General features: G+C 33.8%; 51 protein-coding genes. 26 read left to right on the plus strand and 25 right to left on the minus strand.

The annotated features are described in order from the left end of the window. Nucleotides 1-133: 133 nt before the first annotated feature. From Q0L29_RS11855 to proS, 5 genes are all read right to left on the minus strand, one after another. Nucleotides 134-1204, minus strand: coding sequence for a glycosyltransferase (locus Q0L29_RS11855; RefSeq protein ID WP_296621912.1), 1071 nt, complete (start codon nucleotides 1202-1204; stop codon nucleotides 134-136). Then, nucleotides 1205-2110, minus strand: coding sequence for a PhzF family phenazine biosynthesis protein (locus tag Q0L29_RS11860; protein ID WP_296621914.1), 906 nt, complete (start codon nucleotides 2108-2110; stop codon nucleotides 1205-1207). A 126-nt stretch (nucleotides 2111-2236) separates the two neighbouring features. Further along, on the minus strand, nucleotides 2237-3247 hold the full coding sequence (floA, locus tag Q0L29_RS11865) for a flotillin-like protein FloA (protein ID WP_296621916.1): 1011 nt from the start codon (nucleotides 3245-3247) through the stop codon (nucleotides 2237-2239). A 1-nt stretch (nucleotide 3248) separates the two neighbouring features. Then, nucleotides 3249-3710 (minus strand): NfeD family protein, encoded by a 462-nt coding sequence (locus Q0L29_RS11870; protein ID WP_296621917.1) that lies wholly within the window; start codon nucleotides 3708-3710, stop codon nucleotides 3249-3251. 31 nt (nucleotides 3711-3741) lie between these two features. Then, nucleotides 3742-5217, minus strand: a complete 1476-nt coding sequence (gene proS, locus Q0L29_RS11875) for a proline--tRNA ligase (RefSeq protein ID WP_296621918.1) — start codon at nucleotides 5215-5217, stop codon at nucleotides 3742-3744. A gap of 125 nt (nucleotides 5218-5342) precedes the next feature. On the opposite strand from proS, the gene Q0L29_RS11880 reads away from it, so the two are divergent. Beyond that, the gene (locus Q0L29_RS11880; RefSeq protein WP_296621920.1) at nucleotides 5343-6752 is read left to right on the plus strand and encodes a hypothetical protein; all 1410 of its coding nucleotides are present in this window, start codon (nucleotides 5343-5345) and stop codon (nucleotides 6750-6752) included. Nucleotides 6753-6869: 117 nt separating this feature from the next. Further along, nucleotides 6870-8417 carry a hypothetical protein gene (locus tag Q0L29_RS11885; RefSeq protein ID WP_296621921.1) on the plus strand — a complete coding sequence of 516 codons (1548 nt, stop codon included), beginning with the start codon at nucleotides 6870-6872 and terminating at the stop codon, nucleotides 8415-8417. A 42-nt stretch (nucleotides 8418-8459) separates the two neighbouring features. Here the strand turns inward: Q0L29_RS11885 and Q0L29_RS11890 are convergent, their stop codons facing one another. The 3 genes from Q0L29_RS11890 to Q0L29_RS11900 all read right to left on the minus strand — a co-directional run bounded on the left by Q0L29_RS11890 (nucleotide 8460) and on the right by Q0L29_RS11900 (nucleotide 10677). After that, nucleotides 8460-8960 carry a shikimate kinase gene (locus tag Q0L29_RS11890; RefSeq protein ID WP_296621923.1) on the minus strand — a complete coding sequence of 167 codons (501 nt, stop codon included), beginning with the start codon at nucleotides 8958-8960 and terminating at the stop codon, nucleotides 8460-8462. Next, a complete protein-coding gene (locus Q0L29_RS11895) occupies nucleotides 8960-10054 on the minus strand; it encodes a BT_3928 family protein (protein ID WP_296621925.1) in 1095 nt (364 codons plus the stop codon). Before Q0L29_RS11895 ends, Q0L29_RS11890 begins: the two co-directional genes overlap by 1 nt. Before the next feature lie 77 nt (nucleotides 10055-10131). Then, entirely contained in the window at nucleotides 10132-10677 is a 546-nt protein-coding gene (locus Q0L29_RS11900; protein ID WP_296621926.1) for a DUF1599 domain-containing protein, read from the minus strand. Nucleotides 10678-10712: 35 nt separating this feature from the next. On the opposite strand from Q0L29_RS11900, the gene folP reads away from it, so the two are divergent. From folP to Q0L29_RS11940, 8 genes are all read left to right on the plus strand, one after another. Next, on the plus strand, nucleotides 10713-11570 hold the full coding sequence (gene folP, locus Q0L29_RS11905) for a dihydropteroate synthase (RefSeq protein WP_296621927.1): 858 nt from the start codon (nucleotides 10713-10715) through the stop codon (nucleotides 11568-11570). Next, complete coding sequence (gene cdaA / locus Q0L29_RS11910) at nucleotides 11567-12421, plus strand: diadenylate cyclase CdaA (RefSeq protein ID WP_296621928.1); 855 nt, start codon at nucleotides 11567-11569, stop codon at nucleotides 12419-12421. The genes folP and cdaA overlap by 4 nt, the downstream gene beginning before the upstream one ends. A 270-nt stretch (nucleotides 12422-12691) precedes the next feature. Then, nucleotides 12692-13465, plus strand: a complete 774-nt coding sequence (locus tag Q0L29_RS11915; protein WP_296621930.1) for an enoyl-CoA hydratase-related protein — start codon at nucleotides 12692-12694, stop codon at nucleotides 13463-13465. A 5-nt stretch (nucleotides 13466-13470) separates the two neighbouring features. Continuing rightward, nucleotides 13471-14523 (plus strand): aminotransferase class V-fold PLP-dependent enzyme, encoded by a 1053-nt coding sequence (locus Q0L29_RS11920; protein ID WP_296621931.1) that lies wholly within the window; start codon nucleotides 13471-13473, stop codon nucleotides 14521-14523. A gap of 54 nt (nucleotides 14524-14577) precedes the next feature. Further along, nucleotides 14578-15141 carry a MarC family protein gene (locus Q0L29_RS11925; RefSeq protein WP_296621933.1) on the plus strand — a complete coding sequence of 188 codons (564 nt, stop codon included), beginning with the start codon at nucleotides 14578-14580 and terminating at the stop codon, nucleotides 15139-15141. 196 nt (nucleotides 15142-15337) lie between these two features. Continuing rightward, nucleotides 15338-15787, plus strand: coding sequence for a ribonuclease HI (gene rnhA / locus Q0L29_RS11930; protein WP_296621935.1), 450 nt, complete (start codon nucleotides 15338-15340; stop codon nucleotides 15785-15787). A gap of 52 nt (nucleotides 15788-15839) precedes the next feature. Beyond that, complete coding sequence (locus Q0L29_RS11935; RefSeq protein ID WP_296621936.1) at nucleotides 15840-16319, plus strand: hypothetical protein; 480 nt, start codon at nucleotides 15840-15842, stop codon at nucleotides 16317-16319. An 11-nt stretch (nucleotides 16320-16330) separates the two neighbouring features. Continuing rightward, entirely contained in the window at nucleotides 16331-17044 is a 714-nt protein-coding gene (locus Q0L29_RS11940) for a methyltransferase (protein WP_296621938.1), read from the plus strand. Here the strand turns inward: Q0L29_RS11940 and Q0L29_RS11945 are convergent. Then, a complete protein-coding gene (locus tag Q0L29_RS11945) occupies nucleotides 17041-18381 on the minus strand; it encodes a saccharopine dehydrogenase C-terminal domain-containing protein (protein WP_296621939.1) in 1341 nt (446 codons plus the stop codon). The genes Q0L29_RS11940 and Q0L29_RS11945 overlap by 4 nt on opposite strands. Before the next feature lie 302 nt (nucleotides 18382-18683). Between Q0L29_RS11945 and Q0L29_RS11950 the strand changes: the two genes are divergently transcribed. The 10 genes from Q0L29_RS11950 to Q0L29_RS11995 all read left to right on the plus strand — a co-directional run bounded on the left by Q0L29_RS11950 (nucleotide 18684) and on the right by Q0L29_RS11995 (nucleotide 31225). Next, on the plus strand, nucleotides 18684-19514 hold the full coding sequence (locus Q0L29_RS11950) for a protein-glutamate O-methyltransferase CheR (RefSeq protein ID WP_296621941.1): 831 nt from the start codon (nucleotides 18684-18686) through the stop codon (nucleotides 19512-19514). 22 nt (nucleotides 19515-19536) lie between these two features. Continuing rightward, nucleotides 19537-20130, plus strand: coding sequence for a chemotaxis protein CheB (locus tag Q0L29_RS11955; protein WP_296621942.1), 594 nt, complete (start codon nucleotides 19537-19539; stop codon nucleotides 20128-20130). 367 nt (nucleotides 20131-20497) lie between these two features. Continuing rightward, nucleotides 20498-21322 carry a GAF domain-containing protein gene (locus Q0L29_RS11960; RefSeq protein WP_296621944.1) on the plus strand — a complete coding sequence of 275 codons (825 nt, stop codon included), beginning with the start codon at nucleotides 20498-20500 and terminating at the stop codon, nucleotides 21320-21322. 28 nt (nucleotides 21323-21350) lie between these two features. Then, entirely contained in the window at nucleotides 21351-24800 is a 3450-nt protein-coding gene (locus Q0L29_RS11965; protein WP_296621946.1) for a PAS domain S-box protein, read from the plus strand. A gap of 94 nt (nucleotides 24801-24894) precedes the next feature. After that, on the plus strand, nucleotides 24895-25437 hold the full coding sequence (locus Q0L29_RS11970; RefSeq protein ID WP_296621947.1) for a SiaB family protein kinase: 543 nt from the start codon (nucleotides 24895-24897) through the stop codon (nucleotides 25435-25437). Nucleotides 25438-25484: 47 nt separating this feature from the next. Continuing rightward, on the plus strand, nucleotides 25485-25847 hold the full coding sequence (locus Q0L29_RS11975; RefSeq protein WP_296621949.1) for a DUF1987 domain-containing protein: 363 nt from the start codon (nucleotides 25485-25487) through the stop codon (nucleotides 25845-25847). 85 nt (nucleotides 25848-25932) lie between these two features. After that, nucleotides 25933-29022: an ATP-binding cassette domain-containing protein gene (locus tag Q0L29_RS11980; protein WP_296621950.1), complete on the plus strand. Its 3090-nt coding sequence runs from the start codon at nucleotides 25933-25935 to the stop codon at nucleotides 29020-29022. A 131-nt stretch (nucleotides 29023-29153) separates the two neighbouring features. Then, nucleotides 29154-30056 (plus strand): hypothetical protein, encoded by a 903-nt coding sequence (locus Q0L29_RS11985; protein WP_296621952.1) that lies wholly within the window; start codon nucleotides 29154-29156, stop codon nucleotides 30054-30056. 8 nt (nucleotides 30057-30064) lie between these two features. Next, on the plus strand, nucleotides 30065-30493 hold the full coding sequence (locus tag Q0L29_RS11990; protein WP_296621953.1) for a hypothetical protein: 429 nt from the start codon (nucleotides 30065-30067) through the stop codon (nucleotides 30491-30493). A 90-nt stretch (nucleotides 30494-30583) separates the two neighbouring features. Beyond that, nucleotides 30584-31225 carry a hypothetical protein gene (locus Q0L29_RS11995; RefSeq protein WP_296621955.1) on the plus strand — a complete coding sequence of 214 codons (642 nt, stop codon included), beginning with the start codon at nucleotides 30584-30586 and terminating at the stop codon, nucleotides 31223-31225. On the opposite strand, the gene Q0L29_RS12000 is transcribed toward Q0L29_RS11995, so the two are convergent. Continuing rightward, nucleotides 31215-31982 (minus strand): polyprenol monophosphomannose synthase, encoded by a 768-nt coding sequence (locus tag Q0L29_RS12000; protein WP_296621956.1) that lies wholly within the window; start codon nucleotides 31980-31982, stop codon nucleotides 31215-31217. The genes Q0L29_RS11995 and Q0L29_RS12000 overlap by 11 nt on opposite strands. Before the next feature lie 68 nt (nucleotides 31983-32050). Between Q0L29_RS12000 and Q0L29_RS12005 the strand changes: the two genes are divergently transcribed. Continuing rightward, a complete protein-coding gene (locus Q0L29_RS12005) occupies nucleotides 32051-32566 on the plus strand; it encodes an HAD family hydrolase (RefSeq protein ID WP_296621958.1) in 516 nt (171 codons plus the stop codon). 99 nt (nucleotides 32567-32665) lie between these two features. Here Q0L29_RS12005 and purB read toward each other — a convergent pair whose 3' ends face one another. After that, nucleotides 32666-34009, minus strand: a complete 1344-nt coding sequence (gene purB / locus Q0L29_RS12010; RefSeq protein WP_296621960.1) for an adenylosuccinate lyase — start codon at nucleotides 34007-34009, stop codon at nucleotides 32666-32668. Nucleotides 34010-34167: 158 nt separating this feature from the next. Next, nucleotides 34168-34452 carry a DUF3817 domain-containing protein gene (locus Q0L29_RS12015; RefSeq protein WP_296621961.1) on the minus strand — a complete coding sequence of 95 codons (285 nt, stop codon included), beginning with the start codon at nucleotides 34450-34452 and terminating at the stop codon, nucleotides 34168-34170. A 142-nt stretch (nucleotides 34453-34594) separates the two neighbouring features. Here Q0L29_RS12015 and Q0L29_RS12020 point away from each other — a divergent pair, with 142 nt between their 5' ends. Then, nucleotides 34595-34981, plus strand: coding sequence for a DUF3127 domain-containing protein (locus tag Q0L29_RS12020; protein ID WP_296621963.1), 387 nt, complete (start codon nucleotides 34595-34597; stop codon nucleotides 34979-34981). 229 nt (nucleotides 34982-35210) lie between these two features. Here Q0L29_RS12020 and Q0L29_RS12025 read toward each other — a convergent pair whose 3' ends face one another. The 13 genes from Q0L29_RS12025 to Q0L29_RS12085 all read right to left on the minus strand — a co-directional run bounded on the left by Q0L29_RS12025 (nucleotide 35211) and on the right by Q0L29_RS12085 (nucleotide 50775). Then, nucleotides 35211-36143 carry a D-2-hydroxyacid dehydrogenase gene (locus Q0L29_RS12025; RefSeq protein WP_296621964.1) on the minus strand — a complete coding sequence of 311 codons (933 nt, stop codon included), beginning with the start codon at nucleotides 36141-36143 and terminating at the stop codon, nucleotides 35211-35213. A gap of 9 nt (nucleotides 36144-36152) precedes the next feature. Then, nucleotides 36153-37055, minus strand: a complete 903-nt coding sequence (locus tag Q0L29_RS12030) for an RluA family pseudouridine synthase (RefSeq protein ID WP_296621966.1) — start codon at nucleotides 37053-37055, stop codon at nucleotides 36153-36155. A 145-nt stretch (nucleotides 37056-37200) separates the two neighbouring features. After that, the gene (lepB, locus tag Q0L29_RS12035; RefSeq protein WP_296621968.1) at nucleotides 37201-38322 is read right to left on the minus strand and encodes a signal peptidase I; all 1122 of its coding nucleotides are present in this window, start codon (nucleotides 38320-38322) and stop codon (nucleotides 37201-37203) included. Between the two features lie 3 nt (nucleotides 38323-38325). Beyond that, the gene (gene dapB / locus Q0L29_RS12040; protein ID WP_296621970.1) at nucleotides 38326-39036 is read right to left on the minus strand and encodes a 4-hydroxy-tetrahydrodipicolinate reductase; all 711 of its coding nucleotides are present in this window, start codon (nucleotides 39034-39036) and stop codon (nucleotides 38326-38328) included. 122 nt (nucleotides 39037-39158) lie between these two features. After that, nucleotides 39159-39764, minus strand: a complete 606-nt coding sequence (locus Q0L29_RS12045) for a DUF5683 domain-containing protein (protein WP_296621971.1) — start codon at nucleotides 39762-39764, stop codon at nucleotides 39159-39161. A 1-nt stretch (nucleotide 39765) separates the two neighbouring features. After that, nucleotides 39766-40683 carry a ParB/RepB/Spo0J family partition protein gene (locus Q0L29_RS12050; protein ID WP_296621972.1) on the minus strand — a complete coding sequence of 306 codons (918 nt, stop codon included), beginning with the start codon at nucleotides 40681-40683 and terminating at the stop codon, nucleotides 39766-39768. 3 nt (nucleotides 40684-40686) lie between these two features. After that, entirely contained in the window at nucleotides 40687-41460 is a 774-nt protein-coding gene (locus tag Q0L29_RS12055; protein WP_013455864.1) for a ParA family protein, read from the minus strand. Nucleotides 41461-41641: 181 nt separating this feature from the next. Next, nucleotides 41642-42697, minus strand: coding sequence for an NAD(P)H-dependent glycerol-3-phosphate dehydrogenase (locus Q0L29_RS12060; RefSeq protein ID WP_296621977.1), 1056 nt, complete (start codon nucleotides 42695-42697; stop codon nucleotides 41642-41644). Further along, the gene (locus Q0L29_RS12065; protein WP_296621979.1) at nucleotides 42675-44360 is read right to left on the minus strand and encodes a 1-acyl-sn-glycerol-3-phosphate acyltransferase; all 1686 of its coding nucleotides are present in this window, start codon (nucleotides 44358-44360) and stop codon (nucleotides 42675-42677) included. The genes Q0L29_RS12060 and Q0L29_RS12065 overlap by 23 nt, the downstream gene beginning before the upstream one ends. Before the next feature lie 6 nt (nucleotides 44361-44366). Continuing rightward, nucleotides 44367-45524 carry a cystathionine gamma-synthase gene (locus Q0L29_RS12070; protein WP_296621981.1) on the minus strand — a complete coding sequence of 386 codons (1158 nt, stop codon included), beginning with the start codon at nucleotides 45522-45524 and terminating at the stop codon, nucleotides 44367-44369. Nucleotides 45525-45555: 31 nt separating this feature from the next. Next, nucleotides 45556-47169 (minus strand): mechanosensitive ion channel family protein, encoded by a 1614-nt coding sequence (locus tag Q0L29_RS12075; protein ID WP_296621983.1) that lies wholly within the window; start codon nucleotides 47167-47169, stop codon nucleotides 45556-45558. Nucleotides 47170-47171: 2 nt separating this feature from the next. Next, complete coding sequence (locus Q0L29_RS12080; protein ID WP_296621986.1) at nucleotides 47172-49913, minus strand: hypothetical protein; 2742 nt, start codon at nucleotides 49911-49913, stop codon at nucleotides 47172-47174. Between the two features lie 100 nt (nucleotides 49914-50013). Next, nucleotides 50014-50775 carry a DeoR/GlpR family DNA-binding transcription regulator gene (locus Q0L29_RS12085; RefSeq protein ID WP_296621987.1) on the minus strand — a complete coding sequence of 254 codons (762 nt, stop codon included), beginning with the start codon at nucleotides 50773-50775 and terminating at the stop codon, nucleotides 50014-50016. A 133-nt stretch (nucleotides 50776-50908) separates the two neighbouring features. On the opposite strand from Q0L29_RS12085, the gene Q0L29_RS12090 reads away from it, so the two are divergent. The 4 genes from Q0L29_RS12090 to Q0L29_RS12105 form a co-directional block, all read left to right on the plus strand. Continuing rightward, a complete protein-coding gene (locus tag Q0L29_RS12090; protein WP_296621990.1) occupies nucleotides 50909-52474 on the plus strand; it encodes a glycerol-3-phosphate dehydrogenase/oxidase in 1566 nt (521 codons plus the stop codon). A 400-nt stretch (nucleotides 52475-52874) separates the two neighbouring features. After that, nucleotides 52875-54374, plus strand: a complete 1500-nt coding sequence (gene glpK / locus Q0L29_RS12095) for a glycerol kinase GlpK (RefSeq protein WP_296621994.1) — start codon at nucleotides 52875-52877, stop codon at nucleotides 54372-54374. Nucleotides 54375-54380: 6 nt separating this feature from the next. Next, complete coding sequence (locus tag Q0L29_RS12100) at nucleotides 54381-55121, plus strand: MIP/aquaporin family protein (protein WP_296621996.1); 741 nt, start codon at nucleotides 54381-54383, stop codon at nucleotides 55119-55121. A gap of 83 nt (nucleotides 55122-55204) precedes the next feature. Then, the coding region (locus Q0L29_RS12105; protein WP_296621998.1) for an alpha/beta fold hydrolase at nucleotides 55205-55726 on the plus strand (522 nt) is incomplete at its 3' end.

Raw genomic sequence — 55726 nt, forward strand, 5'->3', positions numbered from 1 at the left:
AGTTATTACTTGCTAAAGCAGCTACTGTAATTAAAACTACTATTGTAAATATTCTTTTCATATTGATTGATTTTAGTGATACATATGTATAAAAGTATTGAAATTTATTGAATATTTAAATATTTTGTATTGCTCACTCAAATAAACTTAAAAATGTATTTTTATTGGAGTGAACAGAATAATTGTCTTTTATATAAGCTGCTCCATTATTTCCTAAATCTTTTCTAAGTTCATTATTAGTCAAAAGCTTAACTATTGATTTACTCCATTCTTTTTCTGTTTTAGCTGAAAACCCCGCCTGGCTTTCATTTATTATTTTTTCATTAACTCCAACAGTAGAAGCAATAACGGGCTTTCTAATGGCCATATACTGCAATAATTTAAAACCGCATTTACCCTGACTCCAGATATCATCAGTTAATGGCATAACGCCAATGTTAATTTGGTTCAAATCTTCTATCTCGCTGGATTTATTCCAGTCTATAAAACGCATATAATTGACATCAAAATCAGGCTTTTGGTTGGAAATAACCAATAATTCAAAATCAAATTCAATGAAAAGCTTATCTAAAATAGGGATTAATGGCTTTAAATAGGGTAGGGTAGAATGCGTTCCTGTCCATCCAATTGTAATTTTATTAGTATTTGGCACCTTTAATTCTTTGTGATAGTCAGTATCGATAGTAGTAGGGTTAAGTACTACTTGTTTGTTGAATTCTTTGGCAAATTGAGTTAAATATTCATTTCCACAACTTACTTTATAACTCCATTTGCAAATGCTTTTTACTTTTGACTTCCATTTTAATCTAGCTTTCAGGCTTCCTTTTTCATTTGGGTCTTCTAGCCAAATAGCATCATCAAAATCGTAGAGAATCTTTTTCCTCCAAATAAAACGGACTGCCCACTCAAAAAAAGGAGGACCAACGGGAGTAGCTTCCCTATGGATAAATATAAATTCATAAGGATGCAGTTGAAATAATAAGAAAAGACGTTTAATGAAAGAAAGCTTAAGCCAGAGGAGTTTTTGAAAACTGTTACCAGATTTATATAGAATATTCCAGGCTTTTAAATTTAAAAATGGAGCTAATTGATAATAAAATCCTTCTTTCTTGAGAATAGAGAGATATTGTTCAAACCTGAATCGTTGACTAGGGGCTTCATCAAAAGGGTAGGGACATACAAAGAGGATTTTCTTACGTTCCATCTATTCTGGTATTCTGATTTCACCACCTCCAATATGAACGCATGAACCGCCTACCAATACTTTTGAGATTTTGCCTTCTTCTTGCTCTATTTTCATCTTAATTTGGCTTGGCCTACTCATTTCGTATCCTTGCTCTCCTATAGATAGCCCGCTTAAATCGGCCATATTATAGTTATGTAAATAACAAGCCAAAGGACCATGTGCACTGCCAGTAGCAGGATCTTCTGACACACCTATATGAGGGGCAAACATTCTGCTATGTGTTAAATGTTCCGGTTTTAAAGTTTCCATAGTGAAAGCCATCACTCCTGTAATAAATATTTCATCCAATATTTCGCTAAATAATTCATTATTTAACTTAAGCTTTTGAATAGAGCTTAAAGTTCTGACAGGAATGATCAAAAAAGGATTTCCACAGTTTACTATTCTACATGGAAAATCTTCTTCAATTTCATCTTCTTCAATGGATATTAGGCTTGCAACTAGTTTTTTATCTTTGAAAGTTTGCTCAAATTTAGGCAACGGTTGCTCCATTAAGATTTTAGAGATTTCACTTTCATGCTTTTCATATTGCACTTTTAGATTCCCTATTTTTTGTTCTAAGAGTAATTCCCCCTCTTTTTTTGGATTAATGCCTTTTTCCTTCAAAAGATAATATGAAGTGCCAATAGTGGGGTGTCCGGCTGTGGGTAATTCCATACCTGGAGTGAAAATCCTCATTTTGACATCGGCTTCAGCGCTTGCTTTATTTAAAAATACTGATTCTGATAGGTTTAATTCTTTGGCGATTTTAAGCATTTGTTCAGCCGATAAATGGTCAGCTTTATCAAAAATAGCCAATTGATTTCCTCCAAATGGTTCTGATGTAAATACATCTAATAGTTGAAATTTAATTGTGTTTGCCATGCCCGAAAATAAGAAAAAAGATTGAGGAAATGTAAATGGAATGAAATTAGCAATTTGAGATGAATAAAAAAAAATGGCTCAACTTATTAAAAGAAGAGCCATTTTTTAAAATCTTATGATATTGATTTATTTATCATCATTTTTCTTACCGCCACTTGGTTTTTTACCAGAGCTTGATCCTTTATCGCTTCCAGATATAGAATCTCTCATATCAGTATCGGCTTGAATGTTTTGCATTCTGTAATAATCCATAACTCCTAAATTACCACTTCTGAATGATTCTGCGATTGCTTGTGGTACTTGCGCTTCAGCTTCAATTACCTTAGCTCTTGCTTCCTGTGCTTTAGCTTTCATTTCTTGCTCTTCCGCAACGGCCATTGCTCTTCTTTCTTCTGCTTTAGCTTCTGCTACTTTTAAGTCGGCAGATGCTTGGTCAGTTTGTAATTTTGCACCAATATTGGCTCCAACGTCTACGTCTGCAATATCGATTGATAGAATTTCAAATGCAGTTCCGGCATCCAAACCTCTTTGCAACACCAGTTTTGATATGTTGTCAGGATTTTCTAACACATTTTTATGTGATGCAGCTGAACCAATTGAAGTTACAATACCTTCTCCAACTCTAGCTAGAATGGTGTCTTCTCCTGCACCACCCACTAATTGTTGAATGTTGGCTCTAACCGTAACTCTTGCAATTGCAATTAGCTGAATACCATCAGCAGCAACTGCAGCTACCTTCGGAGTAGTGATTACCTTTGGATTAACTGAAATTTGAACAGCTTCAAAAACATCTCTACCTGCCAAATCAATAGCAGTAGCTTGTTTGAATCCTAAAGTGATATTGGCTTTATCTGCCGATATCAATGCTTTAATTACATTAGGAACATTACCACCCGCCAAATAGTGGGTTTCCAGTTCATTGGTAGTGACTTCTAAGCCGGCTTTTGTGGCGGTAATCATTGATTCCACAATAATTCTTGGTGGAACCTTTCTGATTCGCATAAAAACCAGTTCGAACAAACCTACTTTTACACCTGAGAAAATTGCTGTAATCCACAGGTTTATAGGTACAAAATACAGGAATACGAAAAATAAGACTATTCCTGCTATTACAATAAAAATTAACGATGTATCCATATTATTTAGTTGGTTCTACAAATATTCTTTTAGAATCTATTCTGGTTATTTCAACTTCTTGTCCAGCACCTATCCATTCCCCTTTGCTTCTGACTTCGTAAATCTTGCCAAAAATTTCGGCTTTTCCAATAGGTTTTAAGTCAGAAACTGTTTTTCCTTTTTCGCCAACTTGAAAAGTGAAAATATCTTCATCATTTACTTTGCTTTGGATACTCGATTTTAAAGAAAACCTGTCCCAGGAGTTTGATTTAAAGCTGTAAATAACACCTATAATAGTCACGGTTGCAGTTGCTGCAGTAGTCCAATAACCCGCTACATCTCCATATTCATCAAAGACCAAGAAGATACCCACTATGGTGAGTAAAAGTCCGATTACGCCTACAAATGTAGTGCCGGGTACGAAAATTAACTCCGCAATTATCAGGATTAAACCTGCAAGAATAAGAAATGTGATGCCTACCATAAATTAAAATTAATAATAAAAATAGTTAAAATCAGTAAGCTTTTGCAAAAAGCACTCTTTTATTTGAAGGCTTTCCTGAATAAATACATTTTCCGCTTTCTTCCTCTGCATCCAATGGAATACAACGGATGGTTGCCTTCGTTTCTTCTTTTATTTTTTCTTCTGTTTCTGTTGTACCATCCCAATGTGCACTGATGAAACCCCCGGTTTTTTCTAGTTGGGATTTAAAATCTTCATAGGTATCCACTTCATAGGTATTATCAGTTCTGTAATCTTTAGCTTTTTTGTAAATATTTTCCTGGATTAACTCTAGCGTGTTTTCTATTACACTTTCAATCCCTTCTATATTTACAGTTTGCTTTTCTTTGGTATCTCTTCTTGCCAATTCCACCGTACCATTTTCCAGATCTCTTGGGCCAATAGCAATTCTCAACGGAACTCCTTTTAATTCCCATTCAGCAAATTTAAAACCTGGCTTGTGAGTGTCTCTATCATCAAATTTGACTGTTATCCTTTTCTTTTTTAAAGATTTCTTAAGGTTCTCAGCTACCTCTGCAATTTTATCTTTGTCCTCATCAGTTTTATAAATAGGTACTATCACAACCTGAATAGGAGCTAATCTTGGAGGTAATACTAAACCTTCATCATCTGAATGAGCCATAACCAATGCACCCATTAATCTTGTACTTACTCCCCAAGAGGTTCCCCAAACATATTCCTGCTTTCCTTCTTTTGTGGCAAATTTCACATCAAAAGCTTTGGCGAAATTTTGACCTAAAAAGTGGGATGTTCCCGCTTGTAGTGCTTTTCCATCTTGCATTAAGCCTTCTATGCAGTAAGTTTCCAGAGCACCTGCAAACCTTTCACTTTCAGATTTCAAGCCTTTTATTACCGGTAAAGCCATGAATTCTTCAGCGAAATCTGCGTAAATATTAATCATTCTCTCAGTTTCCTCTATGGCTTCTTGTTTAGTGGTATGAGCTGTATGACCTTCCTGCCATAAGAATTCTGCTGTTCTTAGAAATAAGCGAGTTCTCATTTCCCAACGCACCACATTGGCCCATTGATTGATCAATAATGGTAGATCGCGGTATGATTGCACCCAATTCCTATAAGTATTCCATATAATAGTTTCCGATGTAGGCCTTACGATAAGCTCTTCTTCCAATTTTGCTTCCGGATCTACTATTATTCCTTTTCCATTTTCATCATTTTTCAATCGGTAGTGTGTTACTACAGCACATTCTTTAGCAAAACCTTCCACATGATCAGCTTCTTTACTTAAATATGATTTAGGAATAAATAAAGGGAAATAAGCATTTTGATGCCCCGTTTCCTTAAACATATCATCTAGCTCTCTTTGCATTTTTTCCCAGATGGAAAATCCATAGGGTTTTATGATCATGCATCCTCTCACTGCAGAGTTCTCCGCTAAATCAGCTTTTTTAACTAATTCATTGTACCATAGTGAGTAATCTTCACTTCTTTTTGGTAATACTTTGGCCATTTTATAAATTTTGGTATGAAGTTTGTATCAATGTTTATTGATTATTATCCCGATAGATTTTCATATATTGAAATCAATTTACAATAATAATCGTTGTAAAATTAGAAACATTAAATTATGTAGCCATGAAAACCTTAAGCTTTATATTATTAATCAGCATATTTTTTGCTCCGCAACTCGGATTTGGGCAAACTGATCTTAAAGTTGAGAATGACGACTTGTATTTTACTTCCGAAGATAGAAAGGAATTAAATAAAAAAATAGCCATAGAAGAAAAGCGTAAAGCTGAAGAATTAAAAAAATCAGGCTACGCATATAATCAGTTTGAGTCTTCTGACAAAAATCTTAATGATTTTCAAAAAAATGAGAATCAACAAAATGCTGAATTAAATCAAGCACCACCTGCAGCAGAGCAATCTGAAGAGCAAGGATGGTACTATGATGAAAATGCAGCAAGAAGAGGTCTTAATCCACAAAATGGACAAAGATTAGCACAAACTCAAGTATATAATTATTACGGAGGCATGAACCCGATGATGTATGGTTGGAACGATCCATGGATGTATGGAGGAGGGTTTTATGATCCATTTATGATGCGTCCAGGGTTCAATATGGGGTTTGGATTTAATTCTTGGGGTGGTTCATATATGTCTATGGGCTATGGAAGAGAATTTTATGATCCATTTTATGATCCTTTCTGGGGAAACCCTTATGCTTACAGAAATCCATGGAGAAGACCTTTCTGGGGTTCAAGTTATGCGTGGGGTTACAACAATGGATATAGACATGGATTCTATAATGGTTATAATGCCGGAGTTTACAATAATCACTATTTAGCTGATAATAATTTAAATCGAAGAACCAGAACTTATACAAGTAGTCCAAGAATTAGCAGATCTGCTACAAATGCTCGAGTAGCGAGTAGCAGAACTAGGAATTCAAATGCGGATTATAGTGTAAGCAGAAATGTAGGAACTGAAAGAAGTAGAAGTGCTCTGCAAATTAATGATAGATCTTCAGTAAGAACTGCAAATGTTTCGGATAGATCAACTGCAAGTAGAACAGCTAATGTGAAAAATGCCAACAGTTCTATATATAGCAGAACTTCAAGAACTGCTCAGTATGCACGTTCAGCTTCAGATAATAATGTTAGAACTGCATCTTATTCTGGAAACAGAAGCAGAACCGTTTCGGATAACGCTTCAAGCGTAGGTAGAACAAATTCTACTGCAAATAATAGTTCCAGATACTATAATAGTGCAAGAACCAATAGATCTTCTTACTCTTCTGGTAGAAGCTCAAGCAATAATAGAAGTGCTACTTTTGGAAATAGTTCTAGCAGAAACAGTTCATACGGTAGTTCTTCAAGCTCAAGTAGAGGTAATTCTTCATATGGTAGATCCTCTTCAAGTTCTAGAAGTAGTAGCTCTGTAGGTAGATCCTCTTCTTCCAGTAGCAGATCTTCCGGAAGTAGCTCAAGAAGCAGCGGATCTTCAAGAAGCAGCTCTTCCTCTAGAGGTGGAAGAGGTGGATGATAATATTTAAAAGCACCTATTCTTAGGTGCTTTTTTTATCCCTTATTTTTAATTCTTTTTTTAAAGTTTACAGAGAATCTCTGTCTAATTATTTAAGTACTATTAACTTTTAAACCAATGACAACGCTCAAATATTTTCTCATAATATTTATAAGTATACTATGCTCTTCCAACTTATATGCTCAAGTACCATTATATACAGCCGATGCTGTAAGATTTAGTCAGACAGATGGAGGAGGAACAGCTAGGTTTGTAGGCTTGGGTGGAGCAAATGTTTCTTTAGGTGGAGATATTAGTAGCATTTCCGGTAATCCGGCTGGCTTAGGTTTCTATAATCGATCTACCTGGGCTATTTCTCCGGTTTTGAGAATTGGAGATTATAGTGCTCAATATGAAGGAGAAAGTTCACGAAATATGGGAGGAAATTTTCAAATCCCTAATATGGGAATGGTTTTTCATAATAGATTTGAAGAATATGCTGGATCTAAATGGGTTTCAGGTACTTTTGGTGTGGCGATCAATCAAAAACAAAGTTTTTATAATAATATTAATTATAACGGCACAGTTGAACAAAATGCTGATGGTTTAATTTATGATTTTACAGAAAGCGCTTTATTTCCTTTCCTAACTGAATCAGGCTTTAGAGTATTTAACAACACAAATGAAATTAGGGATGTTGCTAATTCAGATACTTATTCATATTTGGCTTATCAAACTTATTTGCTTCAGACATTTACAACTAATGATGATAACCTTATCGTAGACCGATATGATTATGATGGTAATACTGATGGTTATTTAACTCAATCTGTTAATCAAACTGAAAATATTAATAGCTATAGTGGACTAACAACTTTAGACTTGTCTTATGGAGCAAATTATAATGATGTTCTATATTTAGGAGCTTCTGTTAATATTAATTTTTTAAATTATAGACAAGTCAGAAATTTTAGGGAAAATCCTGATAATAATTTCCTGAATTATATGGAATTGAATGAGGAGACAATTATTTCGGGAACGGGAGCCGCATTTACCATTGGAGGAATTTATAAACCATTAAATATTCTGAATATAGGGTTTTCATATACTACACCTACTTTTATTTCATTATCAGAAACTCAGGATATTTCAATGGAAACATTCTTTATATTTAATCCTGAAACCAGTGAGGAAAATGTAAGCTATGAAGAAGAAATTTTAAATGAGGTTCCAGCTTATAGCTTAAAATTACCTCAAAAGATTTCTGTTGGCGCTACTGCTTTCTTGTCTAAATATGGGTTTGTAACTGCTGATCTCGAATATGTTGATTACACTTCTGCTCGTTATAGTAGCACGAATGGTGCTTTTGCTGGAGATGCGCCTGATGTAGGAAGTGATTTACAAGGAGCATTCAATCTAAAAGTAGGCGTAGAAGGTAGGTGGAATATTTTAAGAGGTAGGCTTGGATTTGCATATTTCGATAATCCATATCGTAATTTTGATCAAAATAGACAGGCTATTTCAGGTGGTATCGGTATAATGAGAAAAAATGGATTCTTTGCTGATGCAACTTATACATTAAGCAGCTTTAATAATCCGGATATAACAGCTTATCCCGGTAGTGATATTATAAAGTCTCAATCAAATATTGCGAGTTTAAGGCTAACCTTAGGGAAAACTTTCTAAATTCATAAATAAAGATGTTGTAATAGTGATATTGCAATGTCTTTATTGCAGTTTTAAAATCGTATCAACTTCCCATTTTTCTAATTCAAAATTAGCTTTTTGATAATAAGAAAGCCTTTTGTTTTTTAATTCATAAAGTAATTTCTGAACATCTTCAATAGAATGACAATCCGAAAACATAGGTCTTTTATTTCCACCAACGGGTTTCGATATTCTTTCAGCAATTTCTTCAATAGGAGGGTTTAAGAATATAGTTGTCCCTTTAGCATTCATCAGCTCCAAATTTTCATTAAAGCAAGGTGTACCGCCTCCAGTCGATAGCATTAAAGGCTTATAATTATCAATTAATTTATTGAGATAGAAAGTCTCTAGATTTCGAAAGTATTCTTCTCCTTCATTTTTGAAAATATCAGCTATGCTTTGCCCTTCATTATTTTCAATAACTTCATCTAAATCAAAATAAGGAAGCTTTGTACTTTCGGACCATATTTTGCCCCAGTGACTTTTACCACTTCCAGGCAGGCCTAACAGGAAGTAACGCATTAGTTTAATTTTTCTGTGATATCAATAGGATCAGGAACATCATTGAAGTGCCATTTTGCTTTAATTGTTCCATCTTGTACTAATACAAGCCCTGGATTAGATCGAATAATGGTTTTCAAAACAGTAGCATCTGCATAATAGAAATCTGTTTTCATGCCTCTTAGAGCTCTTATTTTGATTATGTCTTCCGCTGAAGAAGAAGTTAAGATAATGGGTTTAATATCTGGGCTAAGCCTTGAAAGAAGATCATTAATATCAATTAATCCTTCTGTATTTGCATTCAAAATATCATAAGCTACTATCCATAATTTCTTACCACTTAGTACATCTTGAGTTTTATCTCCTGATTCATTCCATGTAGCAAAATCAGTGATTTTTGGAGTTGAAGCTTCTGTATTTGTTATTTCATGCCCCGTTAATTTATATCCGTCTTCTTCAGATTTATATTCATAAGTCTTAATTTTCTTTCCATCCTTTTCAAAAGTATATTGAAATTTTGGGCTTTCTTCAGCTTTCATAGCATCTGGAATATTAGTTCCTACTTTATAAGCTCTGAAATCGATCGGAGGTAAATGTCTTACTGCATAAATACAAAGAAGGAAACTTATAGCTGTTACACATACCACTATGATGTTTTTTGCGGCAAATGTGCTTTCTTTAATTTTATTAATGTTGATATATAAGAATCCAATTAAGATAACTAAGATAATATCTTTAGTAAACGATTGCCATGGAGTTAAAGTGATCGCATCTCCAAAGCAGCCGCAATCAGTAACTTTATTAAAATAGGCTGTATAAAAAGTTAAAAAAGTAAAAAATACAATCATGATACTGAGCAGATTCATGGTGTACCTTACTCTCCATCTGATAATTAAAGCAACACCAAGGGTCACTTCCAGTACATTTAGGATGATTCCAATCACTAATGCATAGGGCTCAAAAATGGAGAAAAACGAAGCGATATCCCCGGCAAAAACGGCAAAATATTCTTCTAATTTAATAGCGGTTCCAACTGGGTCAACTACTTTTACTAATCCGCTAAAAATGAATAATCCACCTACTATGTACCTTACGATATCGATTAATATCTTCATAATTTTATTTTTTATTTGTGTTTAGAATTCAAATGATATAAAAACTTATCATTTGAATGTGATTATCAAGTAATTGTCTAATTGACTTCATTCAATTTAATCAAACAAAAAACGGCATAATTAATCATGTCCTGATAATTAGCCTTTACGGGTTCAGATATGAGGGTTTTACCTTGATTGTCTTCTATTTGTTTCACTCGATATAGTTTCATCAAAATAATATCGGTGATCGAACTTACTCTCATATCCCTCCAAGCCTCACCATAATCATGATTTTTATCCAATAATAGTTGCAAAGTCTCATTTGCAACTTTCTCAAATTTTGGCATTAACTCTTCTACAGGAATTTCCAGTGATGTATTCTCACCTAGCGATTCTTGTATTATTGCAATGATTGAATAATTGATGATTCCAATAAATTCATTTTTTATGTCTTCATCAACTTTTTGCATCCCTTTTTCTTGAATGGACCTAATTCGCTGAGCTTTAATAAATAATTGGTCTGTTATGGAGGGTAATCTTAATATTCTCCATGCTGTACCATAATCTTTTGTTTTCTTTTCAAAAACATCTTTACACAGCGCAATAACTTGCTTATATTCGCTTTCGGTTTGCGTCATCAACTACCGTTTTTTTAAAAATTCTACTTTAATAATATTTGGAAGCGAAAGATAAAGCATTTTCTCATAAAAAAACACTTCTCCTTAAAGGGAACTTGATTGATTTGTCATACCCTAAAGTAATGGGGATAGTTAATGCCACTCCTGATTCATTTTACGATGGAGGTCGGAATGTTGATGTAGAGAAAACGGTGGTAAGGATTGAAAAAATGCTGGAAGATGGTGCCGATATTATAGATATTGGAGGGTATTCAACCAAACCAAATGCTGTTGAGGTTTCTTTTAAGGAAGAAAGGGAAAGGGTGATACCATTAATAAAAAAATTAATCCAAAAATTCCCTGAGATCGTAATTTCTATAGATACTTTTAGATCTGGAATTGCTAAAGAAGCTATTCAGGCCGGAGCTACCATAATTAATGATGTCTCAGGTGGGAATCTGGATGATAAAATGTTTGAGACTGTATCGCAACTTAAAGTGCCTTATATTTTGATGCACATGCGTGGAACTCCTGCTACCATGCAAAATTTGACAGAATATAATCATTTGATAAAAGATGTGGTTTTCGAGTTAAGTCAGAAAATTGAGAAGTTACGTTCTTTACAAGTAAACGATATTATCATTGATCCTGGCTTTGGATTTGCAAAAAGCCTTGAGCAGAATTATGAATTGCTCAATGATTTATCCTATTTTGAGGAATTAGATTGTCCATTGCTCATAGGTATTTCAAGAAAGTCCATGATTTACAAATTATTAGATGCTAAAGCTGTGGATGCGTTAAATGGTACAACCGCATTAAATATGGTAGCGTTGATGAATGGCGCTAATATTTTGAGAGTACATGATGTAAAAGAAGCAGTAGAAACTGTAAAATTGTTTAACCAACTGAAAAATTGATATTAGGTTTTAACATAGGGTTTTTAGAAGTTAGTATAGTAGATGTATTAGATATAGCGCTTGTTAGTTTTCTATTATTTCAAGTCTATAGTTTGATGCGAGGTAGCGTGGCTGTCCGGATTTTTGTAGGGTTTTTATCACTCTATTTAATCTACCTTGTAGTTAGAGCAGCAGAAATGGAATTACTTTCTGCTATTTTAGGTCAATTTATGGGCGTTGGAGTTATTGCCGCTATTATTTTATTCCAACAAGAGATTCGTAAATTCTTATTGCTTTTAGGGAAAACCACGTCTTTTAATTCTGAAAATGGTTTTTTATCTAATCTTCCTTGGAAGAAAAGAAAAGCAGGCGATGAATTTAATATTACACCATTAATAGAGGCTTCCAAATCCTTAGGTGGTACAAATACAGGGGCATTAATTGTGCTTTCAAAAGGATCTGAATTGAAGTTTTATTCAGAGTCTGGTGATTTAATTGATGCTATTGTTTCAAAAAGGTTGTTGATTTCAATATTCAATAAAACAAGTCCTTTACACGATGGAGCGGTTATTATTCATAAGGGCCGAATTAGAGCCGCAAGGTGTGTTTTGCCAGTTACAGAAAAAGATGTTCCTGCCCAATTTGGCTTGCGTCATAAGGCTGCAATAGGAATGTCAGAGGCTACTGATACGGTCATTTTAATTGTTTCTGAGGAGACAGGTCAATTATCAGTAGCAAGAAATGGTACTATTTTCCATAACTTATCAAATCAGGAGATCAGATCCAAAATAAATGATTACTTGACTGAGGATAAAAAGAAAAAACCGAAAGAAAGTAAAAAAGAAACCACTGAACAGGAAACTGTTAAATAGTTAAACTTTGATTTTCTATTCCTTCAATTTTCCAAAAATTTAAAATATTACAAATAATATCACCTTGTAAATATCTGTTTATGAGAGCTTTACTAATTATTTATTAATAAATTAAAATATTTTTAATAATAGGGGTTACTTTTTGGGGAGTTAAAGTATATACTATTACAAACACAAATTTTATTCATACACCTGTTTAACACGAAAAGCCTTCTTTGAAAAAAGAAGGTTTTTCTTTTTTATACACCTCTGCTTTTTCATATTTACATTATGGAATTCATAAAAGTAAACACACAATTTAAAAAGCATATAGCTCTCATCAATCTTAACAGGCCTAAGGAATTGAATGCCTTGAATTTACAGTTGATGACGGAATTAAAGGATACTTTAAAGACCTTAGATGAAGATGAGGATGTTAGAGTTATTATTTTAACAGGAAATGAAAAAGCTTTTGCAGCTGGAGCAGATATTAAACAAATGGCAGGTAAAACGGCTATTGATATGCTCAATGTTGATCAATTCAGTACCTGGGATCAAATCAAGAAAACTAAAAAACCTTTAATTGCAGCAGTTTCTGGTTTTGCTTTGGGTGGTGGTTGTGAATTAGCCATGACTTGCGATATGATAGTAGCTTCAGAATCTGCTAAATTCGGTCAGCCTGAAATTAAAATAGGGGTGATGCCTGGTGCAGGAGGAACTCAAAGATTAACGAGAGCTGTTGGGAAAGCTAAAGCAATGGAACTGGTTTTAACAGGTAATTTCATTAGTGCTGATGAAGCTTTGCATTATGGTTTGGTTAATAAAGTTGTACCTACCGAGATGTATTTGGAAGCAGCTGCTGAATTAGCAGAACAAATTGCTCAAATGTCACCGGTAGCAGCTAAATTGGCAAAAGAATCTGTTAATAGAGCTTTTGAAACGCATCTTGATGAAGGATTGCACTTCGAACGTAAAAACTTCTATTTAACCTTTGCTTCCGAGGACCAGACGGAAGGTATGAATGCTTTTGTTGATAAAAGAAAGCCCGAATTTAAGGGTAAATAATTCAAATGAACTATAATTTTTATCCAGGCCCATCTAAAATATATCCGCAAGTGGCGGGATATTTTCAGGAGGCCATGGATTTAGGGATCTTGGAAAGGAATCATAGATCGAATGCTTTCCAGGATTTATTTTCATCTACTAAAATCCTGCTAAAGTCTAAATTAAATATTCCATTGAATTATGAGATTGTAGTGGTTTCCTCTGCTACTGAATGCTGGGAAATTATAGCGCAATCTTTTATTAGAAATAAGTCCTATCATTTCTTCAATGGAGCTTTTGGAGAAAAATGGGCGGACTATACCCAGAAAATTCATCCTGAGACTGTAAAAAAACCATTTGAATTGAATGAAAATCCATTACCTCATTCATTAGATAAGAATACGGAGTTATTAGCTTTCACTCATAGTGAAACCTCAAACGGAACGGCAATCAGTGAAAGTTTTCAAAAGCAAGTTCGAGCTCAATTTCCAGATAGCTTAATTGCCTATGATGCTACATCCTCTATGGCGGGATATGAGTTCGATTGGGATTTGGGAGATATTTGGTATGCTTCAGTGCAAAAGTGTTTCGGACTTCCAGCAGGTATGGCTTTGATGGTGGTTAGTCCAAAAGCAATAGAGCGAGCTAAAGAAATTAATGAAAGTGAACACTATAATTCTTTCAATTTCATTTTAAAAAACGTACAGAATAACCAAACTCATCATACGCCCAACATAGCAAATGTCTATTTGCTTAATCGTTTGATGCAAAATATTGAGAACATTTCCTCAATTCATCAAAACTTAAAGGAAAGAAAAGAGAAGTTTTATAATGAACTTCTAAAAATTGAAAAATTAAAACCCTTAATTCCTTCTTCTGAGCATCAATCAGACACCATTTTTTGCTTAAAGGGTGAAAAAGAATTCATTCAGGATTTAAAGCAAGAGGCTGAAAAAGAAGGGATTATATTGGGTAATGGATATGGTCAATGGAAAGAAATCACTCTGAGAATTGCCAATTTCCCTGCTATCCCGAATAAACACTATATAGACTTGATTAATTTCTTATATCGTTTTTAAAAAATTGGTTGAAAGCTGATTTTCTTATCGTACTTTTGCGCAAATTTTAACGATATGCTCAGTTTTAAAGAAATTATTTCTGTTTCCCTCATCCTTTTTTCGGTGATTGATATTTTAGGGTCTGTACCGATTGTGATTGACCTTCGAAAGAAATTTGGTCATGTACAATCTGGAAAGGCTACAGTAGTGGCTGGTGTAATTATGCTTGTTTTTCTTTTTTTAGGAGAATCTATTCTGAAGCTTTTTGGAATCGATGTGGCTTCTTATGCCATTGCAGGTGCCATTGTGATGTTTTTAATAGGTATGGAAATGGTTTTAGGAATAGTCTTATTTAAACATGAAGATGCTTCTGCTAGCAGTGCCTCTATTATGCCTATAGCATTTCCACTCATTGCAGGAGCAGGGACCATGACCACCTTAATCTCATTAAAGGCAGAGTATCAAACATTAAATATTATCATAGGTGTGGTCATTAATCTAATTTTGGTTTTTATAGTATTGAAAACCTGTGGCTGGTTAGAAAGGAAAATCGGACAGGCAGGATTTAGTATATTGCGAAAAGTATTTGGAATAATATTGTTGGCGATTTCTATCAAATTATTTAAAAACTTCTTTTAATTGGGGTTTATATTTTTGAGTTAGAATTTTCTATTTGGTTAAACAACATCAATGCGTCATCTTGGAAATTTTCTTTTTTCCTTTTTTTTAAAAAGAGAAAATTGTCCGTGATCGCATGATGCTTAGCAACTGGAGATATGTCCGCACAAACAGGACAGATTAAATTTTTTTACTATTAAATTTTAGAATTCATAAAATGATTACCATTTATACAGACGGCTCTGCTTTAGGTAATCCTGGTCCTGGTGGCTATGGAGTAGTAATGCGCTTTGGAGATAAAGTGAAAGAAATTTCAGAGGGATATCGAAATACCACAAACAATAGAATGGAGTTGTTGGGAATAATAGTAGCCTTAAAAAGTTTAAAAACTAAAAAACATCCAGTTCATATTTATAGTGATTCAAAATATGTAATTGATTCAATTACAAAAGGTTGGCTTTCTGGTTGGGTAAAAAAAGGCTTTAAAGGAAAGAAAAATATTGACCTGTGGAAGCAATATTTGGAAGTTTCTAAGGGTTATGATCTACACTTCCATTGGGTGAAAGGTCATGCAGGCAATACTGATAATGAGCGCTGTGATCGATTGGCAGTAGCGAAAGCAGAAAATGGTCCTCACCTGATTGATGAAGGGTTTGAAAACAGATAAACTGAACAATGTTTATTTCGTTGGTAAGGTTTGTTGAATAAAATTTAGGTTTATGAAAAATTTGAAATTATTAATTATAGTATTTGTGTTAATTGGTTCTAATTCCATCCTTGCACAGGATTACAAAACAGCTATTGGTGTGAGAGGAGGTTTTCCAACAGCTATAACTGGAAAACATTTCATTAATAAGACTGATGCATTAGAAGGTCTTGTTTCTGGTTACAGAGGAGGTTTTGAGTTTACTGGATTATATGAAAAGCATGTCAATGCATTTGATGTACCCTATTTGAACTGGTATTATGGTGCTGGTGCTCATATAGGAGTTTTCGATGACAATATTGCACGTCCGAATTACTATTTTAATGGAAGAGGAACAGGGTTTACTGTTGGAGCAGATGGTATTTTAGGATTGGAATATATGTTGACAGAAATTCCATTCGTTATTGGTGTTGATTTTAAACCTACCTTAGATTTAGCTCCAGAACCAGGGTTATGGTTTGGTGGCGGTGTATCATTTAGGTTTTATTTTTAGATAAATAAAAGTTGTCTGTTTTCAAATTCAAGGAATTTTCAGTGGAGCAGAAGCTAAGTCCGGCAAAAATCACTACAGATGCCACAGTCTTTGCTTCTGCTCTTCAACTTCAATTAAATGCTAAAAAGGTATTAGAGGTGGGAACGGGGACAGGCGTTCTTTCATTAATGTTGGCTCAAAGATATCCTGAAATTGAAATAAAAGCTTTAGAAATAAATCCAAATGCTTATGATGAAGCAGATAGAAATTTCAAGAATTCACGATGGAATAATAGGTTAACTGCAGTTTTGAGCGATTTCAATCAATTTAAATCTGAGATTAAGTATGATGTGATTTTTTCAAATCCTCCTTTCTTTCAAAATAACTTGCAATCTGAAACTAATCACGGTAAAAATACGGCCTACCATACTAATGATCTTTCTTTTAAAGCTTTAGCTAAAGGGATTGATCTAAATCTGGCTGAAATTGGTGAGGTTCATATTATGCTCCCCTCTTTTGAAATGTCCTTATTTGAAAAGGAGATGAATGCAATAGGATTTCAATGCAAGAAAAGTGTTGAATTACGGCATCAAGCAGAAAGTAAAATAATCAGGCTTTTTAATGTTTTTGATAGGGAAGAAGGTAAACAAAATAAAGATAAGCAAAAGATAATAGTGAGGGACGAAAATCATGATTTCCATCCCTCATATATTAATTTAATGAAAAACTTCTTAACTATTTTTTAGTCTTTAATTTCTATTTCATTTTCATTAAACTGTATTCCCATGTTGTTTAATTCTTTAAGAATAGGATCATAGATTTCCTTTTTGATAGGGATTTGAACCCCTCTTAATTTAATATTATCGTTTAGAATATTTTTCACTGCAATCCCTAAAGGCCAGCCCACAGTTTTGGACATAGCGGTTTCTAATTGATCATCACCCTTTGATACAATTGAAGAATCTAATCTATATTTTTTATCGTTGAGCTCATATTCAAATTGATGTTGCATTACAATCATATCTTTATCGCCCGGATCCAGACTCATTTTTTCTTCCATTATGGCTTGCATAACCTGAGCTGGACTTCCATCTGAAATGGGTACTTTTGCATCTTCAAAAACACCTAACCATTCCAATTTTTTGAAAGTCTCAGAATCTCTTTTAATCCCTAAATTGAGACATAATTTTTCTTCAATGGGCTGAGTTTTATTATAGGGAAGAAATGCATTAATAAAATCTCTTTTACTCATATTCTCTAATCCTTCCATTTTATAAGTATCATCTGTTACACCTAACTGGACAAAAATATTCCAGGCATCACAAAACCCTGCTTTTCTGAAAGTCCCTCTGATTAATGTAGGGATTTCTTCAATGCCGTAAATTGTTCTGTATTTTAATGAATTTCGATTTGGATAGCCTTCAAAATCACCTAATCCATTTACTTCTATTGTCTCGTATCTGGAAAATAATTTATGATAGGGAATGTATTTATATCTTCCATTTCGTATAAATTGAGCCACTCCTTGTCCTGCTAAAACCACATTTCTTGGATTCCAACTGAATTTATAATGCCATGGATTATTGTCGTTTTCAGGGGCCACTAATCCCCCAGTGTATGATTTAAAAGAGGTTAATTTTCCGCCCTTTTCACTAATGTTATCCATAGCCTCCATTGCGGTCATATGATCAATTCCCGGGTCTAATCCGCATTCCATTAGTATTAAGATATTCTTGCTTTTCGCTATATCTGATAATTCCTCCACATCAGGACTATTGTAGGAGGCCGTGACCATGTGTTTGCCCAAGTCAACACAAGCAGAAGCTACTTTTGGGTGGAATCGCGCTGGCAACATAGAGATAACCAAGTCTGCTTTTGCAATTTCATCTTTTGTTTGGATTTCATTTAATATATCAAACTGAACAGCTGAAGTATTGGGATGATTCCCTCCTTTTTCTTCAGCTAATTTAATATCAAAGTCTCCGATTTTAACATGCCATTCTTCTTGTTCAGCATTTTTTTTAAGGTAGTTGATTAATGAGGTAGCAGACCTTCCTGCTCCTAATAATAAAATGTTTTGCATAGTTTTTTTAGTTTCCAGTGGGCAAAGTTATTAATATGATTCCCACAAAAAACCGAGAGATGAAAAAATTAGTCGAAAAACATTAAATGTTTAACAAATTGTAAGAACAGCTCTTTATTATTGCAGTTATAATTAATTAATCTTAATATTAAAGACATTTAATTAATCTTAGATCATCCTTTTACTAAGCGGAATGATTTAAGAAACTTTTACATAAAACATAGATTTAACATGTTTTTTCAATTGATTTTTATTAATTGATAGAATATAATGATTTTAAGTAGAACTGATGCATAATCCACATGAATAGACAGGATATAGAAATATCGGATTTGAGGCGCATTACGGAATTGGTAAAGGAGCAATACAAATATGATTTTACCAATTATGCTATGTCCTCTTTTCGAAGAAGGATACTTCGAATTATGGAGCTCTATAAATTCGGGTCTGCTGATTTATTAATCAAAAGATTAAAGGACGATAAATCTTTCTTTGATGAATTTATTGCAGAAATTACAGTGAATGTAACAGAGATGTTTCGAGATCCTCCTTTTTGGAGAGAATTGAGAGATAATGTGATTCCTAATATTTTATTAAATCACAATACTATTAGCATTTGGCATGCCGGCTGCTCCTCCGGTGAAGAGGTTTTTTCTATGGCTATTTTGCTTAAAGAAATGGGAATATTAGAAAAAGCAAAAATCATTGCCACAGATATTGACAAAGTCATTTTAGAAAAAGCTAAGAAGGGTCATTACTCCATGAAAAATATGGAGCTAAATGAAAAGAACTATATCCGTTTTGAAGGCAAAAGTAATTTTAAGGATTATTTTAAAGAAGAAAATGGTAAGGCAGTAATGGATAAATCTCTGATTCAGAATGTCTCTTTTAGAGAGCATGATTTAGTTCAGGGTGTGGTTTTTAACAAATTCGATTTAATCCTCTGTAGAAATGTGATGATATATTTCAATCAAAATCTGCAAAATGAAGTATTGAAAAAGCATCACGAAAGTTTATTCAAATATGGCTATTTGGTTATAGGCTCCAAGGAATCTTTAATCTGGTGCGAAATAGCTAATAAATTCATTGTAGTAAATAATGAAGAGAAAATTTATAAAAAAATCAAAGACTGAGGTCTGTACAAAATAGTACTCAATGGCTCGATTTAATCTTGATAATAAATATAAAGCAATCGTAATTGGAGGATCTGCAGGTAGTTTTCAGGGAATAACCCAAATTCTTTCTGCAATTCCAGCCGATTTCAGCTTACCTATTATCCTGTGCTTGCATAGATTGAAACATGTACGCAATGGTTTTGTAGAGGCCTTGTCTATTAAAAGTATTAAGCCGGTAGTAGAGCCTTATGATAAAGAAAATATAAAAAAAGGAAAAGTATATTTAGCTCCCGCTAATTACCATTTATCTATAGAGTTAGGGAATTCAATAGCCCTTTCAACCGAAGAAATGTTTAATAATTCAAGGCCTTCAATTGATATTACTTTAGAAACAGCAGCCTATAATTATAGAGATAAATTAATTGGTATTTTACTATCAGGTGCCAATAAAGATGGTGCATTAGGGATGAAGAGGATTAAGGATAGAAAAGGGTTAACAATTATTCAAGATCCTGAGGAATGTATGATAGATACTATGCCTACAGCGGCAAGAAATATTACTGAAATCGATTACACCTTAAAAGTTCAAGAGATTGTTGAATTCTTAAAGGAATTAGACAAATTGTATAAATGATTTTTAATTTTTTGCCTGAAAAGCAATACAATTATATATATTTGATGATGTTTGCACAGTTCAAACATATCATTTTTTGGAAATAAAAAGTATTATGACGCCTTGACTGAAAGGTGAATTTAATTAAGTATAATAATATATTTTTAGAGTTTTAATGATTCTTAATTTATAATATTTAATAAACAATTTAGTGTTTTTTATTCAGGGATGTATTCATTTGAAATGAGCATAAATTTTAGATATCTTAATATTTCAATTAACGATAGCTTACCTGCCTTTGGTAGGAATAAATTTGTAGCTAGATCCTTTTGGGGCAACCAGTGAAATAGGGGACAAGTTATAGTAATAAAAAATTTGAAGTATATACATGAAAGCATTATATAAAAATTTAGCACTTATTACCTCTTTGCTTTTTACTTTAAGTATTATAGGTTTAGCTTATTATCTTTTCATTTTTCCAGAGCGAATAGCAAATGAAACCCACCTTATAAGCTTAACGGAAGTACCGGAATTAAAACCCGTTCTTAATGAGCTATATATTTTTAGTGGTGTATCTGTGCTGTTAGGTTTCGTTTCAATTCTATTGCATCTTTTTAACAAGGGTAATGATGAGGAAAGTAATGTGGTTTACATTGAGAAATTTAAAGAGAAAAAAAATTCAAAAGACACGCAGAATGAGGAAAATGTAGAAGCAGATGTTGATGAAGAATTGAAAGAAATAAATGCTAAAATTAAAAAGGAACCAAACAATAAAATCAAGGCAGAGAAATTATTATCTTATTTAGCGGGTCAATTAGAGGCTAGTCAAGGAGCAATATATGTAGCCGATAAAATGGATAATAAAAATGTCATAACATTATTTGCTGCCTATGCTTTTGTTTTACCGGAAAGCCAAACAGTATCATATGAATTTGGAGAAGGTTTAGCAGGTCAAGTGGCAAAAGAGAAAAAAATGATCAATATTTCAGACATACCTGAAGGCTATATTAAAATATTATCAGGCTTGGGAGAATCAAATCCGGCACATTTAATATTATGCCCTATCATGAAGGATGAAAAGCTTTTAGGTGTAGCGGAAATTGCATCTTTCAAAGCATTTAAAAAATCTCATGAGGTATTAGTTGAAAAGTCATTGGCTTTGTTAGCAAATGATTTGGATAAAGGACAGAAAAAGGAAACAGAAAAACAATAATTCATTTTTTAGGATCAAAGAATTCAATATGTTTAAAAACATAAAAATCGGGACTAAAATCACTACAATTTTACTTTTTGTAGTATTGGTAAGCGTTATAACGGTTAGTTTTATTACTTATAACATGAACCGAGATTCAATTGAAAAATTGAATTTTGATAAATTAATGTCTTACAATTCACAAAAAGCTGAGAAGATAGACAACTTATTTGAAGGGATTCAGAATAATGCGAATCATATTTCAGGTTTATTGTCCATTCAATCTGGGGTTAGAAAGTATCAGGAGGAGGATACAACTATAAATGCAGATAGTTTGAAAGCGGCAGTTTTATTTGAAATAGAAGCTGATTTAAGAACTTTTGTTGAAAATTATTCAATTGATGCAGTTTTATTGACTGATTTGAACGGTGAGATAATTTTCAATACTAATAATTCAGTTGAATTACTTTCAAAAGGTGAAAACTTGAAAAATCAGGATGAAGATTTTTATAATTTAGCTATTAACTCAGCAACCTTCAATAAACCTCAGGAATATGGCGAAACAGAATTAGTATTATTCGGGATGCCATTAATTGATGATTATAATAGTCCTGCCGGTTTATTAGTATTGGTGAAAAATATGGATCCAATTTATGAATTTGTTAAAGCCAATTCTACCGGGTTTAAGACTTATGAAAGTATTTTAACTGTTCAGAGTGGAAATCAAGCACTATTTCTTTCTCCCTTAAAACAAGTTGCAGATAGCTTAGCACCATCATCCGTCACTTTAAAAGAAGAAACTTCAATTGGTGTACAGAAAGCAGCATTAGGTGAAAATGGATATGCTAAAGATGTGAATTATGATGGAGAAGAGGTTTTATCCGCATGGAGTAATATTCCATCGGTGGAGTGGGGAATTGCTTCACATGTTAAAGAGGCAGAAGTGCAAGAGCAGTTAAGAGGATTAATCAAGAAATTTGTTTATACAGGTGTTATAATATTATTTCTTTCTCTTATTATATCCATAATATTTTCAAGAGTTTTATTAAATCCAATTCTATCCTTAAAAGAAACCCTAAAATTATTAGGGAAAGGTATTTTACCTAATAATGTGCCAAAGAAATCAGATGATGAAATAGGTGAAATGGCATTAATTCTAGATGGTTATGTTTCATCATTAAAAAGCACAGCCAATTTTGCTAAGCAAATTGGGGAAGGAGATTTTCAAGCGGATTTTAAACCTATCTCTGAAGAAGATACATTAGGAAACTCATTAATTAATATGAGAAATTCCATTCAAGAAGCCGAAAAGAGAGATAAGGAAAGGAATTGGATTGTTACAGGTGTTGCTGAAATAGGAGAAATTCTTCGTAGTAATGATAGTTTAGAGCAATTAGGAGATGAGATATTAAAATATGTTACTGAGAAAATAGATGCCATTCAAGGTGCCTTTTATGTCTTAAATGATGATGATTCTGAGAATTATTTCCTGGAAATGAAATCAAGTTATGCCTATAACAAAAAGAAATATCTCAAGGCTCAATTCAAATTTGCAGAAGGATTAGTGGGGCAATCGGCTATTGAACAAGATACATTAATAAGAACGGAGATACCGCATGATTATGTAAGCGTTACTTCTGGTCTATTGGGAGATCAACGACCTAGTTGTATATTAATAGTTCCTTTGATTACGGATGAAAAAGTCTATGGTGTATTAGAGTTTGCCGGGTTCCATAAGTTTGATTCCAGTCAGGTTAAGTTCGTAGAAGAAATTAGTTTGATTATTGCTAGAACGGTCTTCAATATTAAAGTAAATGAAAGAACCCGTAAGTTATTAGCAGAATCACAGACAATGAGTCAGGAGCTTCAGGAGCAACAGGAAGTATTGAGACAGAATGCGGAAGAAATGGAGGCTACTCAGGAAGAGCTGAAGCGTACGAACCAACGATTGGAAGATCAAATAGAAGAAGTGAACCGCACTCAGAAACGTATGCAGTTATTGCTTGAAAATGCTTCTGAGGTTATTACTATTTATGAAAAAGATGGAACGGTTCGTTATATTTCGCCTTCAGTAGAAAAGATTCTAGGTTACAGACAAGAAGACATCATCGATACGACAGAGCTGGATAAAGTACATCCAGATTCAAGAGAGGAAGTTCACGAGCAGTTCTTGTACCTGATAGATAATCCTGATGATTCTATTAACATGCAACATCAATATTTAAATAGTGATGATGAGTATGTATGGGTAGAAGTAACAGGTTCCAATCAATTGGAAGATCCTGCCATTCAAGGAATTATATTCAACACTAGAGATATTACAGAAAGAAGACGTGCGGAACAAGAAGAGCGCATGAGAAGTAAAATGCAAGCCTTATCTGAAAATTCTATTGATTTGATTACTCGAATTGATAATGAAGGCAAGTTCTTCTATGTAAATCCAATGATTGAGCGATATACAGGCAAACGACCTGATGAAGTCATTCAGAAAGGATTACATGAAGCCGATATTGAACCAAAAATAGTTGAAGCTTGGGCTCAGTTGTTAGAAAAAGTTAGAGAACAGAATGAGAAAGTCACAGAGGAGGTAGACTTCCCGTCTGAAATGGGGGACAGGGTGATGCAAGTGAATGCTATTCCTGAATATGATGAAGAGAAGGTGTTGGAATCTATTTTGGTTGTTTCTCATGATATTACCGATAGAAAATTAATTGAATTAGAAATTGCCAGTAAGAACAAGAAAATTACTGAGTCTATTAATTATGCTAAGCGTATACAAGGAGCTATCCTTCCAAACAATCAGGTTATTCAACAAAAATTACCAAACTCATTCATTCTCTATAAGGCGAAAGATGTAGTAAGTGGCGATTTCCCTTGGTATATTGAAGTAGATGACGTCATTTATATTGCAGCTGTAGATTGTACTGGACATGGTGTGCCAGGTGCATTGATTTCATTAATAGGTTACTTCTTATTAAACGATATTGTAAGGTCACAGAAAATTAGCGATCCGGGAATAATTTTAGATAAGTTGGATGCTGGTGTTACTTCTACTTTACGTCAGGATAGGGATGATTCTACCACCAAGGACGGAATGGATATTGCTTTCTGTAAGATTGATAAGAAAAAGAATCAAATAGAATACTCAGGTGCTCATCGTCCATTATATTATTTGCATGCTAATGGCGAATTAGACGAAATTAAGGGTAATAAATTCCCAATTGGTGGAGGTATTTATAGAAATCAAACCAATTTTGATAATCACAAAATCAAATATAAAACTGGAGATGCAGTATTTTTCTGTTCAGATGGTTATCCAGATCAATTTGGTGGGCCACAAAACAGAAAATATGGACCTAAGCGCTTAAGACAGACAATAGTCGATAATCACAGTAAATCTATGGATGAACTACATATTATATTTGACGAAGCTTGGGAAAACTGGAAAGCAGACTATAAGCAAACAGACGATGTACTCTTAATAGGTATTAGATTTTAACTGGGAAAAGTTTAATTATAAATAAAATTATTTAATTTAAGGCTTGAAAATGAATAGGGTTACAATTGAAAAGGCTTTTTAACCGAATAACAACATGAAGTATATATACGATCTACATAAAACCATGCTGTCAAGAAACCTAATCTTGGTTTACGAAGGGGAATTTACCCAAGAGATTACCAAATCAGTTTTAGCAATGGCAGAACGAAACATGGATTCTATGGGTGAGGAGTCAAGCATAAAACGTAAGGTGTTTAATGTAATGGTAGAATGCTTACAAAATATCGTAAAACATTCAGATGATTTTAACCCGCTTTCTGCTAAAAGAAATGCTGCAATTTTTATTATTGGTAAAGAAGACGATAGATATGTAGTAACAAGTGGAAATCCAGTTGATACTGAAGCAAAAGAATCTCTTATAGAGAGAATAGATGAAATTAATCACTTAGATAAAGAAGGTTTAAAAGCCAAGTATAAAGAAATTATTAAATCAAATAGTCTGTCCAATAAAGGTGGTGCAGGCTTAGGATTTGTTGATATGGCTCGGAAGTCTGGTCAGAAGTTAGAATATGACTTTGAAGACATGGGAGAAGGATTTCATTTCTTTTCTTTGACCACTACTATTTTGAGACTTTAAAATCTAAATTTTAGTTTAACTTTTAAATTTAAAACATAAAATTAAATATGGAAATCATTAACCTTGAAGGAACAGAGGATACCCCCAAAATATTATTAGATAAAGGAAATGGTATATTCGAAATATCAGGTCGTTCATTACCTGAAGACTCAGCTGAATTTTATCAGCCTATTTTAGATTGGATTACAGCTTATGGTGAAGATTCAAATCCTGAAACATTGTTTACTTTTAAATTAGAGTATTTCAATACTGCTTCATCAAAATTAATATTAGATGTATTATCAGCTTTAGAAGATATTGATGGTGTCACCATTGACTGGTATTTTCATGAAGATGATGAGGATATGGAGGAAGCTGGAGAAGAATTTTCTGAATTGGTGGAAATCCCATTTGAATTCAAAACATATTAATTATTACTTTTTAGTTTTAATTGTTGTAGGCCATGTATTTACAATGGCCTATTGTTTTACCTTTAAGCCATAACCGTCTTATTTTATGAGTGAAGAGATACTCAAAGCCTTAACTCAATTATTTGGAATAATCACCAAGCAGGATGGAGGAGCCACTGAAAAGGAAAGAAATTTCGTTATTGGTTTCTTCCAGCAAGAGCTTGATCAAGACTCTATTAAAGAGTATCTGGAGCTCTATGATAAATTGGTTGGTTGGGGAGAAGAACCTGAAGAGGAGGCTGAAGATGGAAAATCTAAAAAGAAAAAACTTACTTCTGTTAGGGATTCGGTAAGAACGCTAGCCATTTGTAAGAAAATCAATAAAACACTAACCCAAAAGCAAAAAGTAGTAGTACTTATTAAGCTTCTGGAAATGGTTTCCGCTGATAAAAACTTCACACCACAGCGAATGGAAATCATTGATACCGTTTCTAATGTCTTTAACATTGTCAAAGACGAATTTAAACTTATTGAAAGCTTTGTTATTAAAAGCCAATCAGATGATTTGGAGCAGTTTGAAGATATTCTTGCTGTAAATAATGATACTCCTGCTGAAGATGGCCTTCATGTTCATGCTGATATTGATGGAGAGATTCTTTTCATGAATGTGAAAAGTGTGGATATGTATTTCGTGAAATACACAGGTACAGAAGAAATCAATCTGAACGGGTTTATTATGAAGACAGATTCAGTCTATCTGTTTTCTCATGGAAGCACTATAAAAACTCCAAAAGGTGCCGCCTTATATTATTCTGAGCTCATCAGAAAATTCTTATCTGATGCAGAGCAGGTTAATTTATCATTTAATGCTGAGAATATAGTTTTGCAGTTCCCGAATGGTGAGCTTGGGCTTAGAAATGTAAACGTTTTTGAAGGGCCTGGTGAGCTAATAGGTATTATGGGAGCTTCAGGTGCTGGTAAAACAACCTTATTGAATGTTTTAGCGGGTATCCAAGAGCCTACCGAAGGACAAATCAAGATCAATGGCCTTGATTTAAATAAAGATTCAGATCAACTCCAAGGTATTATTGGTTATGTTGCTCAAGATGATTTGCTAATTGAGGAATTAACAGTTTATCAAAACTTGTACTACAATGCAAAGCTTTGTTTTGCTAATTTGTCAGAGGAGGATATTCATAAAAGAGTGATGGATACTCTGGAGAATTTAGGATTAGAGCAAAGGAAAGATTTAAGAGTAGGAAGTGTTTTAGATAAAACTATTTCGGGTGGGCAGAGAAAGAGATTGAATATTGCGCTTGAACTTATCCGTGAACCAGCTGTAATGTTTGTAGATGAACCAACATCAGGTCTTTCTTCCAGAGATTCTGAAAATGTAATAGATTTATTAAAAGAATTAACCCTTAAAGGGAAATTAATATTTGTAGTAATTCATCAGCCGTCTTCTGACATTTATAAAATGTTTGATAAGATGATCCTCATGGATACAGGTGGATATCAAATATTTTATGGTCATCCTATAGAAGCGGTGACTTATTTTAAAAAGACTACTAATCAGGTTGATGCCGATAGAGGAGTTTGCCCAACTTGTGGAAATGTAAATCCTGAGCAAATTTTTAATATTATTGAGGCAAAAGTAGTAGATGAATATGGGCAATTAACGAATAAGCGTAAAATTAATCCTACCCAATGGAGAGATTTTTATCATGATCATTTTGATCACAAACCAGTCAAAGAAGAAACCCAAGCACCTCCGTCAACACTAGCTATACCTAATAAATTAAAGCAGACAGTGATTTTCACTATACGTGATACGCTCTCAAAAATAAGTAATAAGCAGTATTTGTTGATCAATTTATTAGAGGCTCCATTTCTTGCTTTATTGCTTGCGTTTATTATTAAATACAGAAGCGCACCTTCAGGGGATGATTATATTTTCAGATTTAATGATAACCTGCCCGCATTTCTTCTAATGAGTATTATTGTAGCACTTTTCATGGGATTAACCGTAAGTGCTGAAGAAATCATACGAGATAGGAAAATTTTAAAAAGAGAATCCTTTCTTGATTTAAGTTGGAATAGTTATTTGCTTTCCAAAATCACCATTCTATTTACTTTATCAGCAATTCAAACATTAACTTATGTTATTATAGGAGTTTTAGTACTGGAAATAAGAGACGCAACATTTAGTATGTGGGCAATTTTATTCACGACCTCATGTTTTGCAAATGTCCTCGGACTAAATGTTAGTTCAGCCTTCACCTCAGCTGTTACGGTTTACATTTTAATTCCTCTTTTACTTATTCCTCAAATGATTTTAAGTGGGTTGTTATTTAGCTTCGATAAATTGAATGACGTAATAAGTACAAAAGGGAAAGTTCCTGTTGTAGCCGATTTGATGACTTCTCGTTGGGCATATGAAGCGCTTGCTGTTGATATGTTTAAAAACAATAGCTACCAAGAATACTTCTATGACATTGAATCAGATGAAAAAACAGCTGATTTTAAATCCTCATTTTTAACTAAGAAAATCAGGGAGAAATTGAGAGTTATTGAAAATAATTTAGGTAATCAAGAAGTGGAGGCATTGGAGGAGATTGAATACTCTACAACAATTATTTATAATGCTTTAGAGAAAGAACCTTTTAAAGGAAATTTAGAAGGTGAAAATTTAGATAAACTACTTGATCCTGAATCTGTTAGTCAAGATGATCTTGATAAGATAAGCTTATATGTTGATCAGTTGAGAGATCATTACATAAATGAATTTAATTTAGCTGTGAAAAAGAAAGAGACTTTACAGTTTCATTTGGAGAATGATTCTTCTTATCAGTTTAATTTAAATGAAGCTAAAGATTTATATTTCAACGAAAGTCTAGCTGATTTAGTAAGGAATCTGACTGTAGAAGATAGAGTTATTGAGTATAAAGGGCAGTTAATACAACAAATCGATCCTGTTTTTAATAGACCAGCAAAACCGGATAATTTGTTAAATTACAGGACTCACTTTTTTGCTCCTGAAAAGTATTTTGCCGGTGTTTATATTGATACGTTTTATTTTAATATACTTGTGATATGGTTCATGTCTTTAATTTTATATATTACTTTGTATTTTGAGCTTTTTGGAAAGGCTTTAGTATTCTTTAGTAATATTAAATTGAAAAAGTCAGAATCATAAATCAATGAGTTTATATTTTTTTTACTTGAAGAGTATTGAATTGTATCTAAAAAAAAAATACTGATTTTAAAAAAAGAGAATTTGTATTAACTAAGGGAATTTCTATTTTTGTTATGATAAAAAACATTTTTATGAAAAATATACTTTTGGGGCTGTTAATAATAATTACAGCTCTAGCCTGCGACTCGAAGAAAAAACCTTCGGCAGATGAAATATCTAGTGTATTGGACTCTGTTAAAATAGAGGAACCCTCTATTTCTGAAGATGTCATATCTGATATTATCCAACAGATACCTTCTCCTTTAGAGATTTCTACTCTATTGAAAGAATCTGATACTAAATATGATAATAGTTATCTTAATGATCCTGAGAAGATATCAGATTATAACAGTAATTATAAAAAAGCCTTAGCATTGGGGGTTTATGGTACTGATTTAGGATATACTAATATTTATGAACAAAATCAGGATGCCTTATTCTATCTTAATTCTATAAAATCTTTAGCAGATGATTTGAGTATAGGACAGTTCTTTGATATTGGAACTATTAAAAGATTAGCTACCAATAGTAAAAATTTAGATTCACTTCTTTTAATAACCACTAAAAATTTTAACAACATAAATAGCTACTTACAAGAGCAAAAGCGTTCTAATTTAAGTATTTTATTATTGTCAGGGGGTTGGCTTGAAGCGCTTTATATTGTTTCAAGGGTTTCAGAGAAAAATCCAAATAATGAACAACTAAAAGAAACAATAGCAGAACAAAAGATTATTATGGATAATGTGGTCTTATTAATGTCTTTTTACAAAGATAATGATCCAAATATCAATCAGCTTTCCAATAAATTCACCAAGCTTCAAGAAGAATTTAATAAGATTGAAATTAAGACTGTATATCGTGAACCAACTTATGAAGTTGTAGATGGCATGCTTGTTGTTAAGGATAATAGTACAAGTGAAATCATCATGGATGATGAGAATATTGAAGCAATAAGAAATCAGGTTTACGCAATTAGAGAGAACATTATTAACTAAGAAATTTTATGAAAAAGCTAATCTTTGCATTAGGAATTATATTTATATCAGCCTCTGTTCAGCAAACTTATGCTCAGTGTGATACTGAGAAGCATGTGGAAGCATGTATTCCTAAATTACAATCAGGCTTTACTTTTTTGAAAAGCTATAATATTGATGGTCAATCTGGGGCAAAAGATAAAGTAGAATACTCTTATGTATTTACCAAAGGAGCTACTTATCAAATAATGATTTGTAACGAAGGTTCAGGAACTGATGGGATAGTATTAACTTTATATGATTCAAACAGAAATAAAGTGGCATCAACAAAATATGAAGGCTCTACTTTATCAAGTATTGCATTTCCATGTCAGGTAACAGGTATTTACTACATAACTTATACATTTGAAGGCAGTTCAAACTATTGTGGTGGAAGTGTATTAGGGTTTAAACGATAAGATTTCACTTTTCATAATCTCAAAATTTTAAGAAGCAGGTTTTACCTGCTTTTTTTATTTATATTTTTTTCAAATTCTAGCTCAAAATAAATGCGAAGAACTGTAAGTTTTCAACACCAAGCTGTTTATCACCAAAGCAATGCTGTTTCCTCTTCTACAAAAGAAATTTGGTTTGTTTTGCATGGATATGGGCAATTATCACAATATTTTATCAGGAAATTTAAGGGTATATCTTCCGATACTAGAGTGATTGTTGCTCCAAGTGGCTTGTCTCGTTTTTATTTAGATGGCTTTTCAGGTAGAGTAGGAAGTACCTGGATGACCAAAGAAGAAAGATTATTGGATATTGATAATTATATCAACTACTTAAACTCAATAGCGGATGAAGTATTAAAAGATGCTTCAGAAAATGTCAACATCACTCTGTTAGGATTCTCTCAAGGATCAGCAACTGTATGCCGATGGGCTGAAAAATTATCCTTTCCATTTGAAAAATTAATATTACATTCCGGTGCTTTTCCTGAAGATATTGATTTTTCAGGCTTGGGAAATAAGTTGAGGAATAAAGAAGTTTATATGTTAAGAGGGACTGAAGATGAATTCATCGATGAAAAACGAAAACATGAACAGGAGTCTTTAATCGAAAAGCTGAATGTAAATGTCAATCAAATTGAATTTGAGGGAAAGCATGATATTCATATTGATTCCTTAAAAGAAATTATTAAGCAGTAGCTTTTTGAGTCGAAACCTTAACATTCACCTGCTTATATTTTTTGAACCAGCTTTTTACTTTCATTTGGATAACCCCAAATATTGCTTCCTTAAATATCTTTTTTGACATTTTTGAAGTGCCTTTGCTTCGGTCTGTGAAAATTATAGGAACTTCTTCTATTCCAAATCCATGCTTCCATGCGGTAAATTTCATTTCTATTTGGAAAGCATATCCTATAAATTTAATCTTATCGAGTTCAATAGTTTCTAAAACTGAGCGGTGATAACAAATAAAACCAGCTGTAGCATCATAAACTGGTAATCCAGTAATAAAACGCACATACTTACTTGCTAGATAGGACATTAATACCCTTCCCATTGGCCAGTTTACAACGTTTACACCTGTTTTGTATCTTGAACCGATAGTAAGCTGAACATTTTCTTTTTGACATGATTTGAGCAGCTCTAACAAATCCAATGGATTGTGAGAGAAATCTGCATCCATTTCAAATATGTATTGATAATTATTTTTTAAGGCATATTTAAATCCTTCTATGTAAGCTGTTCCTAAACCTAACTTTCCTGATCTTTCTATAATATGTAATTGTCCATTAAATGTCCCCTGTAATGACTTTACTATATCCGCTGTGCCATCAGGTGAATTATCATCAATGATGAGAAGATCAAATCTTGTAGACAATAGAAATATAGCACGAATTATATCTTCTATATTTTCGCACTCGTTGTAAGTAGGTATGATGACTAAATTATCTCTCATAAATCCAAATGAACTTCAAAACTATAAAATCTTTTCAGATATTGCGGTCCAATTTATAAAAGAATTTGATGCGATTACATAAATGTATTTTTTTGGACAGAGATGGAGTCTTAAATAAGGAAAGAGGGGATTATACATATAAAGTTAAAGATTTTGAAATCTTAGAGGGTGTTAAAGAAAGTCTGGAAATCTTAAAGCAATCAGGATATTTATTAATCGTAATTACAAACCAGGCAGGTATAGCGAAAGGATTATATGAAAGAGAAGATGTGAGTAATTGTCACGCCTTCTTTCAGGCTGAAACAGACCATTTAATTGATGATATTTATTTTTGCCCTCATCATCCCGTAACTACTAATTCATTGCTTAGGAAGCCTGATAGCCTGATGCTAGAAAAGGCTGTTTCTAAATGGGAGGTTGATACTGGGAAATCTTTTATGATAGGCGATTCTATACGCGATATTCAAGCTGCTGAGAAAATTGGTGTTAGAGGGATTTTAGTTGGGGATAAAGAGTTGGAAAAGACGACTGCACCTAAAGCAAAAAGCTTATTGGATGCAGTCAATCAATTTGTTTTGGATTAATCCTGAGGAATAGTATAATACTTTTATTAGTTCAAGCTGCTCCAGAATCCTTAAAATGACAAGAATTGGATGCAGATTTTAAAACCTCAAGAAGTAAAATTAAATACCAGTATAATTAAAAGGCGTGATGTCCTTCAATTCATCTTTAATAGAATCTGAAACTTCTAGGCTATCAATAAACTCAGAAATAGTGTTCTGAGTAATTTTCTCATTCTTACGAGTCAAAGCTTTCAATGCCTCATATGGCGCAGGATAAGCTTCTCTTCTTAATACAGTTTGAATGGCCTCAGCCACTATCGCCCAATTCTCAGTTAAATCATGTTCAATAGCTGCGGGATTTAATTCGAGCTTACCTAAGCCTTTTTTCAATGATTCAAAAGCAATTAAACCATGAGCAAGTGGTACTCCAATGTTTCTTAAAACTGTGGAATCGGTTAAATCTCTTTGTAATCTTGATATAGGAAGTTTAGCTGATAAATGTTCTAGAATAGCATTAGCAATGCCCAAATTACCCTCTGCATTTTCAAAATCAATTGGATTCACCTTATGTGGCATAGCAGACGAACCTACTTCATCCTTAGCTATTTTTTGCTTAAAGTAATTCATACTGACATATTGCCAAACATCTTTACTTAAGTCCATCAAGATCGTATTTAATCGCTTGAACGAATCAAATCGGGCAGCTAAATGATCGTAATGCTCAATTTGCGTGGTTGGCTCTGAACGTTTAAGTCCTAAGTATTTTTCGCAGAAATTATTACCAAATGCTCTCCAGTCAATTTTCGGATAAGCAACATGATGGGCATTGAAATTACCGGTAGCGCCACCAAATTTGGCTGCAAATGGAATGTCTTTTTCTAGTTTAAGTTGTTCTGCCAAACGTACTTCAAATACAGCAATTTCTTTACCTAATCTAGTTGGGGAAGCAGGTTGACCATGTGTTTTAGCCAACATAGGCACATCTTTCCAATCTTTGGCATAGCTACCTAGCATATCTTTAATTTCATTTAGAAATGGCAGATAAACTTTTTCAGTTGCATCTTTTAATAAAAGGGGAGTAGCAGTATTATTAATATCTTGAGAAGTCAATCCAAAATGAATAAACTCTTTTTGAGCACCAATACCTAAATCATCAAATTTTTGTTTAAGGAAATATTCTACAGCCTTTACATCATGATTGGTGGTTTTTTCAATCTTTTTAATCACCAAGGCATCTTCTTCATTGAAATTTGAAGCCAGTTCCCTCATTTTAGGGAAAAGAGCATGATCAAATTCTTTAAGCTGAGGAAGAGGTAATTCGCAAAGTGCTATGAAATATTCTACTTCTACGTGTACCCTGTATTTAATTAATGCCCATTCTGAAAAATATGGAGCAAGAGGTTGGGTTTTATTTCTGTAGCGTCCGTCAATGGGGCCGATAGCACTTAAAGTAGTTAAATCCATGAGCTGTAAAATTTAAAGGTGCAAAGATAAGGATTTTAAGCTTTAAGACGCAGTTATTAAAGAATAGTATTAGTTTTATCCGATTGAAATTCGACTCGAATTATTTTATTTGGTAGAAAATCAATTATTGCTCTGTGTGACTTCAAATTATAAGTTGGTCATTGAGTGTTCATTTTCCTGAACCATTTCCAATCAGCATAAAATGTACCAAATGGAATTAAAGAAGCAGCCAGGGATAAAAGAGTAAGTTTCAGGGTCCAATTTCTTTTGATTGCAACATAAAGTACTAAGCTACAATAGCCAATAAATAAAACGCCATGAGCCATTCCTACAAAATAATTGGGTTGAGGCATTTCCATCATATACTTCAATGGCATAGTTACACCAAGTAGTAAATAGGAAATACCTTCTAATATGGCTAGTACTCTTAAATTTTTGATCATGTTTTAAATTATCAATTTTGGAATGCAAAGAAAGTACGGACTGTTTTGTAAACCAATAATTTTAGGATTTAAAATCGGAATTTGATTAGGTGAGGGAATTATTATTTAACATTTTTGTGCCATAATTAATAAAATTACTTCAATGGAATTTAAAGGAAAAGTTATTGATATTTTACCTGAAGAAAAAGGTCAGGGTAAAAACGGTGAATGGAGAAAGCAGTCTTATATTTTTGAGACTCAAGAGCAATACCCTAAGAAAGTTTGCGCTGAAGTTTGGGGAGATAAGATTGATGGTTTTAATATCAAGCAGGGTGAAGAGCTAACAGCTAAAATCAATATTGATAGTAGGGAATACAACGGAAAATGGTACACCAATGTAAAAATTTGGGCTGTGGATAGAGCATCAGATGGGAATGTTGGGGGTGTGCCAAATGCCCAAAATGAAAATATGCCACCACAATATTCAGGAGGAACTAGCGGCCCTCAAGAAACGCCACCTCCAAGTGAGGATGATGAATTACCTTTTTAATTCTGACTTTTTGAGTTTAAAAAAACTGTCAGGTTTTATGAGTTTAAAATTGTTGATTAACCAGCGAACTTAGGGCATCTGCAATCTCGATTCGTGTGTCATCCTTTTGAAGAAGAGGATGACACACAGAATTTATGGAGCTGCAATATTTAACTGTTCTCATAAGTTGATGCACGCGAATCGCCTTTGCTTTCAATAACGTGATAGCTCTGATTATTTTATATAAAGACTAGTATCCCTTCTCAGTATTTACCAATAATTTATGATCATCTCCGGATTTCACCGCTTCATATGCTAATTTAAAGCTTTGTTTAACGTCTTCTAATAAAGTAATACCAGAAATATGAGGAGTTACAATGCACTGAGGATGTTCCCATAAAGGAGAGTCGGCTGGTAGCGGTTCTTCTTTAAATACATCTAAAATTGCTTGCCTAATGTATTTTTGATCTAAAGCCTCAATTAAGTCTTCTTCCTTCACTGAGTTTCCTCTTCCTATATTGATAAACAACACATTTTCGAGTTTTGAGAAGAAATTTTTGTTGAATAGATTTTGTGTGCCTTTTGTAGATGGTAGTGTATTTATAATGATAGAATTAGCTTCTAGGCTTCCCATATCTAAGTTTTCAATAGATAAACAAACGTCAAAAAACTCTTTGTTTTTACCGCTAGTATTAACCCCCACTATATTTTTTACCATTGGTTGAAGAACCTGGGCAATGTCTGTGCTGATATTCCCCGTCCCAAAAAAGATGACACTTTGTTTTGATAAAGATTTAGGAACCACCTGATTCCATGTTTTTGAGGCTTGGTTAATTTTATATAATTCGGTTTTATTTAAGTCTTGTAAAATATAGGTCAAACAATATTCTGACATCCTTTGCCCCATTTTCCCCTTCGTTTTTGTTAATAAGCAATCTTCAGGGAGCTCTAACTTCATGAAGCTGTCAACTCCAGCTCCAAAAGAATGGATCCATTCCAAATGGCCTATATCCATTTTAGAAAGGAAATTGAAGCCTGCCACATATTGAGCTTTAGGAAGTAATTGCTCTGCCTCTTGCTTATCATGAGCAAGCAAACAATTTAGTTCAGGATATTCCTTAGCAACAAAGGTTTGAAACCCTTCAGCTAAATGTCCATAAGTAAGAATATTTTTTTTGTGCATGATTATAATTTATCCTTTAGCAACTAAATTTCGGAAATTAGAAGGAGGAACCAACTCAAACTTTAAATGTTCACGGTTAATTGGGTGTTTAAGTTCAATTAAATTGGCATGTAATGCAACTCTCGCTAAGGGATTTTTCTTTGCGGTATATTTTTTATCTCCTGTAACAGGAAAACCATAATGCGCCATTTGAACTCTAATTTGATTTTTGAAGCCGGTCTCAAGCTTAAATTCCAACATGGAATAAGCATTGCTCTGTTTTAATAATTTAAAATGAGTAATAGCTTCTGTTGCGTTATCAGGTGTATCTACAATAAATACCTGATTGTGTTTATTACTCCTTAAATAGTTCCTCAAAGTGTGGGAGGATTCTTTGATTTTTCCTTCCACTATGGCTACATATTTTCGGTCGATTATATAATCTTCCCAATGATTCTGTAGTTGTTCTTGTACTTCTTTGCTTTTGGCAAATAGCAATATCCCAGAAGCTTCTCTTTCTAATCTGTGGATTATATAAACCTTATTTCTAGGATCGATAGCTTCCATATGCTCCTTTAAAATCTGGACTGCATTTTTTGTTTTTTCCTTCAATGAAGCCACGGAAAGTAAACCTGCCTCTTTTTCAATGGCTATTAAATGCTGATCTTCATATATAATATTAAGCTTCTGAAGCTTTACTTTTTTTGAAGGCTTCGCCCAATTAATCTGAACTTCATTGCCTTTTTTGAGTGGATGATTAAATTGGGTAATAACGTCCCCATTAATTCTGATTTGACCGCCACCCATAACTTGCTTAAGCATAGGCTTTTTCTTGTTTGGGTAAGTGGAAATAAGGTGCTTTAATAATTCAGTATCCTCTTGAATTATATAGCTGTTTATTTCCTGATTGGCAGGGGTTGACTTTTTGTTCATGGTGTAAAATTCTATATAAGAAATGACCTTTACAAGTGTGAGGGAGGATAATCAATCAAAAACCCTCTTAAATCAATTTTAAGAGGGTTTTTGAGATAGATTAAATCGAATACTTGTTTTTAGTTAAAAGAGGTGAAAGTATTGATTAATTAATACCAGAGAATAAACGCTCCCACCTGATTTTACTTAAGAATGATTCATTAGGGTTTATACTCATCCAAATGAATAATGCTTTCCCTACTACGTGATCTTTAGGTACAAAGCCCCAAAAACGGCTGTCCCATGAGTTATGACGATTATCTCCCATCATAAAGAAATAATCTTGAGAGAAAGTATATTCACTTACTTTCTGCCCATCTATATAAAGCTTATCATTTTTAATCTGAATATCTTCCAAATGTTCGTAATAGCGTAAAACATCACCATACATGAGTAAATTATCATGATTGATTTTTATGGTTTGTCCTTCTTTAGGAACTTCAATAGGGCCATAAAAATCTTTATTCCAGCTGGTCTCAGGCGTCTTAGGAAATGTAGCTGGGTCAACATCGCTGCTGTCTGTACTTAATATTTGCCCATTTTTATAAGTAGGAGAGAAGATGATATCATCGACAAAAGGAAGAGATTTCATTTTTTCTATTTCTTCTGGTTCTGCATGAACTCTATATCCGTAGCCTGGTTCATACATTTTATCCCAAATATTATAATCTTCAAAAACCCTATCTCTTATAGTCTGTTTTGTTTTAATGAAATAACTGAATTGGATGTCTTCAGGGACAAAAGCTTTTTCGCCATTGATGTAAAGTTCAGCGTTTTTGACTTGTAATTTATCTCCAGGGAGGCCTACACATCTTTTGATATAGTATTCTCTCAAATCTAAAGGGTATTGTAATTCCTCAGGATAATTGAAGACTACCGCATCATTTCTTTTCACTTCACTGAAACCTGGTAATCTAACTTGAGGCAATTGAATCCAATCAAGATATGCAGGAACGTCCTCAGTTCTGTAAAACCTTCTATGAGTCAGCGGAAGTTGTAAAGGAGTTCTAGGGGTTCTGGGGCCATAATGTAATTTACTTACAAACAAATAGTCACCAACTAATAAGGTACCTTCCATAGAAGGTGTGGGGATAACAAACGCCTCTAAAGTTGCCCATCTTATTAAAGTTGCAGCAATTACGGCAAAAACCAAAGCATCGACCCATTCTCTAACTTTAGATTTAGGTTTGGCTGGTTTCTTCTTTTTATTGAAAAATGGAATTTTCATTTTCTAAAGTTTTAAGAAGTCATCAATATTTACAATTCCTTTTTGTTCAGGAAGCCATTCGGCTACAAAAACAGCTCCTTGAACAAATCCATCTCTACTATAAGCTTCATGTTCAATGCTGATTTGGTCAACTTCCGATTTATAAGTGATTTTATGAGTACCCGGAATTTCACCTATTCGCTCTGAAGTGATTGGAATTTCTCCTTCTCCAGTTTTAGCTTCATTTTTCCAAGCGGTATATTTTTCATGCTCACTAATGATGCCTTCCGCTAAGGTGATAGCTGTTCCACTTGGTGCATCCTTTTTGTGAGTATGATGAACTTCAATCATTGAAGGTTTATATTGGCTTTGCGGACTGATTAATTTGGCTAAAAATTTATTTAATTTAAAGAATAGATTTACACCTATTGAAAAATTTGATGCATAAAGAAATGTGCCATTGTTCTTTTTACAGATTTCCTCAATTTCAGGCATTTTATCCAACCAACCCGTAGTCCCTGATAAGATGGGTAAATTATTTTCGAGGCAGAATTTTATATTATCAAAAGCTGAGTTAGGATGGGTGAATTCTATTGCTACATCAGCTTGTTCGGCTAAGGTAGGCATCAATGTGTCGTTTACATCAACTGTAGCTACTAAGCTATGTCCTCTTTGGATGGCAAATTCTTCAATGGCTTGACCCATTTTTCCATGACCAATTAAAAGTATTTTCATGTGTATTTTATATCTTATTTTATTGTCACCCCGATTAGTCGGGGCAGGCTATGTAATCTTTGATTAAAAAATAATCTTCGGTAGATCTAATATTAGAAGCTTAATTTTTAATGTCGATTTCATTATTTCAATCTAAAATTTAATGATAAGCCTGCGTGCATATTCCTATATGGACTACTTTGAATACTTGGTTTTATGTTTAAACTCAAATCTTCATTAATATTAAATTCTCTTAAATGAGCATCCACTGTTGCGTCCACTATGTTTAAAACATAAAATAAGCCAGAAAGGATTATCCAATAATCTCTATCTCTTTTATATCTTTGTAGCTGCCGATCAGTCCTATCCTCATTAAAACCTAAATTTATAAAATCCTGTATTTTAGAATTATTAGCATCATTTCCATCTGCGAGATTTATAAATACATTTCTAAAGAGTAAATAATTTTGATGGTTTTGCTTGATTTGTGATGCTGCTAAAACCCCCAAAGCATAAACAATCGGAATTTTCCAGTATTTTTCGTTGTAAAACTGGCCCATTCCCGGAACTATAGCAGAATATAATGCGGCTAATCTTGGAGAATGTGATGTGTCTTCTGATTGGAATGTTTCAATCTCCTCATTGTCATTACCCAGTCTCAAAAAGGTGGAATCTGTTGGTTGGATTTCCTGCCCATTTGAAACGAGGTTAAATGATATTAAAATGATAAGAGTTAAAAAAATGCGCATTTTATAATTCAACTGAAAGGATATCTAAAATTCTATTTAAATCGTCCTTCGATAAAAACGGAATCTTTATTTCTCCTTTATTATTTTTGTCTATTTTCATTCCAATTTTTGTGCCAAAATGTGAAGAAAGCTTACTTTGTACCTGCTTAGCCTCATATGGCATCTCGGTTTTAGTTGGTTTTTCCTTTTCATTAGAATCCCCACTAGTCAATTCTCTCACTAATGCTTCAACTTTCCTTACAGATAAGTCATCCTTTAGGATCCTTTTGAAAACGTCCAATTGCTTATCCACACTATCAATATTGATAATAGCACGCGCATGTCCCATGCTGATTCTTTTATCTCGAATAGCTAATTGAATATCGGGTGGAAGCTTTAATAATCTTAAGTAATTATTGACGGTGGTTCTGTTTTTACCTACTCGGTCACCTAATTGCTCTTGCTTTAAATCACATTCAGTCAATAATCTTTGATAACTAAGCGCAATTTCAATAGAGTTAAGATTTTCTCTTTGGATGTTCTCAATCAATGCCATTTCAAGCATTTGCTGGTCATCCGCCATCCTGATATAAGCTGGAATGGACTTAAGGCCGGCTAATTTTGAAGCCTGAGTCCTTCTTTCACCTGAGATAAGTTGATAACTATCTTTGCTGAGCTTTCGAACCGTGATAGGCTGAATTATACCTTGAACTTTAATCGAATCTGCTAATTCTTCTAAAGCTTGTTTATCAAAGTCAGTTCGAGGTTGAAATGGATTCACCTCTATTTGTTCTAATGGAATTTCGTTTATAGAAGCCCCAGTAGAAATGTCTGTGATATCTCTATTTTCTTTGCTAGAAGATGATTTTTGATCTGTATTAGAATCTTCTAAAAGAGCGCTTAAGCCTCTTCCTAATGCTTTTCTCGGTTTCTTCGCCATCCGCTATTTTCCTAATCCGTTATTGTTAATAATTTCTTTTGCTAAATTTAAATAGCTAATTGCTCCTTTGCTTTCAGCATCGTGGGCAATAGCCGGGAGTCCAAAACTTGGAGACTCACTCAATTTAATATTTCTTGGAATCAAGGTTTCAAATACCATTTTACTAAAATGCTGTTTTACTTCATCTACAACCTGATTTGAAAGGTTTAATCGCACATCGTACATGGTTAATAAAATCCCCTCAATTTCCAAATCTTTATTCAAACGAGTTTGGATAATCTTAATTGTATTAAGCAATTTCCCTAAACCTTCTAATGCAAAATACTCGCATTGCACTGGTATGATAACTGAATCAGCTGCAGTAAGCGCATTAATTGTAATTAAACCTAAAGAAGGTGAACAATCTATAATAATGAAATCATATTTTTTACGCACTTTTTTAAGTGCATCACGCATTCTTTCTTCACGGTTTTTTATGTTCACCATTTCAACTTCAGCACCTACTAAATTGATATGGGAAGGTAAAATATGCAAGTAATCTAAGTCAGTTTCTACTATGATGTCCTGAGCATCAACCTCATCTACCATGCATTCATATATACTGCTTTCAATTTCTTTGGGATTGTAACCTATTCCTGATGTGGAATTGGCCTGTGGGTCGGCATCAACAATCAGTGTTTTATATTCTAAAGCAGCTAAACTTGCTGCAAGATTAATAGCTGATGTGGTTTTACCTACTCCTCCTTTTTGATTAGCAATTGCAATTACTTTACCCATATTTATTTAAATTTTAGCTTTAAAAAGTTCTTCGATAAACTGACTTTAAATTGCTTAGGATTGATTAATATTTTGAATAATCAATCAAGTATCTATTTCAGTTACCAAATATTTTAGCGAACCACAAAGATAAAATTTTAAATGAGAAATAGAATGGATTTTTAATTTGCTTTCCTTCGATTTAGATAAAATCCACATCTACATTAAGTGGGTACTTCATTAAATATTGTACTGCTTCTTCCATGGTAAGTCCTTCAAATAGCACTCTGTGCAATATTTCGGTTATGGGTGCTCGAACTTTAAAACTTTCAGCAATTTTTTTTGCAATCATTACGGTATTGACCCCTTCGGCAACTTCCTGCATATCGCCTAAAATACGCCCTAAACTTTCGCCTTCTGCTAATCTTCTTCCGACAGTAAAATTTCTACTTAAAGTAGAGTGGGAGGTAGCCATTAAATCACCTATTCCTGCCAATCCGATAAATGAGCGAACATCCCCACCTAAAGCTTTACCTAAGTAAATCATTTCTGCCATTCCACGGCTAATCAAGAGTGAACGAGCATTCTCGCCCAAGCCTAATCCTGACAAAGCACCAGATGCTATGGCTATGATGTTTTTCAAAACTCCGCAAAGTTCAATTCCTATTAAATCAGGATTTCCATAAACCTGAAATCGATCACTACGGAGTAATTGTTGGCCTATTTGGATTACTTCATTGAAGGGGCTGGCTACTACAGTAGCTGCAGGAAGTCCCTGAGCAATTTCTTTTGCTAAATTAGGCCCTGCAAGACAACCTACTCTTACCACAACGCTTTCGTCCATGATGACCTCACTCATAGTTTTGATATGGTGCCTTTCAAGAACTTCCATATTATCCAATGTTTTGCCAGCAGGTAGATTCAGATTTAAACCTTTAGTCCCATGAATTAGAATATGATAAGGATGAAGAAAAGGTGACAGGCTTTTCATCATATCTCTAAAATTGGCAGAGGGTACTACAGGAAAAATTATGTCACAAGTACTTGCTAATTGTTCTAAATCATCAATAGCTTTTATGTTTTGATGAATAGGGTAGTTGTTCCATTCTCTTTTTTTATTGATGCTCTCTAATGCTTCTGGATTTCTGGCATAGAGTAAAACTTCTGAATTTTCAGCCAAAAGATTAGCAACGGAAAGTCCGAAACTACCTGCACCAACAACACCTATAGGTTTATCAAATATGTTTTTCGAGGCCATATCCGTCTAATCTGTTTCTGTAAAAATATAATAGATTCATATCCATAGTAGTAATATCACCTTCTTCTGTTTTAATTAATGGTCTTTTGGAATGATACATTCCTAAATTTAACAAACCATGTTCAATGATATTATCTATATTATCATCCATGTGTTCGGCTTGAGACATTCTACCTTCTTTAATTCTATCCTCAATTTTATTTTTTATTCTCTGACAAGTAGTTTTAAATTCACTGTAGGGAATAACCAAGTCTTCCTCCGGTAATCTCAACAATGAAAATAAGTCAAGTTTCTTATTTTTCTTATTTATTATTTCAAAAGCAACAAATGCAATTAAATGGCTAGAAAATACACGAGCAATTATGCTATACTGCTTCACTATCTTTTTGGCAAGCATTCTAGTATATTCCGCTTCTCTTTGTTTATTGACTGTAATTTTATCTTGGAAAACGAAATAATCCTTTGGTTGAATTTCCCTGCCTGTAGAATCAAAACTTTTCCCTTCCTCATCCACCTTATTACCTAAAATATCCATAGCATCACCTATGGAGACGGATATATCTGAGCCTTTAGTGAAGAATTTAAATAGGAAAGTGATGATTTTATAAGAGGATGAAAACTCATCGTTTTCTACATAATAACGCTCTTGCCCCCGCTTTTCAAGGTATTGGCGAATTAGACTAGGAGCTTCCAAAACAAAGTGGTAATTCAAACTTACGGGGACTATAAATATCTTTTCCGCATCATTTCCATGTTCTTGATAATTTGCTCTTTGAGCTTCTATTGCTGTCCCTAGAAGACCCAGTTTAAGTTCTTTTTCGACTCTACCATCTCTTGAACGAGTGCCCCCCGGAAAAAATAGACTTTGGCATCCTTTTTTTAAAGCTAAGGCAGAATAAGATTTCAGCGTTTCCAGATAAATCATATTCTTTTTTCGCCTGTCTACTTTATAAGCACCCAAACTATTCATAAAATAGGATATGATGCTAATATTGAAAAGATTAAGTCCTGCACCATAAATTACAGGAGGCAAACCAAGTGTATAAATTACCCAACCAATTAAGATAGAATCCAAATTACTGGAATGAGTGGGCACAATCACCACGGTTCCTTTTTTAGCTAAGGTACGTAGCTTTTCAACCTCACCATTAATTTGAATTTTATCATTCATGGTGAGTTCACTACTCCAGAAACCACCTAGTTTTTTAATCCTTGCAGCATTTAATAATCTGTTAAAGCCAAAAGTGATCACCCCTCTTGCAAACCTGTAGTGGCTTGTATTGAAATTTCCGGCAATTTCCTCTGCGTAACGTTCAATTATACTGTGAAGAATTTTATTGGCTTTTTCTTCATCTTTAACTTTGTGTTGAGAAATTTCAAGTAGATCATTTTTTACTTTACTCCAAAATTCATGGTCATCATCAGGATCTACTTTCCAAGGGGTCTGTCTAATTCTGGCCTTTTCCTTATATAAAGTGGTTTCTAGCTCTTCTATTAGGGCTGTTTTATTTCTAGTATTGCTTTTGATGCGCCCGTAAGCTTCCTCTATTACTTCTTTTATAAATTCCTTTTTATTACGGCTCAATTGTACCACAGGCCACTCTCGAGGCCCTGGTAAAATTGGTTCATATTTTCGTTTGCTTCTGTAACGCTTTAGCTTCATATCAACTTAGGATAATGCTTGCTTTAAATCTTGAATTAAATCCTCAATATCTTCAACTCCTACACTTAATCGGATTAAAGAATCAGTGAGCCCCACTTTATCGCGGTCTGCTTTTGGCACACTGGAGTGAGTCATAGTTGCAGGGTGTCCACTTAAGGATTCAACTCCACCTAAAGATTCCGCTAAAATAAATAATTCAAATTTCTTTAAGATTTTTGTAGCAGCTTCTTGCGTATTTTCTTTTAAACTAAATGAAATCATCCCTCCAAAATCATGCATTTGCCTACTTGCTATTTCGTGGTTAGGATGTGATTTAAATCCTGGCCAAAAAACCTTTTCTACTTTTGGATGTGATTTTAAGAAATTAGCTACTCCAGATGCGTTCTCACAATGTCTTTGCATTCTGAGGTGTAATGTTTTAATTCCTCGAAGAACTAGAAAACAATCTTGTGGACCTGGCACTGCTCCACTAGCTTTTTGAATAAATGCTATTTTTTCAGATAGTTTTCTATTGCTAGTAGCCAATGCTCCCATTACAACATCTGAATGTCCGGCTATATATTTTGTTATAGAATGCATCACCATGTCAGCACCTAAATCGAGTGGGTTTTGCAAATAGGGAGTAGAGAAAGTATTATCTACACATAATAAGATATTGTGTTTTTTTGTGATTTTTGAAACTGCTTCAATATCAATGATATTCATCATCGGATTGGTAGGAGTTTCTACCCAAACTAACTTCGTTTTATTTGTAATATGCTTCTCGATATTGGAAGCTTCGGACATATTGATGAAATGGAAGTGTATCCCAAAATCTTGAAAGATTTCAGTAAACATTCTATAAGTACCTCCATAAAGGTCATTTGTACTGATTACTTCATCACCTGGTTTTAATGTTTTAATAACCGCATCTATAGCGGCAAGGCCTGAAGCAAAGCAGTGGCTGTAATCTGCATTTTCTAAAGCTGCAATGCTTTTTTCCAACGCTTTACGAGTAGGGTTTTGAGAACGGCTGTATTCATAGCCTTTATGCTCACCTGGTGATGATTGAGCATAAGTTGATGTCTGATAGATAGGAGTCATAATAGCCCCTGTTGCTGAGTCGGGTTCAACTCCTGCGTGGATAGCTTTAGTACCAAATCTATATTTATCAGACATACTCATAAGTTTCTTTTTTAAATTTTATATTTAAAATTTATTTTGGATTTGAGGGTGGGAAAAAATTTTTCAATTTCTCTGACACCTGGCTTTTTTCTTGGTATTCTGGAGATAACGAGGGCTGTCCGGGGAAGTTTTCCATATGCAGCGTTTGCGTAGGGAAAGCAAAATTGATTCCGAGTTGCTTGGCTAACTTCATTATACTTAACAATAATTCTTCTTTGTATTTTAATTCCTCTCCCCAGGTAGGTACATCCAGAAAAACATAAAACATGATGTCTAAAGAATAAGCAGACATATTATTAAAATAGATATGATAAAAATCTTTCCAGGTTTTCGGGTGTTCCTCTATAATCTTTTTTAAGCCATCGGTAAAGGCTTCTATTAAGTGTGTTGGAGTGTCGTAAGTAATGGTGATAGTAGTATAAAATCTCCTATATTTCCTTAAACCGTGATTGTCTACTGCCATATCAGCTAATTTTCCATTAGGAACTGTAATCAGGGAGTTTCTGAAAGTTCTCACCCTAGTAGAACGGAAACCAACTTCCTCAACAGTTCCATCGATATCGCCTGCAGTTACCCAATCTCCTATTTGGAAAGGCTTATCAAATAGAATCATCAGTGAGCCAAAGAAATTCTTAATGGTGTCTTGTGCTGCTAAAGCAAATGCTAAACCACCAATTGAAATACCAGCAAGGAGGGCTGTAATATCGAATCTCAAATTGTTAAGGATGTAAAGAAAACCAATAATTATGACGAAGATTTTCAATACTCTTTTGAGAATTGGGACAATCTGATCGTCCATTGTAGTTTCTGTTTGGGCTGCTTTTTTTAGCATATATTCACCCAGAATATCTACAATTTTATAAACCATTATAGTTCCAAAAAGCGGTAATAGAGCATTTAGGATAAGAATGAAATAATGATTGAATGAAATAGGTAATTGGAGTACAGGAACCAGAATAATTAAAATCCCTACAATAATTAGTAGACTAAATGGTTTTGCCACGGGCAAAATGTAATCATGAGCAATATTGCCATAGCCTCTATTTTTTAGGAATTGATAAAAAACCCAATCAAAAAACCAGCTTAGTATTTTATGAATTAATACGCAGATTAAAATAAGGATTAATATGCTGATATATTGCCAGGCATGTAATCCTAAAATTTTTTGAGTGCCCATTTTAGGCAGGATGTTCATTAATTTATGAGTACCGAAAGGATAAACTTGCCTATGTAGTTCGGTTGTTTTGTTGATCGTTTTTTTACTAAAATACCATTTATCATTACTCTTTTCGAGATAGATTTGAGGAAATTCAATTTCTGATAAATAGTATCTTTTCAGGTTAGAGGAGTCGGTGTAGTTAGGATTTTCCGGAATCTCGTCAATATCAATTAAAACACCCGCTCCATCTAAAACTTGCTTAAGTTGAGTGATAATTAACTCTCCATCTTTACCTTTAATATATTCTGGATTAAGTGTTTTTGCAGCGATTTCAGGATGAAAATCGTCTTCCTGCAGGTTTTGTAGAAAGGTATTGACGGTCGCTTTTGGAGATGCTAAGCTATTGGGAGGTAATGTTTTAGTATCCTCATTTTGGCTAAATGCACTATTGGCAAAGAATATAAATAGTATTAAAAAGTATCTCATTCTTAAATATTGAATTTTAGAATACTGAAGGTGTTTTCATGACATTTATAGACATGTACTTCATTGGTTTTATTGTAATAAATCATAGCGATCTGGCCTAAGCTTTCAATAGGTTGCTGATTTATCAATTTCCCTTCATTGGTGTAAAGATAAGTAAAGGCTTGCTTTTTATCAGTTATAGCAATGATTTCCTTATTAGGAGTCAGTTCATAATATTGAATTTCCATTTCATCCTGGTTGATGTAATCTTTTTCAAACATCATTTCACCGCTTGGTTTTAATAAGCTGACTCTACTTAAGTCCTGTCTAGCAAGTATGTAGCCTCTTTCAGATGCATTTTTAACAATTTTAAACAGAGTCTCTTTATTTGGCATATATAGCTGTTCTTTTTCCTTAATCTTGCCTGTGAAACTTATTTTAACCAATGCTCCACCATTAGTAATGGTTACTAAGTAACTGGTTTCGAAGCTGTTTCCTATTTCAAAGAATAAGTTATTAGATAATCTATCATTAATGTTGATGGGGAAATTTGGCTTCATTTCCCCGTTTCTGCTCATGACTTTAACAGTTCCATTTTCTTGAAGTACCACCATGAAATCCTTACTTCTAATTCTAATATGCTCAGGCATGGCGGCAATTTTATCTCGCATTTTTAATGGGTCCCAATCTCCAAGAATATCACCATATTTACTAGTTAAGAATATGTCACCATTTTCTTTTGCGATTAACAAGCGATAGGTTTTGCTCTTATCATAATCGATTACATTAAAATATTGGTTTTCAATGTTTTGATCACCATAAGTTTTTGGGAAATACTCTAACGAAATACCATTTCGATCTAAAAGGAATACTTTTTCAGTGGTGGCAAAAGCATATTGCAGTTTATTGTTTTGATAGTAATCTATTTGGAAAACATCACCTACTATTGGCGCTTCGAGTGGTTCTGTCCAAATCACATCACCATTGGTTGATATTAAATGAAGGTTATAAGCCGAATCCTGCACTAAAGTTTCAAATAAGCCTGTATTATGGTTTTTCACGACATAAGGCTTGCTTATAATAGGTGCTTCTATTTCAACTTGCATCACTTCATCGAAATATTTCATTTCGTTATTTACCTTATTGTCAGAATGCAAGACTTCAATATTACTATAATAACGATCATCTTCATGGCTAAATTGAAATGCCAGCATATCGAAATTCTTAATAGGATATTCATTTTCCTTAAAGCTATTCCTCCATTTATCATTAAGGCTATTAAGGATTAATGACCAGGCTTGAGGTATGTTTATAAAAATATTAAGATTGGATTCTTGAAGTGTAGATTCTAAAAATTGGTTTTCTTTAATAGATTTCCCCCAGGTATTCTCAGTTTCTATATCAAGAATTAATTCTTTTAGTGACTGAATATCATTGCTAATTACCAATACATCATCTAAGATAATGAAAAACGAATGTGAAAAGCCTTTAAAGTTTTTGCCTAGTAAATAATAAGGAAAGTCTTTAATCACCAATTCCCTAATTTCCTTCTCTGCATAAAACTCATAATATAATGTGTCTTGTTTAAGCTGTGCAGCTTCTTCAGCTAGTTTGTTGAATTTATTCAAGCCTTCATTTTTATCTGTCATTTTGATGAAAATGAGCTTTTTATTTTCCTCTGAACTTTGATTAGTATTTAGTACAGCTTGAGCATTTTCTCCAGCCATAAATTGGTAGAATTCCCTGAAATCAGTATCATACTGCTCTGCAATCCGATTTCTTTTTTGTCCGAATTCATTATCCAATTTATCCCAAAATTTAAATTTCTCATCCTGAAAAGCTTTAGCATTATCAAATCTCTCGTGGAGGACAATGGCTGTTTTTGAAGGGAAATAATTTCCTAAGGTAACATCTCCCCCAATTTGCTTACTGTAAGTATTAAGGTAGCTGATAGAATCATGTGGAAAAGTAAAGCCATTGAGGTATAAATCATCTCCATCTAAAAATAAATCAAGAAATGCTCCTTCAGAGAATTGAGAAAGAATGCTGAAAAGAGTAGATTGATTAGACTTGGTGAATGTTTTTACTATTTTATCTAGTCTATTGAAATTAATATAAAGGTTTCCTAGATCATCTTGAAAATTGGCGATTTTAAAGACTTCTTTTATGCTTTCCTTAAAATTATCTTCGTCTTTTTCCAGATTTCTGATAACATCCTCAACCAAAACCGGGGAAAAGCTCCCCACAAAATTTCCTCTTAAGAGTACGTAGCTAAATCTTTTTTCAGAATTTTTACTTTTTAATTCGTAGATGGTGTTATTGTTATAAACCCTTTCAGATTTTTCGAAATTATCAAATTTGGATTCTATTTTCTTGATTATCTCTATCTGTTCAGTATTTTTTAATGTTTGATAGAATACAAAATCAAAATCATCATTAGCGATTACTGACATTCCTATCAGTAGATGATTATTCCTAAAAACATCATCAAGCATCCCGCTATTTCCTGATAAGCTATCTAAAGCTTCAAAATTATCTTTTAATGAGGAGAAATAATCAATATTTTGCAGGTCCTGCCAGATAGGGTTTTCTTGAATGCTGTTCCAGGAACTGACTAAGTTTTTGTTTTCATAAACCAAGAATGTGTTTTCTGGCACTAAGGACCATGCATCTAAGCTTTTTTGTTTATCCCAATAGTAATAGATTCCGTATCCGCTTGCTAAAATTAAGATGAACAGAAATAGTATAATGAAGATTCTTCTCAAAGGTATTTTGAATTTTTATGTTACTATGCAAATATAGGATTATTAATGACTCTGGATGAATTTTAAGCTTAAATAAATTGATACTAATTAACTACCAATTTCACACCAAAATCACTTCAATTCCCTTAGCTTCTAAAGTGCTGATGAATTGCTTAGAAGCACTTTTATTGGTAATTATTTGATCTACATCTTCTAAGTCACATATTTTACCAAATCCTTTTTTGCCAAACTTACTGGCATCAGCCAAAACAATGGTTTTTTGTACTGATTCGATCATTTTAGCATTTAAATGTGCTTCCATCATATTAGATGTGGTAAATCCATGTTCCAGGCTTATGCCATCCACACTTAAATACAATTTACTGCAAGCAAAACTTTGCATCATTTCTTCTGCATAATGACCTACTACTGAAGAACTGCCTTTTCTCACTACGCCCCCAAGTTGTACTATTTCTATATCCTTGCAGTCTAATAATGCCATGGTTACATTCATCGCAGAGGTCAATACGGTTAGATGTGAATTCCGTGGAATAGCTTGTGCAAATGCTCCAACTGTGGTCCCTGAACCAATAATAATGGCTTCATGCATTTTTAAAGATTCAATTGCGGCTTTCGCAATCGCTTGTTTCTCTTCAACATTTACTAACTCTTTTTCATCAACAGGCTTTTCGTTTACGTAAGGAGAAACTAAAGTAGCACTTCCATGGGAGCGATAAAGTAAACCTTTATCCTCTAGTAATTTTAAATCTTTTCTTATTGTCACCTTAGTGACTTCAAGTGCGTTACTTAACTCACTAACACTTACAAAACCTTCTTGCTGAAGTTGGTCTAATATGAATTTATGTCTTTCTGCAATTGTCATACGATTCAAAAATATAATTAAAAGTCATAAAAAGAAACTAAAGATAAATAAAAGAAAGATAAAACAATCAAAATACTTATTAATACTTTTGATGTGTTTCTTTTAGTGTTATATTTGAGCAAAACGAAACAAAATGTATAGAAAAGAAAACATAAAGCAAATCTCGGAATCTGATAAAGTTTGGGATATTGCGGTGATAGGAGGAGGGTCTTCTGGACTTGGTGTTGCTTTAGATGCTGTTTCAAGAGGATTAAGTGTGGCTTTGTTTGAAAAATCTGATTTTGCGAAGGGAACGAGTAGTAGAAGTACGAAACTAGTCCATGGAGGAGTTCGGTATTTAGCACAAGGAGATGTTTTCTTGGTTTTTGAAGCTTTAAAAGAAAGAGGAAGATTATTGCGAAATGCTCCTCATTTAGCACATAATCAATCTTTTGTAATTCCTATTTATACTTTTTTTGATAGAATAAAATATACTATTGGCTTAAAGATGTATGACTGGATGGCTGGAAAATTGAGTTTGGGGAAATCTAGTTTTATTTCCAAATCAAAAACAATTGAACGCTTACCCACTATCAAGCAAGAAGGATTAAAAGGAGGGGTGATATATCACGATGGACAATTTGATGATGCCCGACTGGCATTAAATATTGCACAAACCTGCGATGAGAAAGGAGTGGCCATTTTAAATTATTTTAAAGTAAATCAGCTCAATAAGGACGACAAGGGAAAGATTACCGGACTTTCTGTAAAAGACCAGTTTTCAAAAAACAATTACGATATCAGAGCAAAAATGGTAGTGAATGCTACAGGAGTTTTTGCAGATAAAATTTTACAATTGGACAATCCTGATGCAAAGAAAATGATTCGCCCAAGCCAGGGAATTCATTTGGTATTGGACCGCTCTTTTTTATCAGGAGAGGATGCGTTAATGATACCCGAAACCAGTGATGGAAGAGTTTTATTCGCTGTGCCTTGGCATGATAAAATCGTTGTGGGCACTACCGATACGATGCGAAAGAAACCAAAGTTGGAGCCAGCAGCATTAGAAAAAGAAATTGATTTTGTGTTAGCCACTGCCCAAGAATACCTGACCAAAAAACCCCAGAGAAGCGATGTACTTTCTGTTTATGCGGGTTTAAGACCATTGGCAGCTCCAACAGATGAAAGTGAAAAGACAAAAGAGATTTCCCGTAGCCATAAAGTCATTGTATCTGACAGCAATTTAATAACACTTACAGGCGGGAAGTGGACTACTTTCCGTAAAATGGGAGAGGATACAGTGGAATATTTTACTAAAATAACGGGTGAAAAGCTAAATGATAGCACTTCAGCTGATATTAAGATTCAGGCTTATTCTAATGATGAGCCAATCGATTACTTAGGAGTTTACGGATCCGATAGGAAAGCAATTAAAACATTACAAGAGGAAAATCCTGAGTGGAATGCGCCTTTACATCCTAAATATCCATATACTCAAGCGGAAGTAATTTTTGCTTGTAGAAATGAAATGGCCATGAAAGTGGAGGATGTATTGGCCAGAAGAATTAGAATACTCTTCCTGGATGCCCAAGCAAGTATAGATATGGCGCCTAAGGTTGCAGAGTTAATGGCGAAGGAATTCGGAAAAGAAGAAGCATGGATTGATAAGCAATTGAAAGATTTTAATAAATTGGCAATGCGTTATTTGATTTCTTCTTAAATAGAGGGTATTAGGCGATTTTTATGTAGTAATTGTGGATTTTCATCAATAGTGACACCCCCCCTTCGCCCCCCTCAAGGGAGGATACGCAAGGAATGACATTTGTTTTATTATTTCTTTTTTCAGTTTTTATAGTTAAAGGAGTGATAAAAATTGTTATTAACTGCTGAAAAAAATCTGTGAGAAATATGTCCCTTGAGGATCATAGGGGTGTTACTTGAGGGGACTTTAGGAGTGTTGTTAGACTAGGATGAAATTTTAATATGTAGCTTTAAAAATAAGATTGACAGTATAAATTAATTATGTTCAAATAGTCAAAATATCTGCTTTATGGGAATATTTAAAGTGATGCTTTTTGAATTAATAACGGCTATTTTTTCACATTAAACCTCGATAAACTATGGAAAAATCTCAATATATATTATCCCTCGACCAGGGAACAACAAGTTCAAGAGCAATTCTATTTAATGAAAAGGCCGAAATAGTAGCGGTTGCCCAAAAAGAATTTGAACAGTTTTTCCCTCAATCAGGATGGGTGGAACATGATGCAAATGAAATTTGGACCTCTCAGGCTTCGGTTGCCACTGAAGCCATCACGAAAGCCAATATTACGCCTACTCAAATTGCTGGAATAGGGATCACTAATCAAAGAGAAACTACCATAGTTTGGGATAGAAAAACTGGAAAGCCTATTCATAAAGCAATCGTCTGGCAAGACAGGCGTACTGCTAATTATTGTAATGAATTGAAAAAGAAAGGATTGTCCGAAAAGATCAATGATAAAACAGGATTAATCATTGATGCCTATTTTTCTGCCACTAAGATTAAATGGATTTTAGATAATGTTGAAGGAGCAAGGGCAAAAGCCGAAAATGGAGATTTATGTTTCGGTACAGTGGACTGTTGGTTAGTATATAAATTGACTTCTGGTAAGCATCATTATACAGACATTACGAATGCTAGTCGAACCATGATTTTCAATATTCATGAAAAAAAATGGGATCAGGAATTATTAGACTTATTTGAGATTCCTGAGTCTATGCTACCAGAAGTAAAGTCAAGCAGTGAAGTTTATTGCACTACTGCTGGCGATTTATTCTCTCATAAAATTCCAATTGCTGGAATTGCTGGAGACCAACAGGCAGCGCTTTTCGGGCAGCTCTGCTCTGAAAAAGGTATGGCAAAAACCACTTATGGGACAGGTTGTTTTTTGGTGATGAATACTGGAGATGAACCCGTGAAATCCAACAATAAATTATTGACCACCATAGCTTGGCAAATAGGAGACAAAGTGCAATACGCATTAGAAGGCAGTGTTTTCATAGGAGGAGCAGCCATTCAATGGCTAAGAGATGGATTAGAACTTTTCCGTAAGGCAAGTGAATCAGAAGCATTGGCTACTTCTATAAAAGGTAATGAGGGCGTCTATTTTGTCCCGGCATTGACAGGATTAGGTGCTCCACACTGGAATCAAGACGCGAGGGGAGCATTCTTTGGTATAACCAGAGGAACAAATAAAGCGCATATGGCTAGAGCAGCACTGGAAGCTATAGCTTATCAAGTAAATGATGTGTTAGCAGCCATGGAAAAAGATGCAGGTCACAAAACCCAGGAAATGAGGGTAGATGGGGGAGCCTCACAAAATAATTTTCTAATGCAATTCCAATCTGATTTGGTAGATTGTACGATTACACGACCGAAAATCACGGAGACCACTGCAGTTGGGGCTGCTTTTTTAGCAGGTCTGGCAGTGGGTTATTGGAAAGATATGGATGCTTTGCAATCTTTATGGGAAGCCGATCAATCTTATAATCCAGAAATGGATAAAGAGGAAGTGAAAAAATTATTGCATTTTTGGCATAAGGCTGTTGACCGCAGTCAGGATTGGTTAGAATCATAAAAACAGATGAACTATTTTGTAGCAGAATTTTTAGGCACTTTTTTATTAATATTGATGGGCTCCGGAGTGGTAGCCAATGTGGTTTTACCCAAAACTAAGGGAGCACAATCCGGTTGGATCGTAATAACTACTGCTTGGGCTTTCGGGGTTTTTATAGCCGTAGTAGTCGCAGGTCCTCATAGCGGGGCTCATATCAACCCAGCGGTTAGTTTGGCCTTGGCCATTACAGGTGATTTTGATTGGAACTTGTTATGGATTTATATTCCAGCACAAATATTAGGAGCAGCATTTGGTTCTTTTTGTGCATGGTTAATTTACCAAAGACATTTTGAAGCTACGGATGATAAGGGATTGTTATTTGCACCTTTTGCGACAGCACCAGCCATTAGAGATGTGAAAACCAATTTCATTTCTGAGTTTATCGGAACTTTCATCCTAATCATTGTTATTTTATTTTCAACTCCGCCTCAACTGATGGATGCAAATGGCACTCCCATTGGTTTGGGAGATTTAGGTGCTTTGCCGGTGGCTATTTTAGTCTGGGTAATCGGTTTGGCTTTGGGCGGAACAACGGGCTATGCTATAAACCCTGCTCGTGATTTAGGGCCAAGAATAATGCATCAAATTCTACCGATTAAAGGAAAAGGAAGTAGTGATTGGGCTTATAGCTGGATTCCAATTGTTGGTCCATTAAGCGGAGCAGCCTTTGCAGCATTTATTTACATTATTTTAAATAGAGCCTATTAGGCTAATATTTGAGAAATTGTAGTGGATATTGGGAAATAAGTACCAAATGATAAATTTAAATATATTAAAACTCAATTCTTTAAATGGATAAGAAAATCTCACATTTCAAAACTTCAGATAATTTATCATTAGAAGTTCAAGAATATATACAATCTGTTAATCCTGAGAAGATTGTTCTGATAGTTCATGGTCATGGCGAGCATGCGGGAAGATTCCAAAAGGTAGCAGAATATTTTAATGAAAAAGGAATAGGTGTTTATGCTTTAACCTTAAGAGGTCATGGAAACTCAGAAGGTAAAAAAGGACATGCACCTGACATGGAACAACTATTGACCGATATCGAATATTTTATTCGATTTGTCAGGGTAGATTATTTAAATGCTGATTTATATCTCTATGGACATAGCATGGGAGGAAATATAGTCTTGAATTATTTAGCTAATGATCAGTCAAATGAAATTACTGCTGGAATAGCTACCTCTCCCTGGTTAAGATTGGCTTTTGAACCACCACAATGGAAAGTGAATTTAGGGAATTGGGTAGCAGATGTTATTCCAGGATTAATTCAATCTACAGGATTAAAAGCGGAAGATATTTCCAGCATA

The sequence above is a fragment of the Marivirga sp. genome (assembly GCF_024636815.1).
GTDB lineage: Bacteria > Bacteroidota > Bacteroidia > Cytophagales > Cyclobacteriaceae > Marivirga.

What these genes read in the sequence shown, in the direction of transcription:
- Q0L29_RS12025 (WP_296621964.1), bottom strand. Translation starts at nt 36,143, where the DNA reads ATGCACAAAAAAAATATTCTTACTTATGGACATTTAGCTGAAGGGTTT.
- Q0L29_RS11975 (WP_296621949.1), top strand. Translation starts at nt 25,485, where the DNA reads ATGGAAATCATTAACCTTGAAGGAACAGAGGATACCCCCAAAATATTA.
- Q0L29_RS12005 (WP_296621958.1), top strand. Translation starts at nt 32,051, where the DNA reads ATGCGATTACATAAATGTATTTTTTTGGACAGAGATGGAGTCTTAAAT.
- proS (WP_296621918.1), bottom strand. Translation starts at nt 5,217, where the DNA reads ATGGCCAAAGTATTACCAAAAAGAAGTGAAGATTACTCACTATGGTAC.
- Q0L29_RS12015 (WP_296621961.1), bottom strand. Translation starts at nt 34,452, where the DNA reads ATGATCAAAAATTTAAGAGTACTAGCCATATTAGAAGGTATTTCCTAT.
- Q0L29_RS12100 (WP_296621996.1), top strand. Translation starts at nt 54,381, where the DNA reads ATGAACTATTTTGTAGCAGAATTTTTAGGCACTTTTTTATTAATATTG.
- Q0L29_RS12030 (WP_296621966.1), bottom strand. Translation starts at nt 37,055, where the DNA reads ATGAACAAAAAGTCAACCCCTGCCAATCAGGAAATAAACAGCTATATA.
- Q0L29_RS11870 (WP_296621917.1), bottom strand. Translation starts at nt 3,710, where the DNA reads ATGGTAGGCATCACATTTCTTATTCTTGCAGGTTTAATCCTGATAATT.
- Q0L29_RS12060 (WP_296621977.1), bottom strand. Translation starts at nt 42,697, where the DNA reads ATGGCCTCGAAAAACATATTTGATAAACCTATAGGTGTTGTTGGTGCA.
- dapB (WP_296621970.1), bottom strand. Translation starts at nt 39,036, where the DNA reads ATGAAAATACTTTTAATTGGTCATGGAAAAATGGGTCAAGCCATTGAA.
- Q0L29_RS11935 (WP_296621936.1), top strand. Translation starts at nt 15,840, where the DNA reads ATGAAAAATTTGAAATTATTAATTATAGTATTTGTGTTAATTGGTTCT.
- Q0L29_RS11985 (WP_296621952.1), top strand. Translation starts at nt 29,154, where the DNA reads ATGAAAAATATACTTTTGGGGCTGTTAATAATAATTACAGCTCTAGCC.
- Q0L29_RS11980 (WP_296621950.1), top strand. Translation starts at nt 25,933, where the DNA reads ATGAGTGAAGAGATACTCAAAGCCTTAACTCAATTATTTGGAATAATC.
- Q0L29_RS11920 (WP_296621931.1), top strand. Translation starts at nt 13,471, where the DNA reads ATGAACTATAATTTTTATCCAGGCCCATCTAAAATATATCCGCAAGTG.
- Q0L29_RS12090 (WP_296621990.1), top strand. Translation starts at nt 50,909, where the DNA reads ATGTATAGAAAAGAAAACATAAAGCAAATCTCGGAATCTGATAAAGTT.
- Q0L29_RS12065 (WP_296621979.1), bottom strand. Translation starts at nt 44,360, where the DNA reads ATGAAGCTAAAGCGTTACAGAAGCAAACGAAAATATGAACCAATTTTA.
- Q0L29_RS12045 (WP_296621971.1), bottom strand. Translation starts at nt 39,764, where the DNA reads ATGCGCATTTTTTTAACTCTTATCATTTTAATATCATTTAACCTCGTT.
- Q0L29_RS12085 (WP_296621987.1), bottom strand. Translation starts at nt 50,775, where the DNA reads ATGACAATTGCAGAAAGACATAAATTCATATTAGACCAACTTCAGCAA.
- glpK (WP_296621994.1), top strand. Translation starts at nt 52,875, where the DNA reads ATGGAAAAATCTCAATATATATTATCCCTCGACCAGGGAACAACAAGT.
- Q0L29_RS11970 (WP_296621947.1), top strand. Translation starts at nt 24,895, where the DNA reads ATGAAGTATATATACGATCTACATAAAACCATGCTGTCAAGAAACCTA.
- Q0L29_RS12000 (WP_296621956.1), bottom strand. Translation starts at nt 31,982, where the DNA reads ATGAGAGATAATTTAGTCATCATACCTACTTACAACGAGTGCGAAAAT.
- Q0L29_RS11885 (WP_296621921.1), top strand. Translation starts at nt 6,870, where the DNA reads ATGACAACGCTCAAATATTTTCTCATAATATTTATAAGTATACTATGC.
- Q0L29_RS12070 (WP_296621981.1), bottom strand. Translation starts at nt 45,524, where the DNA reads ATGAGTATGTCTGATAAATATAGATTTGGTACTAAAGCTATCCACGCA.
- Q0L29_RS11855 (WP_296621912.1), bottom strand. Translation starts at nt 1,204, where the DNA reads ATGGAACGTAAGAAAATCCTCTTTGTATGTCCCTACCCTTTTGATGAA.
- Q0L29_RS11860 (WP_296621914.1), bottom strand. Translation starts at nt 2,110, where the DNA reads ATGGCAAACACAATTAAATTTCAACTATTAGATGTATTTACATCAGAA.
- Q0L29_RS12075 (WP_296621983.1), bottom strand. Translation starts at nt 47,169, where the DNA reads ATGAGATACTTTTTAATACTATTTATATTCTTTGCCAATAGTGCATTT.
- Q0L29_RS11995 (WP_296621955.1), top strand. Translation starts at nt 30,584, where the DNA reads ATGCGAAGAACTGTAAGTTTTCAACACCAAGCTGTTTATCACCAAAGC.
- Q0L29_RS11960 (WP_296621944.1), top strand. Translation starts at nt 20,498, where the DNA reads ATGAAAGCATTATATAAAAATTTAGCACTTATTACCTCTTTGCTTTTT.
- Q0L29_RS11890 (WP_296621923.1), bottom strand. Translation starts at nt 8,960, where the DNA reads ATGCGTTACTTCCTGTTAGGCCTGCCTGGAAGTGGTAAAAGTCACTGG.
- Q0L29_RS11895 (WP_296621925.1), bottom strand. Translation starts at nt 10,054, where the DNA reads ATGAAGATATTAATCGATATCGTAAGGTACATAGTAGGTGGATTATTC.
- Q0L29_RS11880 (WP_296621920.1), top strand. Translation starts at nt 5,343, where the DNA reads ATGAAAACCTTAAGCTTTATATTATTAATCAGCATATTTTTTGCTCCG.
- Q0L29_RS11950 (WP_296621941.1), top strand. Translation starts at nt 18,684, where the DNA reads ATGAATAGACAGGATATAGAAATATCGGATTTGAGGCGCATTACGGAA.
- Q0L29_RS12050 (WP_296621972.1), bottom strand. Translation starts at nt 40,683, where the DNA reads ATGGCGAAGAAACCGAGAAAAGCATTAGGAAGAGGCTTAAGCGCTCTT.
- Q0L29_RS11925 (WP_296621933.1), top strand. Translation starts at nt 14,578, where the DNA reads ATGCTCAGTTTTAAAGAAATTATTTCTGTTTCCCTCATCCTTTTTTCG.
- Q0L29_RS11945 (WP_296621939.1), bottom strand. Translation starts at nt 18,381, where the DNA reads ATGCAAAACATTTTATTATTAGGAGCAGGAAGGTCTGCTACCTCATTA.
- Q0L29_RS12055 (WP_013455864.1), bottom strand. Translation starts at nt 41,460, where the DNA reads ATGGGTAAAGTAATTGCAATTGCTAATCAAAAAGGAGGAGTAGGTAAA.
- Q0L29_RS11915 (WP_296621930.1), top strand. Translation starts at nt 12,692, where the DNA reads ATGGAATTCATAAAAGTAAACACACAATTTAAAAAGCATATAGCTCTC.
- Q0L29_RS12020 (WP_296621963.1), top strand. Translation starts at nt 34,595, where the DNA reads ATGGAATTTAAAGGAAAAGTTATTGATATTTTACCTGAAGAAAAAGGT.
- Q0L29_RS11965 (WP_296621946.1), top strand. Translation starts at nt 21,351, where the DNA reads ATGTTTAAAAACATAAAAATCGGGACTAAAATCACTACAATTTTACTT.
- lepB (WP_296621968.1), bottom strand. Translation starts at nt 38,322, where the DNA reads ATGAAAATTCCATTTTTCAATAAAAAGAAGAAACCAGCCAAACCTAAA.
- floA (WP_296621916.1), bottom strand. Translation starts at nt 3,247, where the DNA reads ATGGATACATCGTTAATTTTTATTGTAATAGCAGGAATAGTCTTATTT.
- purB (WP_296621960.1), bottom strand. Translation starts at nt 34,009, where the DNA reads ATGGATTTAACTACTTTAAGTGCTATCGGCCCCATTGACGGACGCTAC.
- Q0L29_RS11990 (WP_296621953.1), top strand. Translation starts at nt 30,065, where the DNA reads ATGAAAAAGCTAATCTTTGCATTAGGAATTATATTTATATCAGCCTCT.
- Q0L29_RS11955 (WP_296621942.1), top strand. Translation starts at nt 19,537, where the DNA reads ATGGCTCGATTTAATCTTGATAATAAATATAAAGCAATCGTAATTGGA.
- rnhA (WP_296621935.1), top strand. Translation starts at nt 15,338, where the DNA reads ATGATTACCATTTATACAGACGGCTCTGCTTTAGGTAATCCTGGTCCT.